We start from the raw sequence: 57,671 nt of genomic DNA on the forward strand, positions 1-57,671 counted from the left end.
GTACCGGTGGGCTGGGTGTCGGTGTAGGTGGTGACGTCGCCGGCCACGCTGGTGCGCAGCTGGTCGTTCGCGTACACGTCGTATCCGGTGACGGCCGTGTTGTCGGTGGCGGCCTTCCACGTGAGCTTGATCTGGCCGGTGGCGGGCTCGGTGTAGGCGAGCTGGGTGGGCGCCGTCGGGGGCTGGGTGTCCCCGGTCTGCGGGCCGTAGATCTCCAGCTCGGATATCTGCCCGCCGGGCTGTACGGAGTTGGCCGAGATCAGGACCCGCAGGTGGCGGGTGGTGGTGGCGTCGAAGGTGACGGTCACGGTGTTGGCGCTCGCCGGGTCGAACGCGTACGCCTTGGACGCGGTCAGGTCGGTGAAGTCGGTGCCGTTGGTGCTGCCCTGGAGTTTCAGGGTCTGGGTGCGGGCGCCCCAGCCCTCGGGCAGGCGCAGCACCACGCGGTCCACCCGGACGGAGGCGCCGAGGTCGGCCTGGAGCCACTGGGGCAGGGCGTTGTTGGCGCTCTCCCAGTAGCTGGCCGGGCTGCCGTCGTTGGCGTTGGGCGGGAGGTAGGTCTGCGTGCTGCTGCTGGCGGTCAGGGTCTTGCCGAGGGCCAGGTTGGCCGAGGACTCACCGGCGGCGCGGACCTCCAGCTCGGAGAGCTGGGCCGCCTGCCAGCCGGTGTTCGCGGTGATGTCGATGCGGACGTACCGGGTCTGGGCGGCCGGGAAGGTGATGGTGACGGTGTTCCCGCTGCCCTGGCCGAAGGTGTACGTCGCCGAGCTCACCAGGGTGGTGAAGGCGGTGCCGTCGGCGCTGCCCTGGACGGACAGGGTCTCGTTGCGGCTCTCCCAGGCCGCGGGCAGCTTGAGCACGACCTGGTCGACGCGCGTGGTGGCGCCGAGATCGGTCTGCACCCATTGCGGGAAGGCGCCGCCGGCGCTCTCCCAGTAGGTGGACTGGTTGCCGTCGGTGGCGTTGGCGGCCGTGTAGGCGCCGTTGCTGCTGCTCGCCGCGGCGGGGCGGCCCGCCGCGATGCTCGGGCCGCCGGCGGCCTCGGCGGTCAGGGCCGGCCATCCCAGCATCAGCAGGGCCGTGGCGGTCAGGGCGGCCAGCGCCCTTCCTCTCCAGTGGAGCCTTCTCATATGTCCTCGTCCCTCGGCATGAGTTTTCTGAACCAGGTGAGATAGGAATTTGCGTCGTGCCGTGCGAGAGTTGCAGAGCTTTGCCGAGTCGTCTACAGCTCTGACCGCACTTTTATGCCGTCATCGCTTGCGCAAGCTGGCCGCAAATAACGCAAGCCATTTGCGTGCACATGGGAAATTCCGCTTCGGCCGAAGGCGACCTACCGTTGCTGGTCATGCGGTTCCTCCACATGAGCGCTCGGCGCCTCGGGCTGCCCAGACGGGCCGTCTCGCAGATCCTGCTGACCCAGCTGGCCATCGCCGCCGGGGTCGTCGTGCTCGCCACCGGGCTGTTCCTGGCCCCGCTCGGCGCGCAGCTCGACGACCAGGCCATGCGCCGTGCCCTGGCCATCGCCCAGAGCGCGGCGGCGGACCCCTCGCTGGCCGCCGACCTCCTCGACTCCGGCCCCAGCGCCGACAGCCCGGTCCAGGCCGCGGCCGAGCGGATCCGCCGGGCCACGGGCGCCGAGTACGTGGTCGTCATGGATCTGGACGGCATCCGCCGCTCGCACCCCGGCACCGACCGGATCGGACTGCCCGTCTCCACCGACCCGAGCGAGGCCCTGGCGGGCCGCGAGGTGATGGAGATCGACGAAGGCACGCTCGGCCGCTCCGCGCGCGGCAAGGTCCCGCTCATCGCCGCCGACGGGGAGATCGTCGGTGCCGTCTCCGTCGGCATCGCCTACGACAGCGTCCACGACCGGCTGCTCGGCGCCATCCCGGGCCTGCTCGCCTACGCGGGCGGCGCCCTCGCGGCCGGTGCGCTCGCCGCCTACCTGCTGTCCCGCCGGATCCAGCGGCAGACCCGCGACCTGGCCTTCTCCGATATCGCCGGACTGCTCGCGGAGCGCGAGGCGATGCTGCACTCCATCCGCGAGGGCGTGATCGCCCTCGACCGCGACGGCCGGGTCCGGCTGGTCAACGACGAGGCCGCCCGGCTGCTGGGCCTGGCTCCCGGCACGGCCGCCACCGTCGCCGGGCGCCCGCTGGACGACGTACTGGGCGCCGGCCGCACCACCGACGTCCTCGCCGGCCGCGTCACCGGCCGCGACCTGCTGGCCGTCCAGGGCCCCCGGGTACTGGTCGCCAACCGGATGCCCACCGAGGACGGCGGCGCCGTCGCCACCCTGCGCGACCGCACCGAGCTGGAGCACCTCGGCCGCGAGCTCGACTCCACCAAGGGCCTGATCGACGCGCTGCGCGCGCAGGACCACGAACACGCCAACCGCCTCCACACCCTCCTCGGCCTGCTGGAGCTGGGCCTGCACGAGGAGGCGGTGGAGTTCGTCACCGAGGTCGTCGGCGTGCACCGCAGCACCGCGGAACAGGTCACCGAGAAGGTCCACGACCCCCTGCTGGCGGCCCTCCTGGTGGGCAAGGCGACCGTCGCGGCCGAACGCGGCGTGCCGCTGCGGCTCGCCGACGCCACCTTCCTGCCCGACGGCCTCGTCGATCCAGGCGGGCTGGTCACGATCACGGGCAACCTGGTGGACAACGCCCTGGACGCGGCCGCCGGCTCCCCCGCCCCCCTGGTCGAGGTCGAGCTGCGCGCCGAAGGCCGGACGGCGATCCTCCGGGTACGCGACAGCGGCCCCGGCGTCCCGGCCGCCCGCCGGGAGGAGATCTTCACGGAGGGCTGGTCGACCAAACAGCCCAAGGCCCACCGCGAGCGCGGGCTCGGTCTCGCGCTCGTACGCCGCCTCGCCGAGCGTCAGGGCGGCACGGCCCGGGCCGGCGAGGCAGCGGACGGAGGGACGGAGTTCTCCGTCGTACTCCCGGAGGCCCTGCGATGAAAGAGACCCCGATCCCCGGCATCCACGACATCCGCGATATCCACGTATTGGTCGTCGACGACGACATGCGTGTGGCCCGGATCAACGCGGCCTACGTGGCCAAGGTTCCCGGCTTCCGCGTCGTCGCCCAGGCCCATTCGGCGGCCGAGGCCCTGGCCCGTCTCGACACCCACCCCGTGGACCTGGTCCTCCTCGACCACTACCTCCCGGACGAGAACGGCCTGGACCTGGTCCGCCGACTGCGCCAGCTCGGCCATCGCACCGACGTGATCATGGTCACGGCCGCCCGGGACCTGGCCACCGTCCAGAACGCCATGCGCCTCGGCGCTCTCCAGTACCTCGTCAAACCCTTCACCTTCGCGGGTCTGCGCACCCGCCTGGAGGCGTACGGGTCCCTGCGCCGCACCCTGGAGACGGGCGGCGAGGCCGAACAGGCCGAGGTGGACCGGATCTTCGGCGCCCTCGCCGCCGCCGGCTCCCCCAACGAGCTGCCCAAGGGCCACTCCGCCACCACCGCCGAACTGGTCCGCCAGGTCCTGCGCTCCGCCGAGGGCCCCCTCTCCACCCAGCTGATCGCCGACCGCGCCGGCATCAGCCGCCAGACCGCCCAGCGCTACCTGAAGCTCCTGGAGCGCACCGGCCGGGTCACCCTGGCCCTGCGCTACGGCGAGACGGGCCGCCCCGAACACCGCTACTCCTGGCTCCCGTCCGAGGGCGCGTGACCGGGCGGGCCGGATGGGGGGCCGTGCTCAGACGGCCCCGGCCCCGGTCAGCGAACGGACCTCCGTCTCCGCGTACTTCGCCTCGACCGGCTCCTCGGCCGAGGTGACCGTCCCCAGCCATCCCGCCAGGAAGCCCAGCGGGATCGAGACCAGGCCCGGGTTCTGCAGCGGGAAGAACTGGAAGCTGACGGCGGGGAAGAGGGATTCCGGGCTGCCCGAGACCACCGGCGACAGAACGACCAGCACCACCGCCGGAACCAGTCCCCCGTACACCGACCAGACAGCACCCCGCGTGGTGAAACCCCGCCAGAACAGCGAGTACAGCAGCACCGGCAGATTTGCCGAGGCCGCCACCGCGAAGGCCAGCCCCACCAGGAAGGCCACGTTCAGGTCCTGGGCGAGCAGCCCCAGGGCGATCGCCACCGCCCCGATCCCGACGGCCGCGACCCTGGCGACCGCGACCTCGCTGCGCTGGCGCGCGTGGCGGCGCTTGAGCGAGGCGTAGAGGTCGTGCGCCACCGAGGCCGAGGAGGCCAGCGTGATCCCCGCGACCACGGCCAGGATCGTGGCGAAGGCGATGGCCGCCACGAACGCGAACAGCACCGCTCCCCCGGTCGTCCCGGCCCCGCCGCCCAGGAAGGCCGCGAGCAGCGGAACCGCCGTGTTCCCGGAGGCGTTGGAGGCCCGCACCTCGTCCGGGCCCACCAGCGCGGCCGCGCCGAACCCGAGCACGATGGTCATCAGGTAGAAGCCGCCGATCAGCGCGATCGCCCACACCACCGACCTGCGCGCCGCCCGCGCCGTCGGCACCGTGTAGAAGCGCGAGAGGATGTGCGGCAGCCCGGCCGTCCCGAGGACCAGCGCGAGGCCGAGGCTCATGAAGTCGAAGCGCGACGTCCAGTCGGCGCCGTACTTGAGCCCCGGGCTCAGGAAGCGCCGCCCGTGCCCGCTGCGGTCGGCGGCGCTGGTGAGCAGCTGGTCGAAGTCCCCGTGGAAGCGCAGCAGTACGAGCACGGTGAGGGTGATGGCCCCGCCCATGAGCAGCACGGCCTTCACGATCTGGATCCAGGTGGTGGCCCGCATGCCGCCGAAGGACACGTAGACCACCATCAGCGCGCCGACCCCGATCACGGTCAGCGTCCGGGCCACAGTGCCCGAATCGCCGAGCAGCAGGCCGACCAGGCTGCCCGCGCCGACCATCTGCGCGACGAGGTACAGCACCGAGACGGTGACGGACGAGGCCCCGGCGGCGATCCGTACGGGCCGCTCGCTCATCCGGGCCGCGACCACGTCGGCGAGGGTGAAGCGTCCGCAGTTGCGGACCAGTTCGGCGACGAGGAAGAGCACGACGAGCCAGGCGACGAGGAAGCCCACCGAATACAGCAGGCCGTCGTAGCCGAAGAGGGCGATCAGGCCGGAGATGCCGAGGAAGGAGGCGGCGGACATGTAGTCGCCGGCGATGGCGAAACCGTTCTCCATCGGGGAGAAGAGCCTCCCGCCGGCGTAGAACTCCTCGGCCGAGCCGTGCCGGTTGCGGCTGACCCAGGTGGTGATGCCCAGGGTGACCGCGATGAAGAGGCTGAACAGGATCAGCGCGAGCGTCTGGTGTTCGGTGGTCACCGGCCGTCCCCCCGGCTCTGGTTCCGGTTGCGGCTGCGCTCCTGGTCGCGCTCCTGCTCGAAGACCGTCCAGCGCAGGTCGAGCGCGGCCCGGTCCCGGCGCAGCCGCGCGTGCCGGGAGTACGCCCAGGTCAGCAGGAAGGTGCTGAGGAACTGGCCGAGACCCGCCAGCAGGGCCACGTTGACGGCCCCGAACACGGGGCGGGCCATGAGGCCTGGCGCCATGGTCGCCGCGATCACGTAGGCGACGTACCAGAGGAGGAATCCGGCGGTCGCGGGGACGACGAACCCGCGGTACCGGCTGCGGACCTCCTGGAAGGCGGCGCTGCGCTGCACTTCGAGGTAGATGTCGGACGCCCCGGGCGCGGCCCGGCCGCCGGCGGCCGGACGCGGGGGCGGCGGTTCCCCGCCCTCGCCCTCCCCCCAGCCGACGGCGAGCGCGTCGTACCAGGGGTCGTCGAGCCGGATCGTTCCGGCATCGGGACCTTCGTGCTTGTCCACCGAACTCTCCTTGTCCGCTGCCGCATTGGCCGCGTGCCCACAAGGATGTGCGGTATGGACGTTTTCCGGACTGGTGTCCCGGTGCTCTTCACTCCAACAGGTGATGGAGTGAAGAGCACCGGTGTGCCGTGGTGCCGGTGTGCGCCGGTCAGGCGTCGATGCGCGAACGGTCCAAGGTGGCCGCGGAGCTGGTGATGAACTCCTTGCGCGGCGCCACCTCGTTGCCCATCAGCAGGTCGAAGACCTGCTCGGCGGAGTCCAGGTCGCCGATGTTGATGCGGCGCAGCGTGCGGTGGCGGGGGTCCATGGTGGTCTCCGCCAGCTGGTCCGCGTCCATCTCGCCGAGACCCTTGTAGCGCTGGATCGAATCCTTGTACCGGACGTTCTTGCGCTGGAATTCGAGCAGGGTCTGGCGCAGCTCGTTGTCCGAATACGTGTAGACGTACTTGTCCTGGCCCTTCTTGGGCTGGACGAGCTCGATCCGGTGCAGCGGCGGGACCGCGGCGAACACCCGGCCCGCCTCGACCATCGGGCGCATGTACCGCTGGAAGAGCGTGAGCAGCAGGCAGCGGATGTGCGCGCCGTCGACATCGGCGTCGACGAGCAGGACGATCTTTCCGTAGCGCGCGGCGTCGATGTCGAAGGTCCGGCCCGAGCCGGCTCCTATGACCTGGATGATCGCACCGCATTCGGCGTTCTTGAGCATGTCCGAGACCGACGACTTCTGGACATTGAGGATCTTGCCTCGGATCGGCAGGAGCGCCTGGAATTCCGAGTTCCGTGCCAGCTTGGCCGTACCGAGGGCGGAGTCCCCCTCGACGATGAAGAGCTCGCTGCGCTCCACGTCGTCGCTGCGGCAGTCGGCCAGCTTCGCGGGCAGCGAGGAGGTCTCCAGCGCGGTCTTGCGGCGCTGCGCCTCCTTGTGCTGGCGGGCGGCGATCCGGGTGCGGGCGGCCGCGACGATCTTCTCCATCACGGCGCGGGCCTGCTGCTTGTCGTCACGCTTCGTGCTGGTCAGGAAGGCCTTGAGCTCCTTGGCGACCACGGCCGCGACGATGCGGGCGGCCGCCGAGGTGCCGAGCACCTCCTTGGTCTGGCCCTCGAACTGCGGCTCGGCCAGCCGGACGGTGACGACCGCCGTCATGCCCTCCATCGCGTCGTCCTTGACCACGTCGTCCTCGGCGACGCGCAGCAGCTTCGCCGAGCGCAGCACCTCGTTCACCGTCTTGGCGACCGAGCGCTCGAAGCCGGTGATGTGGGTGCCGCCCTTGGGCGTGGCGATGATGTTGACGAAGGACTTGACCTGCGTCTCGTACCCGGTGCCCCAGCGCAGGGCGATGTCGACGCCGAGCTCGCGGGTGACCTCGGTGGGGGTCATGTGGCCGCGGTCGTCGAGGACCGGGACGGTCTCCTTGAAGGTGCCCTGGCCGCTCAGGCGCAGCACGTCGCAGACGGCCTTGTCCTGGGCGAGATAGTCGCAGAACTCGCTGATGCCCCCGTCGAAGCGGAAGGTCTCCTCCGTCTTGCCGGCGCCGTCGATGGCGCGCTCGTCGCGGACGACGATGGTCAGGCCGGGGACGAGGAAGGCGGTCTGGCGGGCGCGCTGGTAGAGCGTCTCCAGGGAGAGCTTCGCGTCCTTGAGGAAGATCTGGCGGTCGGCCCAGTAGCGGATCCGGGTGCCGGTCTTGCCCTTGGCGGTGCGCTTGACCTTGCGCAGGCCGTTGGCGGGGTCGAACGGGCTCTCGGGGCCCTGCTCGGTGAACATGCCGGGGACGCCGCGGCGGAAGCTGATCGCGTGGGTGGAGCTGTTGCGGTCCACCTCCACGTCCAGACGGGCGGAGAGGGCGTTGACCACGGAGGCGCCTACGCCGTGCAGACCGCCGGAGGCGGCGTACGAGCCGCCGCCGAACTTGCCGCCCGCGTGCAGCTTGGTCATGACGACTTCGACGCCGGAGAGCCCCGTCTTGGGCTCGACGTCGACGGGGATGCCGCGGCCGTTGTCACGGACCTCGACCGAGGCGTCCTCGTGGAGGATCACCTCGATGTGGTCGCAGTAGCCGCCGAGGGCCTCGTCCACGGCGTTGTCGATGATCTCCCAGAGGCAGTGCATGAGCCCTCGGGAGTCGGTGGACCCGATATACATGCCGGGGCGCTTGCGGACGGCCTCAAGACCTTCGAGGACGAGCAGGTGCCGCGCGGTGTAGTTGGAGCCGTCCCGGTCTGCTCCGGTCAGCAGCGCGCTGGAAGGCACGGACGTGTCGGCGGTCACGCAGTTCGCTCCTCGCTGAATTTCTTTTTCTGGCCCTGGCGGGCACAGGGTGGCTCGGTTGCCCGTCGAAGGGTACCGAGGCCTGGTAGAGCCGATGCAACGCCACCCTCGTGCCTTCATCAGCCTAGTGCAGGACCGCACGGGTGTTCGATCCCCCGGCCGGGTGAAGCAAACATCACGTTCCCTTCCAGGCATGAACCATTTAGGGTTCGGGCACGTCCTCATGAACAACCGGCACTCAGCCGGGCAGGACGGAACTGCAACAAGCGAACGACTGACAACGCGAAACCGTAAAGCAACGCAATACGGCTCCTTCGCCGCCAACCGGCAGCAGCCGGCCAGCTTCGGAAGGAAGTTTCGAGGAAAAGCCGCGAGCGGGAACGTTTTCGGCCTGGTTGGATGTTGACCCTGGTACGACAGCTCGTCGAGCTAGAGAAGAGGCGACGTGACTACTGTTCTGACACCCGCGACCCCGCTGACGGCCGCTGACCGATGCGACCGTTGCGGCGCCCAGGCATATCTGCGCGTCGTCCTGCTGAGCGGCGGTGAACTGCTGTTCTGCGCCCACCACGGGCGTAAGTTCGAGCCGGAACTCAAGAAGATCGCCGCGGATATACAGGATGAGACCGAGCGGCTCACGTCCGCTCCGACGGCCAATGCCGACACCGAGGACCGCTGACACAGGCCTATACCTCGCATCCGACGAGCCAGGACCGGCCAGGCCGGTCGACGGGCGGCACCCCTGAGACCCAGGGGTGCCGCCCGTCCTCACGTTTCGGCGCCGCACGGCGACGCTCCGTCGGGCGCGGCTAGCGGCCCCCGGGCCGGAGCCCTCCGCCGGGCGCACCGGCGGAACCCCGGGCCTCCCCGGCCGCATGCCCCTGTACGGGCCGTGCTGCCGCTGCAGAGCCCCTTTGGCCACCCCACGCGATGTCGTGGCCGTCGCTTCGCCGCGGGGCCGTCTCCGAGGCCGTCACGAAGCCGGTGAACGGCGCGATCTTCGTGTACACCCCCGGACTGTCGGGGCGTCCGCACCCCCGCCCCCAGGACACGAGCCCGATGAGCTTGCCCTGGGCGACCAGCGGGCCCCCGCTGTCCCCCTGACAGGCGTCCCGCCCGCCGTCGCGGTGCCCCGCGCACACCATGGAGTCGGGCCGGTACTGCCCGTCGGCGTCGCCGGGGTAGGCCTGCCGGCAGACCTCGTCCGACAGCACCGTCACGCGCGCGGCGCGCAGCGCGTACGCGTAGTCGCCGAATCCGCTCGTATCGCCCCAGCCGTACACCGCCGCCTCGCCGCCCGCGGCGTAGCCGGGATGCCCCGCCCCGGCCATGGGGAGCACGTAGTGGGCGGGCACGGCCTCGGCCAGCTCCAGTACGGCCAGGTCCCCGGCATTGCTGCGGGCGTCGTACCCCGGGTTCACCCGGGCCGAGCGGACCGGGATCTCACGGCCCTCGGCCGCGCGCAGTTCGGTCCGCCCGGTGATCACCCGGAAATCGCGGACGGACTCGACGGGGCCGCCCAGCACCTGGCGGCCCAGGCAGTGCGCCGCGGTCAGCACCTTGGTCGGGCCCACGATGACGCCCCCGCAGAACTGGCCGCCGCGCGTACCCCCGAACCGGTCACGGCTGGCGAGGGCCACCACCCACGGGCTGTCGGCCGCCTTCACCGGCTTCCCGCCGATCACCACACTGTCCGCGGCTGCGTGCGGCGCCTGGGCCAGCGGCGCCGCGGCCGCCCCCGCCACCAGGGTCAGCGCGCCCGCCAGAGCACGGGAAATGGGACGACGCATGAGGCCTCCTGACTCTGAGTGTGCATGACTCCACCCAGAGTGGGACGCCAAGTGGCCGTGCGCACCCGCGCACGGCCACCTCCGTACGGCCCCGGCCCGGCCTTGCGCGGCCCGGCAGGTCCGGCTGTCAGTCCAGGTAGTCGCGCAGGACCTGGGAGCGGGACGGGTGACGCAGCTTCGACATCGTCTTGGACTCGATCTGACGGATCCGCTCGCGCGTGACGCCGTAGACCTTTCCGATCTCGTCGAGGGTCTTCGGCTGGCCGTCGGTGAGGCCGAAGCGCATCGAGACCACGCCGGCCTCGCGCTCGCTGAGGGTGTCGAGCACCGAGTGCAGCTGCTCCTGGAGGAGCGTGAAGCTGACGGCGTCGGCCGGGACGACCGCCTCGGAGTCCTCGATGAGGTCGCCGAACTCGCTGTCGCCGTCCTCACCGAGCGGGGTGTGCAGGGAGATGGGCTCGCGGCCGTACTTCTGGACCTCGATGACCTTCTCGGGGGTCATGTCGAGTTCCTTGGCCAGCTCCTCCGGGGTGGGCTCGCGGCCCAGGTCCTGGAGCATCTGGCGCTGGACGCGCGCCAGCTTGTTGATGACCTCGACCATGTGCACCGGAATGCGGATGGTGCGGGCCTGGTCGGCCATGGCGCGCGTGATCGCCTGGCGGATCCACCAGGTCGCGTACGTAGAGAACTTGTAGCCCTTGGTGTAGTCGAACTTCTCGACCGCACGGATCAGGCCCAGGTTGCCCTCCTGGATCAGGTCCAGGAAGAGCATGCCGCGGCCGGTGTAGCGCTTGGCCAGGGAGACCACGAGGCGGAGGTTGGCCTCCAGCAGGTGGTTCTTGGCGCGGCGGCCGTCCTCGGCGATGATCTCCAGCTCGCGCTTGAGCTTGGGCGCCAGCTTGTCGGAGTTGGCCAGCTTGTCCTCGGCGAACAGGCCCGCTTCGATGCGCTTGGCGAGCTCGACCTCCTGCTCGGCGTTGAGGAGGGGGACCTTGCCGATCTGCTTGAGGTAGTCCTTGACCGGGTCGGCGGTGGCGCCGGCCACGGCGACCTGCTGGGCCGGGGCGTCGTCCTCGTCGTCGGAGATGACGAAGCCCTTGCTCTCGCCGCCGTCCTCTTCCTCCTCGGCTTCCGCCTTGACCGCGCCGGGGCCCTCCTCGGGGGACTCCTCCTCGCCGGCCTCGTCGGCGTCCTTCTTGGCGGCGGTCTTCTTCGCGGCCGTCTTCTTCGCGGCCGTCTTCTTGGCGGGAGCCGCCTTCTTGGCCGCCGTCTTCTTCGCCGCGGTCTTCTTCGCGGCGGGCTCGGTTCCGGGCTCCTCCGCGGGAGCGTCCACGGGCTCCGGATCCACCGTTTCGGCCGCGGGTGCCGCGGCTGCGACGGTCCGCGCAGCCGTCGTCTTCGCCGCGACGGTCTTCGTGGCCGTCCGCTTGGCCGGGGTCTTCGCTGCGACGCTCTTGCGGGTGGTGCGCTTGGGCGACTCCGCGGCACTGACCATCAGCGTCACACCCTCTTCCTCGAGGATCTGGTTGAGGCTGCGCAGAACATTCTTCCACTGGGTCGCAGGAATCTGGTCAGCCTCGAAGGCCCGACGCACGTCATCGCCGGCGATCTGCCCCTCGGCCTTGCCCCGCTCGATGAGCGCCATCACAGACTCGGAATCGGCGATCTCCGGCGGGAGCGTACGGGATGTGCTGGCCGACACGAACAACCTCTCGGAACGATGGAAACGGCTTCCGACCCCGGCCGGATGGTGCTGGACCGGAGCCGACGACCACCGACTGGGGATGGGCCGGGGGCGCGGGCAGGGGCCGGGGAGCTGCACAGCACCCGCAAGGGCTGCTGTCTTCCCTCCGTCGGCCATCACCTCTCTAGGTCATCGCTCGACCTCGCGGAGTGTTACGCCCAATCTTCGTGGCCCGAGTCACACCCCGGCCGCCCGACCGCCCCGGCGCCCGCCCCGCCGCCCGTCCGCGCGTCAGTGCTCGCGCGGGGCGGGGACCACGCGCTCGACCTCCGGGTGCACCGTCAGCAGCTGGCGCATGGCGTTCTCGGCACCCGTCGCGTCGCCGGCGGCGAGGGCCTCGACGATGCGGGCGTGGTGCGCGACGCAGGTCTCGCTCGGACGGTCGCAGGCGGTGATGGGGCTGCCGGAGACCTGGAGCGCGGAGGAGACGATGCCCGAGAGGTGCTCCAGCATGCGGTTGCTCGCGACCTGGATGAGCAGGGCGTGGAACTCGTTGTCGGCGCGCGCGAAGGTGATCGCGTCGCCCTGGCCGAGGGCGTGGCCCATGATCTCGACCATGTCGGCGAGGCGCTGCTGGATGTCCGGGCGCCCGTGGCCGGCCGCGAGGCGGGCGGCGAGGGGCTCGATGGTCCAGCGGAGCTCGTTGAGCTCGCGGCGCTGGTCGTCGCGCTGGGGGCCGAAGGCGCGCCACTCGATGATGTCGGGGTCGAGGAGGTTCCAGTCGGCGACCGGCCGGACGCGGGTGCCGACGTTGGGGCGGGCGCTGACGAGGCCCTTGGCCTCCAGCACGCGCAGCGATTCGCGGACCACCGTGCGGGAGACCTCGAAGCGCTGGCCGATCTCCTCGGGGACCAGGGGACGGTCTGCGCCGAGGTCGCCGGAGACGATCATCTGGCCGAGCTGCTGGACGAGTTGGCCGTGCAGTCCGCGGCCGCGGCTGCCTGCCGCGCGGCGGCCGACCCGGCTCAACTCGACGTCGGCGCCGTCCCAGTGGGGCGCTGCGACGCGGTCGGTCCCGGAGGCCTCCGCGTAGGGGTAGCGGTCGAGTTCGCCCGGGCCGGCGAGGCCGGAGTCGGCATGGCGGGCGGCGGTCATCATGGTGTGCGCAAGGGTACTCACGAATCCTTTGTCGGCCGTGCCCGGATGACCCTTGAGGTCTTTGGTGAAAAGCACACGAAAGGGTGATCGGTGCCACCTACGCAATTGACGACTTATCGTAAAGAACCGGGCTCTTTGCGGGGAGTTGCGGTCCGGTTCAGGTGATGCGAACGGGACCGGTCCCCTTCGGACCTTCTGCGGCACCGCAACGATCACCAACGGTCCTTTACCAACGGACGCGGCTGCGCAGTCCTGTGAACCCATAGGCGCACAACAGGACCATCAGCGACAACAGCAGAGCCGTCCCGACGGGTTGGGCCATCACCCGCAGGGCGCCCAGGACCAGGCGGTCCGCCTCCGGGGGCCACTGCGCCCAGGCCAGCCCGCGCAGCCGGGCCGCGAGCCCGTTCGCCGCGTACGCGGAGGGCCCGTCCAGCGCCTTGCGTACGAGCGGTACGACGATGACCGGTACGGCGAGCACGGCGGCCAGGCCCGCGACCGCCGACCGGAAGACGCCGGAGGCCAGCACGCCGGCCCAGGCGCAGCCGACGAGCAGCCCGGCCCAACTCGCGGCCGGGGCGAGCCACTCCCCGGGGGCGCGCAGCGGGCCGCGGTCGAAGACGAGCTTCAGCGCGGCGGCGTCGGCGGTGACCGCGAGGGCGCCGAAGGTCAGGGCGAGGGCGGCGCTGACCGCCAGTTTGGCGGCGAGCAGGCCCAGGCGGCGCGGCACGGTGCCCCGGTCGGCGGCGAGCGCGGGGTAGCGGTACTCCTCGCCGAAGGCGAGGGCGCCCAGCAGTCCGGCGCCGAGGGCGGCGGGGGGCAGGGGCAGCACCTGCGGCCAGGCGGCGAGCAGCCGGTTCTGCGCGGTGCCGCCGGCCCGGGCCAGGACCAGGGCGGTGACGGCGGAGAGGACGACGACGACGGCCGCGACGAGCAGCGGCGTGGCGGTACCGAAGACCCGGCACAGCTCGTAGCGCAGCGGCCGCAGCGGTCCGCCCACCCGGCGCACGGTGGAGGCCGGCCGCATGCTGCGGGCCGCGGCGGTGGCGGCGATCGCGTGCGCCCGGGCGGCGGTGGCCGCGCCCGGCTCGGTGCGCGCCTGCGGCACCGGCGGTGCGGGCGGGGGCGCGCCGGCGTCCCCGGTCTCGTCGGCGAGTTGGTGGACCAGCACACCGTGCCGGAACGCCGCCTCCCCCACCTCCGCGCAGCTGCTGCCGTACACCGACAGCCGGCTGCCGCTCTCCTCGACGACCTCCACCGCGCGCTGGGCGGCCCGGGCCTCCCGGCCGAGTACGTCGGCCAGCCGGGCCGCGTACGGGCTGCGTACGGCGACCCGCGGGCGCAGCCGGGTCCGGGCGAACTCGGCTGCGTCCTGGTCGGCGACGAGCCGGCCCGCCTCGATGGTGACGACCCGGTCCGCGCTGCGGGCGGCCTCCTTGGCATCGGCGGTGGTGAAGAGGACCGCGCCGCCGAGGGAGGCGTGCTCGCGCAGGAGCCCGTGGAGCCAGCCGCGTTCACGGGCCGGGAGTCCGGCGGCGGGCTCGTCGAGGAGCAGCGTGCACGGGTCGGCGAGCAGGGCGGCGGCCAGCGCGACCCGGCGCTCCATGCCGAGCGAGAGCGAGCCCAGCCGCTGGTCGCGCAGGCCGGCGATGCCGACGACCTGCATCATGGTGTCGGCCCGGGAGGCCGGCACCCCGGCGGCGGCGCACAGCATCCGCAGCTGGCTCAGGACGGTCCGCGCCGGATTGCCGGGCACGTCGCCGAGCAGCACCCCGACCTCACGGCCGGGATACGGGATCCGGTGCAGCGGCCGGCCGCGGAAGTAGGTGACGCCGCGGCCCGGTTCGAGTTCGAGCATGAGCCGCAGTGCGGTGGTCTTGCCCGATCCCGGCTCACCGAGGAGGGCGGTCACGGTTCCCGGGCGGGCCTCAAGGGTGAGGTCGTCCACCAGGGGTGGGAGGTCTCGACGGGGTGTGCTGGTGAGTCCGATGGCCTGGAGCATCGCTTCTCTCGCGGGGGGTGAGACCGCTCTGCGGCAATGTGAGTACCGCAAGCAAGATAACGCGATATGTCCGATTTTCTGGGTAGCCGGGGCGCGCTCGCGTCCGTGTCGACGCGTCAGACTTCGGGCCGCAGCATCGGAGGGTTGAGCAGCGTCGCCCCGCCGGCCCGGAACAGCTGGGCGGGCCTGCCGCCCTGACGGGTCGTCGTCCCCCCGGCCGGCACCAGGAACCCGGGGGTCCCGGTGACCTTGCGGTGGAAGTTGCGCGGGTCGAGGGCCACGCCCCATACGGCCTCGTAGACCCGGCGCAGCTCGCCGACGGTGAACGCGGGCGGGCAGAAGGCCGTGGCCAGCGAGGAGTATTCGATCTTGGAGCGGGCCCGCTCCACCCCGTCGGCGAGGATCCGGGCGTGGTCGAAGGCGAGCCCCGAGGCCGCCTGGTCCGAGGCGGCCAGCAGTTCGTCGACGGGGGCCCAGCGCGCGCTGTTGGCGTCGCCGCCCGCCCGGGGCGCGGGCAGGTCCGGAGCCAGGACCAGATGCGCGACGCTGACGACGCGCATGCGCGGATCGCGCTTCGGGTCCCCGTACGTGGCCAGCTGTTCGAGGTGGGCGCCGTTGTCCGCGCCGGGGTCGGCCGGGTCATGGGCGCACAGGCCGGTTTCCTCGGAGAGCTCGCGGGCCGCGGCCGCGGCCAGGTCCTCGTCCCCTCGGACGAAGCCTCCGGGCAGGGCCCAGCGTCCCTGGAACGGCTGCTCACCCCGCCGGACGACGAGCGCGCAGAGCGCGTGACGTCGCACGGTGAGCACGACCAGGTCGACAGTGACAGCGAAGGGCGGATAGGCCGACGGGTCGTAGGGCGACATGCCGCGATCATAGTCGTCTGCCTGACGATAAACAGAGCTTTGGTGAGCACGGAGGCGGCGACCGCCCGGCTACCCGCCCAGTTGCAGCGCATCGGCCGCCTCCTCCACCATGCCGAGGCCGAGCCGGCTGACGCGGACGGCGAACGGTTCCCCCGAGACCCGCAGGTCACAGAAGCGCAGGGCGCCGAGCGGGGCACCGGGCAGCGGGACGACGGCGACCGTGCCCGCGGGGGCGTCGGGACGCAGCCCCGCGAGGGCGGTCAGCGCGTGCACCCCGGCGGCGGCGGCCACCGCGGCGGGGCGGCAGGCCGCCGGATGCGGGAGCGGGGCGCTGCCGGCTGTGCGCTGCTCGGCGGCGTACATCTCCGGCAGCCGGTACCCGAAGCTCTCCGCGGCGTCCAGCAGACCCCGCAGCACCCCTGCGGCCTCCTTCTCGAAGCCGGCCTGGGCGAGGCCGGCGACCGCCACGGCGCTCTCGTGCGCCCGCACCGCTCCGGAGCGGTGGCCGAAGGGGTTGTGGCCCGGCTCCCGGGAGGCCATGCTCCGCAGCCCCCAGCCGGAATCCATGGCGGGGGCGCCGAGGAGGCGGGCGAGCTGCTCGCTGCGGACCCGGTCCAGCAGCCCGGGGGCGAGCAGGCCGCCACCGAGCAGGCCGGTGTCGAGGAGGTGGGCGGCGGCCCCCGTCAGCCGGGGCAGCGGCCGCCCGTCGGGGTGCAGTGCTGCGGCGGGCCGGCCGCCGTCCGGTCCGTCGATCCAGAACCCGTCCCGGAAGCGCTTGCGCAGTGCGGCCGCCCACTCCCGCCATTCGTCGGCGCCGGGCCGCCCGCACGCGGCGAGCAGGTCGGCCCCGAGCAGCGCGGCCCGGTGGGCGTGGGCCTGGGTCTCGCAGCGGCGCGGCCCTGGGTCGGGATCGGCCAGGAAGCCGTCCGCCCCGAGGGCGCCGCGCATCCAGTCCAGGCACCGCTCGGCCGCCGGGAGGAGCCGGGCCACCTCCTGCTCGGGCATCCCCCAGCGCCGGGCCTCGGCGAGCACCGCCGGGAAGGCGAGGGTCGCCTCCGTGCCGGTGCACCCGGGCGGCAGCTGCGGCCCCGCCCCGCGCAGCGGCCCGGGGATCTTCCCGGCGTCCGGCTCCCGCCCGCCGGTCTGGGTCCGGGCCAGGGTGCGCAGCGTGGCCGCCGCGAGCCCGGTCCCGAGCGGGAGCGCCATCCTGGCCGCCCAGAGGGACTCGGCCGGAGCCAGCCCGAGCCGCCACGGCACTCCGGCGGCGAGGAAGGCGTCGCCGGGCTCCTGCGGATCCCGCATCAGCAGGGCTCCCAGGTCCTCGACGCTGCGGCGGAACCAGGCCCCGACCCGCGGGTCGTCCCCCTCGGCCCGGGCGGCGGCCAGCGGATTGGCCACCTGCCCGGCCGGGGCGCGGGAAACGCGGTCCCGCGTGGTCCGCAGCTCGATGGTGCGCGATTCGCCCGGTCCCAGGTCGAGCTGCCAGCGCAGCAGCCCCGCCGAGGCGAGCGCGTCGTCGGGGGCCGGGTCTGCGGCGGTGACCGCCTGGGCCTCCCCGCTGCTCCAGCGCAGCCCGGCGGCGTGCACCCCGGCGGGCAGTTCGGGCCCGGCCCGGCCGGCGGCCACCGCGGCCAGCTCGGCCAAGTCGGTGCCGAGCAGCAGCTCCACGGGCAGGCGCAGGGGCCGGGCGGTGAAACTGCGCACGGTGATCCGCTCGGTGCCGTCCGCGTGCCGGATCCGCTCCACGCCGATGTCGGGATCGGGCCCGGCCTCCGCCCCGGTGCGGACGGTCGCGGTGAAGGAGGCCCGGTCGGAGCCGAGGCTGCGCCCCTGGACGGCGACCGGATCCCGCCCTCCGACGCGGAGCACGCAGCGGGAGAGCAGCCGGCGCCCGGAGCGGTAGATCCCGTCGATCCCCCGCCCGGTCAGCTGGCCGTGCTCCGGCGAAATGACCAGGCAGGGCGCGGCGACGCAGATGACGGCCCCGTGCACGGGCGGCAACTCGGTCCTGCGGGCGGGCGGTACGGAGTGGGCCATGGGTCGCCTTGTCTGGGCTGTCTGCGCTCCGGCCTGTTTCGCTGGGCGGCGGCGCGGCCGGGCCCGCGCCGCCCTCCAGCTGAACGCCCCCGCCCCCGCCCGGGTCACGGGCCCCGGTGGCGGCTGCGCCCGTACTGGGCCGTGCCGGTGACGGAGCCTGCGCCTCAGGGCGGTCGCGGCGGTGCCCAGGATCCGCCGTGCGGAGCTCCCCGCGCCGCGACCCGCGCCCGGGCCCCGGTCCGGGCTCACTGGTCGCTCCCGGCGGTACGGCGGGGCTCCCGGCGGGGCTGCGCCTCCCGGCGGCCCGGAGGGCGGGTCGTGGCCGCCGCGCGCTTGCGCCGGGGTTCCCGGCGCCGCCGCTCCTCCCGCAGGCAGGCCCGCAGCCCCTCGGGGTCGATGCCCTCGTTGCAGGCGTGGTGGAGCAGCTGGGCGAAGCGGTAGTCGGCATCGGCCCGCAGGGCCAGCCCGAGGGCGATCCGGGCCGTCGGCTCGTCCCCGGCGGACCACGACACCCAGCCGGCGAGGGTGAGCGGGGCCGCCGCGTGCTCTCCGTAGGCCCCGACGCAGCGACGGGCCAGCGCCCGCCACAGCCGCAGGGCGGGGGCCGCCTCCTCGCCCTCCATCCACTCGGCGGCGACGTCCCGGATCTCGCGGTCCTGGAGGCCGAGGATCACGGTGGCGGCCTCGTCGTGCCCGAGCAGCGCGTCGTCCCACTCGTCGGCTCCCGGTCCGCCCTCGACGGGCGGAGCGAGGGTCATCCGCCGCATCAGGGTCCGGGCCAGGGTGACCGTCTCGGCGCCGACCTCCTCCCGGGTGGACCCGTCGAGGATCTTCGGCACGAGGGCGGCGGCGGCCCGGTCCAGAGCCCGTTCCATCTCGGCCGCCGCACCACCGCGCAGCGGTGTCATCCGGCCCTCGATCTCCCGGAGTGACCCCCGGACCTGGAGTCCGGCGAAGGTGGCCGTCGCGGCCATCACCGAGGTGCCGGTCGCGGCCAGCGGGCTGCCCTCGGCGGGGCAGCACCGCTCGTCGGGGCAGCAGTAGGACCAGTACCGGCCGCCTGAGATGCACAGCGCCTCCATCACCGGCACGTCGAGCGCCCCGCACGCCAGCCGGATGCGCTGGGCCAGCGGCCGCAGCCGGGTCATCACCCGCTGGCCGCTCTCGCCCTGTGCCGGGTCCTGGCAGAGGAAGACGACGATGCCGTCGGGCTTGGCATCGCGCCGCTCGCTGCCCCGCACCAGGCAGTCGGCGACCTGCCGGGCGGTGTCCTCCCACTCCGCCTGCGCCGCGGGGATGCCGACGCGCAGCCGGCCGCCGAAGCGCCCGCCCTCGCCGTGCACGGTGACCATGACGAGGGAGTCGGTCGGGTGGAAGCCGAGCATGTAGGGCAGTGCGTCGGCCAGTTCGGCCGGGCTGCGCAGGGTGATCCGGGGGTCGAGGGCGGGTCCGGACGGGCTGATGGCGGGCCGGTCGGACGGGATGCGTGATTCGCGGTCGTTCGTCATGCCCCGACGGTCCCGCAGGCGATCAGATCCCGAAAGCCCTGTGGATAACTCTTGATCGTTCAACATCCACAGGCCCGGGAACGCCCCTTGACATGGTGTCAGGGCATCAGATCGGGGCGGCAGTTCGCCGGACGCCGGCGCCCTGCGCCGCCGGACGCCGGCGGCGCAGGGCGCCCGCGTACAGGACTCCGCGCCTCCCGGTGGGCTCAGCCGGCCGTCGCCAGGATCAGCGGGAGGACCTGTCCGGCGCCCGCCTGCCGGATCAGGCGGGCGGCGACCGCCAGGGTCCAGCCGGAGTCGGAGTAGTCGTCCACGAGGAGGACGGGGCCCGGCGACTGCGCCAGGGCGGCGGCCAGTTCCCCGGAGACGGCGAAGGCCCCGGACAGGGCCCGCAGGCGCTGGGCGGAGTTGCTGCGGCGCACCGCGTGCGCCCCGCCCGGCCCGGTGTACGTCAGGGTGCCCAGGTACGGGAGGCGGCCGATGCGCGCGATCCCCTCCGCGAGGGAACCCACGAGCTGCGGGCGGGACAGGGAGGGCACGGCGACGACGCCCACGGGCCGGGCGGAGGCGTCCGGGACACCGGGGGCCCAGCCGCCCGGCGAGCGCGCCCAGTCGGCGAGGACGGCCACCGCCGCGTTCAGCACGTCGTCGGGGACCGGCCCGTCGGGGGCGTTCTCGGCGAGCAGCGGACGCAGCCGGTTGCCCCAGCCGATGTCCGAGAGCCGGCCCAGCGCCCGGCCGGTGGAGCACTGCTCCCCGGCCGGGATGCGTCCCTTGAGGCTGACGCCCAGGGCGGCCATGCCGGTGGGCCACATCCGGCGGGGCTCCACCTCGACCCCCGGGCGCTCCAGTTCCTTCGCCGCGCCGGTCAGGGTCTCCGCCGACACGGAGGAATCGGCCCAGGCACCCGCGCAGTTGTCGCACCGGCCGCACGGGGCGGCGCCCTCGTCGTCCAGCTGGCGGCGCAGGAACTCCATCCGGCACCCGGAGGTGCTCACGTAGTCCCGCATGGCCTGCTGCTCGGCGGCGCGCTGGCGGGCGACCCAGGCGTACCGCTCGGAGTCGTACGTCCACTCCCTCCCGGTGGAGCTCCAGCCGCCCTTGACCCGCTTGACGGCCCCGTCGACGTCGAGCACCTTGAGCATGGTCTCCAGCCGGGTGCGCCGCAGCTCCACCGCCGCTTCCAGCGCGGGGACGGACAGCGGCCGCCCGGCGTCGGCGAGGGCCGCCAGGGTCTGCCGTACCTGGGCCTCGGGCGGGAAGGCGGTGTCGGCGAAGTACCGCCAGATGGCCTCGTCCTCCTTGCCCGGCAGCAGCAGCACCTCGGCGTGCTCGACCCCGCGCCCGGCGCGGCCGACCTGCTGGTAGTAGGCGATCGGCGAGGACGGCGAGCCGAGGTGGATCACGAAGCCCAGGTCGGGCTTGTCGAAGCCCATGCCCAGCGCCGAGGTGGCGACGAGCGCCTTGACCCGGTTGGCCTGGAGGTCGTCCTCGGCCTGCAGCCGGTCGGCGTTCTCCGTCTTGCCCGTGTACGAGGCCACCGGGAAGCCGCGCTGGCGCAGGAACGCGGCGGCCTCCTCGGCCGCGGCCACCGTCAGCGTGTAGATGATCCCCGAGCCGGGCAGCTCGTCCAGGTGCTCGGCGAGCCAGGCCAGCCGGTGCGCCGCGTCCGGCAGCTCGACCACGCCCAGGCGCAGGCTCTCCCGGTCGAGCGGGCCGCGCAGCACCAGGGCCTCGCCGGCCCCCGTGCCCAGCTGCTCCGCCACGTCCGCGGTGACGCGGGCGTTGGCGGTCGCGGTGGTGGCCAGGACCGGGACGCCGGGGGCGAGCTCGGCGAGCATGGCCCGCAGCCGGCGGTAGTCGGGACGGAAGTCGTGGCCCCAGTCGGAGATGCAGTGGGCCTCGTCGACCACGAGCAGACCGGTCGTCGCCGCCAGCTTGGGCAGCACCTGCTCGCGGAAGTCCACGGAATTGAGGCGTTCGGGGCTGACGAGGAGCACGTCGGTCTCGCCGCGCTCGACCTCCCCGTAGATGGCGTCCCACTCCTCCGGGTTGGCCGAGTTGATGGTGCGCGCCTGGATGCCGGCCCGCGCCGCCGCCTCCACCTGGTTGCGCATCAGGGCCAGCAGCGGCGAGATGATCACCGTGGGGCCGGAGCCGCGCCGGCGCAGCAGCGCGGTGGCGACGAAGTACACCGCCGACTTGCCCCAGCCGGTGCGCTGTACCACCAGGGCCCGTCGGCGCTCCTCCACCAGGGCGGCCACGGCCTGCCACTGGTCCTCCCGCAGCCGCGCCCCGCTCCCGGGCGCGCCGACGAGCTCAGCGAGGATGGCATCGGCTTCGGTGCGGAGCTCCAGGTTGTCCATGCCCCCATGCAACCGGATGGCACGGACAATCGGCCAATTCACCCAGGGTGAGAAGATCGTCGCGGACCGTCCACGGGTCGGACACCCGCTCCACCGGGCCTCCACCCTGCCCCGAAGGGCTGTTTCCGCTGGTACGGGCGGTTCGGTCATGGTCGGATGAGTCATCTCCGGCGTGACGGGGCAAGGATATGAACGGCATACCGGCGAATTCCGGTCGGCGGCGCCAATTGCTCGTTGCCGCATGCTCACGGGCCACGCGAGAATTGGGCTGCCCCCGCTCGGCTCGACGGCGCTCTTCCGGGCCTCGCCGCGGCGCGCCCGCACGACAGCTGTGCCCGTCCGCGGGCGTGTACCCGAAGGGAGGACCGTGGCCTTCGGATTCGCCCCGCCTTCGACGTCGTCACTGACCACGGCGGCCGGCGTCGCCAGCCGGCACGGCAGACTGCTGGAACCCGCCGAATGGTCGGCGGCGGGCGTCCCCCTGCTGCGCAATCCGCGCGAGGTCGTCAGCGGACTGCACTCCCGGCACGCCCCGGTGCCCTCGACCGCGATGATCGCCGTGCTCGGTCCCGAGGAGCGGCTCGTCGCGAGCGCCTCCTTCGCGCAGCGCTCGGCCTCGGCCGACGGCTGGGAGTACCGCAACGCCCTGCTCGCCGCGCTGCGCCGGGTCATCCCGCACGACCTGCGGCGCCGGAGCCCGGTGCGGACCGCGGTGCTGCTGTACTGCCGCGAGGGCGACGAGCGGTGGACCGAGGAGGACGGTGCCTGGATGTGGGGGCTGCGCGACGCCTGCACCCTGCACGGGCTGCGCTGCGGCGCGTACATCACGCTGACCCGCGGCGGCTGGCAGGTGCTGGGCGAGGGCCGGGGCGGCCGGCATCCCGGCTCCGGCTCGCGGCCCGAGCGCCTCGGCGACGCCGTGGCCGAATTCCCCGCCGTGGCCCTGCGCACCGGCGGCGGCGCGGGCGAGGTCCTGCGGCGCCGTACCGCCGCGCGCTGAGCGGTCGCCGTACGCGGGCACCCGCCGTACGCCCGTCCGTACGCGGGCAGCCCTCGCGGCCGTACACCCTGGATCGGGCGTACGGCTGGTCAGGCCTCGGGCTTCAGCGGGGCCGGTCCGGCCGGCCCCGCCCCTTGCCCGTGCCGGACACGGGGCGTCAGACGCCCGTGCCCAGCACGGAGTTGATCTGCTGCGGGTCGCCGCACACGATCAGCAGCGTGCCGGCCCGCGCGAGCGCGGCCGGCAGGGCGGCGGCGGTGGCCCCGGCGGGTCCGCCGTTGGCCGCGAAGACCACGACGGGACGGCCCGCGGCGCGCTCGGCCTGCGCCGCGTCCGCGTAGAAGACGTCGTCCCCGGCGTCGTGCTGGGCCCAGTACGCGGCCTCGCCGAAGGACAGCTCGTGCGCGGCCCACGGGTGCGGGTCGCCGGTGGTGAGGACCAGGATGTCGCCGGGCGCGCGCCCGGTGTCGAGCAGCAGGTCGACGGCCTCTTCGGCCGCGTCCAGCGCACCCTCGGCGGAGGCCGGGATCAGCTGGATCTGGGGCACGGCCGCGGAGACGGACGGTGCGGTGGGGGTTGCGGGTCCGGACGTGGCCTGCGGCGCTCGCTGCGCGGGCGGTGCGGGCCTGGGAGCCCCGCCCGTACGGCTCGCCGCCGCGGGGGAGGGACCGGGGCGCCCGGGCCGCGGAACGGCGGCGGGACGCGGACCAGGTACGGGGCGGGGGGTCTGCGCGGTGCGGCTCGCGGCCGGCGTGACGCGGGGACCCTGGGCACTCTCGTGAATCTGAGGCTCCTCGGGGGTGAGAGGCATGAGTTGATGTCTATCAAACACCGGTACGAAACGTACCGGTGGGTGGCACGTGGGTGCGATCAGAAATCGAAGCCGAGTTGGCCTCCGTTTTCCAGTTCCGTCGCTTCCTCGCTGCGCCGCACCTTCTTGAGGTGCCGCCACCGGGGCAGCCCGTCGAGGTACGACCACGAGAGCCGGTGGTACGGGGTGGGACCCAGCTCCTCCAGCGCGGCCCGGTGCACCGGCGAGGGATATCCGGCGTTGTCGGCGAAGGCGAACTCCGCGCATCCGCCGCCGTGTTGGCCGAGCTCGGCCATCATCCGGTCGCGTCTGACCTTGGCGATGACCGAGGCCGCGGCGACGGCGACGCAGGACTGGTCGCCCTTGATCACCGTACGGACCCGCCAGGGTGCGCCGAGGTAGTCGTGCTTGCCGTCGAGGATCACCGCGTCGGGCCGCACGGGCAGCGCCTCCAGGGCGCGCTCCGCGGCGAGCCGCAGGGCGGCCGTCATCCCGAGCGCGTCGATCTCCTCCGGGGAGGCGTGCCCCAGGGCGTACGCGGTGACCCAGTCCTCCAGGACGCCGAGGAGCGCGTCGCGTCGTTTCTGGGTGAGCAGTTTGGAGTCGGTGAGACCGGCGGGCGGCCGGCGCAGACCGGTGATCGCCGCGCACACGGTGACGGGACCGGCCCAGGCCCCTCGTCCGACCTCGTCGACCCCGGCGATGACCTTGGCGCCGGTGGTTGCACGGAGGGAGCGTTCGACGGTGTGGGTGGGTGCTTCGTACGGCATGGCGCCAGCAAGGGTACGCCGCCCCGCGCCGCCTGCACACCCCGCCCCGGGTGGAGTCCGTACGGCGTCTCACGCCCTGAGCAGCGGTACCATCACCTGATCGATCATTTCCGTGATGTCCGCATCCGTCCATTCGCTCCCGCACACCTTCGCGCGGTACATCATCATGGCCGGAATGACGTCGACGACGAACGGACCCGCCGCGTCCGCTCGTACGTCGCCCCGCTCGATCCCGCGCTGGACAAGCTCCCTGATCAGGCGATGGGCGGGTTCGTGGAGCCCGGCGCGGACCACGTCGTGGAACCGGCCCGCATGCGCGTGGTCGCATTCGTGAAGGACCGCTCGCAGCGCCTGACCGGCGCGCGACTCCATCACGTCACGCATCCGCACACACAACCGGAGGAAGTCGCCCCGGACCGATCCGCAGTCGGGGATCTCGCCGATCGGCGGCAGCCCGGCCCGCAGCACCTCGGCCACCAGGTCGGCCTTCGACGGCCAGCGCCGGTAGACGGCCGCCTTGCCGGTGTGCGCGCAGGCCGCGACACCCTCCATGGTGAGCCCGCTCCAGCCGACGGTGCTCAGCTGCTCCAACGCCGCGTCGAGGATCGCCCGTTCGAGTTCCGGACCGCGCCTGCGGCCCGGTGCCGTCACTGACCAGCGCGAACCCGCCATCGCCTCTGCCTTCCGCCGATCCGCGCGCCCCTCGTACGCATTTCCAGCCTTAGTGAACGGTTGCGTTCACTAACCGGGGACTCCTACCGTGGGGCCGCAGTGAACGGCTGCGTTCACTCTTTCACTATGGGGGGATCCTCGGTGAAAAGTTCTCCACTCGCCACACCCCGGATACCGGGCGCGGCCCGCCGGGAGGGGCGGCCCGGCGTGGCCCTCACGGTCATCGCCGCCTGCCAGCTGATGGTCGTGCTCGACGCGACGATCGTGAACATCGCTCTCCCGCACATCCAGACCGCCCTGTCCTTCTCCACGACCGACCTGTCCTGGGTGATCAGCGCGTACACCCTGGCCTTCGGCGGGCTCCTGCTGCTCGGCGGACGGGCCGGGGACATCCTCGGCCGGCGCCGCGTGTTCCTCACCGGCATCCTGCTCTTCACCCTGGCCTCCCTGCTCGGCGGCTTCGCCCAGGAGCCCTGGCAGCTGCTGGCCGCCCGCGCCCTCCAGGGGGTCGGCGGCGCGATCGCCTCGCCGACCTCGCTGGCCCTGATCACCACGACGTTCGCCGAAGGCCCCGAGCGCAACCGCGCGTTCGGCGTGTTCGCCGCCGTCTCGGCGGGCGGCGGCGCGATCGGCCTCCTGGCCGGCGGCATGCTGACCGAGTGGCTCGACTGGCGCTGGGTGCTCTTCGTCAACGTGCCGATCGGTCTGCTGATCGCCGTGCTCGCGCCGCTCTACATCACCGAGTCCGAGCGCCACCCGGGCCGCTTCGACATCGCGGGGGCCCTCACCTCCACCGGCGGCATGGCCTCGCTGGTCTACGGGTTCATCCGCGCCTCCGAGGACGGCTGGCGCGACGGCGGCACCCTCGCCTCCTTCGCCGCGGCCGCCGTGCTCCTCGCCCTCTTCGTGGGCATCGAGTCGCGGGCCGACGAGCCGATCATCCCGCTGCGGATGTTCGCCGACCGCAACCGCGCCGGCACCTACCTGATCATGCTCGGACTCGCCGCCGCGATGTTCGGGATGTTCTTCTTCATCGTCCAGTTCGTGCAGAACGTACTGGGCTTCTCCCCCATCCGGTCCGGGCTCGGCTTCCTGCCCGTGACCGTCGCCATCGTCACCGCGGCCGGGCTCTCGCAGCGCTTCCTGCCGCGCCTGGGCCCCAAGCCGTTCATGGTCACCGGATCCGCCCTCACCGGGATCGGCCTCACCTGGCTGACCTTCATCCGCACCGACAGCTCGTACGTCTCCGGCATCCTCGGGCCGATGCTGCTCTTCGGCTTCGGCATGGGCCTGAACTTCGTGACCCTCACGCTGACCGCCGTCTCCGGGGTGGCCCAGAAGGAGGCGGGCGCGGCCTCCGGACTGCTCAACGCCAGCCAGCAGGTCGGCGGTTCGCTCGGCCTGTCGATCCTGGTGACCGTCTTCGGCACGGCGAGCCGGAACGAGGGCACGAAGCAGGTGCCGGACTTCGTGGCCCACGCGGACCCCGATCAGTTGGCCGCCTTCAAGGAGACCGGGCGCCTGCCCGACCCCTGGGGGGACCTCGTCCTCACCCAGGGCATCTCCACCGCCTTCATCGCGGCCGTCGCCATGGCCGGGCTCGCGCTGGCCACCGCGCTGCTCGTGATCCGGGTGCGCAAGAGCGACTTGGAGGCCCTGAGCGGCGTCGCCGCGGAGGCCGGTCCGGCGGCCTGAGCCCGGCGGCGCGGCGTACGGGGGCCGGGCCCGGGTCCCCGTACGCGATCCGGCCGCTATCCGGTGCGGCCGTGGAAGGTGCCCAGGCTCCGGCACACCTCGTACGAGGCCGTCACCGGGCGCTCGTGCAGGATCTGCCGGGCCCGGTACTCGCCGAGGCTGATCGCGTACCAGGGCACCCGACCGCGGCGCGACAGGTCGTCGTTGACGCCGCGCAGGGCGCAGGAGCGCCGGGGTTCGGGCAGCCGGTCCAGCGCGGGCACGGCGTCCGCCGACAGGTCCTGGACGTAGGCCAGGTCCAGCTTGGCGGTCCGCTCGAAGCGGGCCACGTTCGTCTCGGCGACCATCCCGTCCGGGGACAGGAGCCCGAAGGCCAGGACGGCGGCGGCCGTGCCCGCCGCGACCGCGCGCGGCAGCAGGCGGGCGCCGAAGACCCCGGCAGCCATGATCAGTACGATGACCAGCCCGAGCCAGAGTTCCATCGCGGCCACGGACACGCGCAGCCGGGTCAGCCCGTACGCATCCACGTACAGGTCCATCCGGCGCAGCGCGGAGGCGACCACGACCAGGGTCAGCGCGCACAGCGTGCCGAGGACGGCGCGTACGAACCGGCGGTCGCCGGCTCCGGCGCGCGGGGCCCAGCGCAGGGCGAGCGCGATCACGGCGAGGGTGAGCAGGGTGGCCCAGAGCAGCTGCCAGAAACCCTGACGGGCGTACTCGGCGTAGGTGAGCCCGGTCCTCTCCAGGACCCTGTCGTAACCGCCGAACAGGACCGCGAGCTGGACGGCGTTGAACCCGGCGAAGAGCAGGTCGAGCACGATGAGCGGGAGCGCCCACTCGACGCGCGAGCGCGGCTTCCCCGGCTCGATCCGGATCCGGTCCCAGCGCGAGGGCGCGGCGGCGGCGCGGGCGGCGGCGAGTGCGAGGACGGCGCCGAGCAGGAAGAGCACGAGGCGCACGGGTCCGTCGCCGAGGGAGACCTCGGGGGTGAGCCCGTCCAGCAGGTCCGCGAACGCGGCGTCGGCGGAGGCGAACAGGGTGCCGAAGAGCACCAGCAGGACGAGGGCCACGGCGGTGGCCTTCACCACGGGAAGCCAGCGGGCGCGGTCGACCCCGCCGCCGCGCGAGCGCAGGCCGCTCCAGGCCCAGCGGACCCCGAGCACGGCGGAGTCGACGAAGCCCAGCGGGCTGAGGAGGACACCGGGCCAGGTGCGGCTGCCGTGCAGGGCCAGCGCGCCGAGCAGGACGGCGGCGAGCAGGGCGAGGACGCAGGGCCAGGCGGCGTCGCGCAGCGCGGGTATGCCGAGGAGGACGACGCAGCCCAGGGCCCAGGTCACGCTCCAGGCCCGCGCGCGGCGCCGGGCCGCGCGGGCGGCGAGGTAGGCGCCGGCGATGGCGGGCACGGCGGCGATCAGCAGCCCGAGCCCCGCCCCGTCGCCGAGGAACAGGCCCGCGGCGAGGCCGGCCAGGGCGGCGGCGAGGAGCACGGCGGTGGGCACGGGCCCGGCCGAAGCGGGCCGGGCGGCCTCGGCCCAGGCCGGCGGTGTGACGGACCAGGCGCCGGAGGCGGCCCGCCGGCGGCGCACCTGGAAGGTCTGCCAGGCCTTGGGATCCCACCCGTCCGGCGCCCCGCCGCCGGCCTCTCCGCCGGCCCCCTCCGCAGCCTGCGCCGGGGCCACACCGGCAGCGTGCGCCCCGGGCCGCCCCGGCGTGTGCGCTCCCGGCCCGCCCGTCCTCGCCGCCGGCCGCGCGGGATCGGCGGGCGAGCCCCCGCTCGCGTCGTCGGGCGCGCCGTCGGTCTTCTCCGGCATCGGTTTCCCCTCCCCTGTCGGCCGCCCGCGCCATCACGACGGAGGCGGCGGCCAGGTTAGGCCCGTGACGTGCGGGTCCTGCCCGCCCGGAAGACCCCTGTGGCAGGACCGTGACAATCGGAACGAGCCGTGCCCCACGTCCGCCGACAGCCCCCGCGCCGGTGGCCGACGTGGGCGCGCGGCGGGGGTACGGCGGGGTGCGGCGGGGTGCGGCCTAGTGCGCCGCCGTCTCCGGCAGCCAGGCCGGGAGGGCCTCCGTACGGGCCAGCCAGGCGGCCGGCAATGCCGCGTCGCCGCGCGCTCCCAGCACCCCGCCCACGATGGCGCAGGTCGTGTCCACGTCCCCGCCCACCTGCGCGGTGGTCCAGAACGCCCGCTCGTAGTCGTCCAGCGACCGCGCCGCCGACCACAGGGCGAAGGGCACCGTGTCGTGCGCGCTCGTCCGCCGTCCGCACCCCAGCACCGCCGCGACCGTCGTCGCATCGCCGTAGTCGAGCATGTCCCGCGCCCGCCGCAGCCCCGCCCCGACGGCACTGCGCGGCACCAGCGCGATCACCCCGTCCAGCAGGTCACCGGCTTTCGGCGGACCCGCCGGATCGGCCGCCAGCGCGGCCGCGGCCGCCACGGCCATCGCCCCGCACACCGCCTCGCGGTGCTGGTGCGTGGTGTAGGCGGAGATCTCCGCCTGGTGCGTGGCCTGCTCCGGATCGTCGGCGTACCAGGCACCCAGCGGAGCGATCCGCATCGCCGCGCCGTTGCCCCACGAGCCCTGCCCGTTGAACAGCTCGGCGGCCAGCGTGCGCCAGTCCTCGCCCTCGCGGACGAGGCGGAGCATCCGGTTGACGGCGGGACCGTAGCCGCGGTCGAAGTCGTGGTGGTGGGCGAAGGAGCTCGCCAGGGCGTCCTGGTCGATGCGCCCGTGCGCGGCGAGGACGGCCACCACCGAGCAGGCCATCTCGGTGTCGTCGGTCCACTGCCAGGTCCCGGTTCCGGCGGGCAGCTCGCGGCGCTTGAGGAGGGGGTAGTTCACGGGGACGAAGTACTGGGAGCCCAGGGCATCACCCAGGGCCAGCCCGCGGAGGCTGGCCATGGCGCGTGCGTAGCGCCGTGCGGAAGCGGAGTCAGCGGTCATCCCGCGTCAGTTTAGCCGTCCAGGTCATAAGGCTCGGGTGTGGTCCACCTCTCAAACGGGCGGTCCATCCGGTAGCGGCCGTCCGGCCCCAGCACGAGCACCCGGAATTCACCGTTCCCGGGATTGGACAGCGCCTCGAACTCGGCCACCGACCAGTGGAACCAGCGCATGCAGAACAGCCGCATGGTCAGCCCGTGCGTCACGAGCAGCACGTTCGGCGGGTGGTCCGGCGCCTCGAAACTGCGGTACAGGCTCTCCAGGAACGATCCGACCCGGTCGTACACGTCCGCGCCCGACTCCCCTTGCGCGAACCGGTAGAAGAAGTGTCCGTACGCGTCGCGGTACGCCTTCTGCAGCCGTACGTCGTCCCGGTCCTGCCAGTTCCCCCAGTCCTGCTCGCGCAGCCTCGGCTCCTCGCGCATCCGTACGCGGGCCGGGTCCAGCCGCAGTTCCCGGAAGGTCTGGAGGGTCCGGCGGTACGGGGAGACGTACGCGCTGATGGCCTCGTCCCCGAACAGCTCGCGCAGCCGTACGCCGGCCTCCGCCGCCTGCTCGCGGCCCTGGCCGGTCAGCCTCAGGGCGTGGTCGGGCTCCCGTTCGTACACCGTGTCATCGGCATTGCCCTCCGATTCCCCGTGCCGGACAAGGACGATGCGCCGTGGTCGTGCCATTCCCCGACCCTATGCGGCCGTCGGCGGGCCGAGCACCCGGGCTCGCCGGTCGGCCCGCCGATCGTCGTACGGTCATACGGTCCAGGAGGGTTCGAGGTCGACGACGTCCCCGGTGAGGGCTTCCACGTCGGCCTCGGTCTGGGCGCGCAGCGAGAGCCGCTCGACCCGCTCCTGGCGGTACTTGCCGTGCTCGGCGGCGGCGTGCCACATCGACAGGACCAGGAACTCCCGGCCCGGCGCCTCCCCGAACAGGCCCCGGATCATTCCGGGTGAGCCGGCCATGGCCGGGTTCCACACCTTCTCCTGCATGAGGGCGAAGTGGTCCACCCGCCCCTCACGCACCCGGGTGTGGGCGACCCGCACCACGTCCGCGTCGGTGAAGCGCGGCTCGAAGCCGGTCTTCACGTCGAAGCGGTGGTCGAAGAGCGTGACCCGCGCGTTCGTGTACGTCCCGGTCTGGGACGCGGCGAGCCGGTCGTGCGAGCGGGCCATGAAGGAGTCGTAGAAGGAACGGCTCTCCCAGAACGCGAAAACATGCGCGACCCCCTGACGTCCCCGGCTCCAGCCGCCGCCCTGTCCCCGGAATCCCGGCTCGCCAGGCAGCCCCGCCCATTTGCGCTGCCCGCGCTCGAACCCGCGTCGGTCCGTCACCGTGCAGCGAATCCACTTGACCAGCACCGCGCCATCGTACGGGCCCGGCGCGGCCCCGGTCAGTCCCCAGCGCGGTTGATCCGCACCAGTTCCTCCGCATCCCGCCCGGACAGCCGAAGCCCGAACTCCCGGTCGAGCAGCGCGAGGAGCTCGTCGGGGTCGACGGAGCTCCGCTCGTCCCGGCCGTCGGCGTGGAGCCGGGCGAGCTCGCGCCCCACGAGCGCCCGGCGGACGGGGTGCCGGACGGAGTCTCCCGGGTGCTGGACGATGACCCGCCCGACGAAGACGGACCGGGGATGGGTGGAGCTGTAGTGGTTGAGCAGGACGTAGTCGACGGGGTGGTAGCGCTGCGGGGAGAAGGCGTACAGGTCCCGCCGGACGCCCTCGCGCAGGATGGACAGCGCGAGGATCCCCTCGTCCTCCTCGCGGACGGCGTACGTCCACTCCCCCTGCACGACGTCGGCGCCGGGGCGCGCCAGCGGGACGGGCTCGCGCGGCCCCTGATGCCCGAACCCGGCGTCGCACAGCCAGGGTTCGCCCTCGACGGTGACGACGAGGACGGCGTGCGTCACCGCGAGCAGGGTGTCCCCCCGGGTGCGGTTGCGGGCGCCGCGCCCGGAGACCTCGAAGCCGATCCGCTCCAGGGCGGCGGCCAGCAGCGAGTTCTGCTCGTAGCAGTAGCCGCCGCGGCGGCCGTGCACGAGCTTCTCCTCCAGAGCCTTGACGCCCAGCTCGACGGGGCGGCCGAGCAGCACGTCCAGGTTCTCGAAGGCGATGGCACCGGTGTGGGCCCGGTGCACTGCGTACAACGTCGGGAGGTCCGGGCGGAGTTCCCCGTCCTTCCCGACCGGCCCGTCGTAGCCGATCCGCGCCAGATAGGCACCCAGATCCAGCTGCTCACCGCTCCACATGTCACTCCCCCGTCTCCCCGCCACCCGGTCCGGGTCGCCCCGCACAATGATCTCCATGACCGCCCTGCACACCAACCCGCTCTTCGACCGCCTCGCCGACGCCGAACGCATCCTGGTCGCCGGCGCGGGCGGCGGCTTCGACGTCTACGCCGGTCTCCCCATCGCCCTGTCCCTCCTCCACCAGGGCAAGGAGGTCCTCCTGGCCAACCTCTCCTTCAGCCACCTCGCCGGGCTGCCCCTCGCGGACTGGGCCGCCCCCGACCTCGCCACCATCACCCCGCGCACCGCGCCCCATCAGACGTACTTCCCCGAGCGGACACTGGCCCGGTGGCTGGAGGCCCACGACTACCCGGCCACCGTCTACGCCTTCCCCCAGACCGGGGTGCAGCCGCTGCGCGCCGCCTACCGCGCGCTCATCGTTCTCCACCGCATCGACGCGGTCGTCCTGGTCGACGGCGGGACCGACATCCTGATGCGCGGCGACGAAGCGGGCCTCGGCACCCCCGAGGAGGACCTGACCAGCGTCGCGGCCCTGGCCGCCCTCGACGACGTACCGTGCCGCCTCGTCGTCTCGGTCGGCTTCGGCGTGGATGCCTACCACGGGGTCAGCCACGCCCTGGTGCTGGAGAACATCGCGGCGCTGGAGCGCGAGGGCGCGTACCTCGGCGCCTTCTCCATACCGCGCGCCACCCGTGAAGGCGCGCTCTTCCTCGATGCGGTCGCCCATGCCCAGGAGCACACCCCGGACCGCCCCAGCATCGTGAGCGGCTCGATCGCCGCCGCCGTCCGCGGCTCCTTCGGCGACGTGCAGTTCACCACCCGCACCAGCGGCAGCGAGCTCTTCGTGAACCCGCTGATGTCGCTGTGCTTCGCCTTCGACCTGCCGGGCCTGGCCGCGCGCTGCCTCTACCTGGACCGCATCGAGGACACCCACCTGATGCGCCAGGTCCATTCCCGGATCGCGGAATTCCGCGAGGACCTCATCCCCCGCCCGGCCCGCCGCATCCCCCACTGACCCCGCGCTCGCCATCCGGGGCTGCCGAACGGCCGGGTACGCGAAGAGGGAGCCGCCTGAAGGCGGCTCCCTCTCTCATCTGCCGGTCAACGGCCCCGGCAGGGGGTGCTCAGTGATGCGTCGGATGCGACGGCGCCCGGTGTCAGCTGCAGCCGCTCGTGGAGCCGCAGCCCTCGCAGATGTAGCAGGAGCCGGCGCGCTGCATCTTCGTACCGCAGGAGAAGCAGAGCGGGGCGTCGGCGGAGACGCCGAGCTGCATCTCGACGAGTTCGGCGCTGGAGTGCGCCGTCTTCGGGGCCGGGACCTCGATGACCGCGGCCGGCTTCGGGGCCGCAGGGACGGCCGCCAGCGGGGCGGACTGGGCCAGGGACTCCGTGTCGACGTCCTCGTCGAGCGGCTCGTAGGAGCCGGTGTCGAGGTGGCGCTGACGCTCCTCGGCGGTGTGGATGCCGAGCGCCGAGCGGGTCTCGAAGGGCAGGAAGTCCAGCGCCAGGCGGCGGAAGATGTAGTCGACGATCGACTGCGCCATCCGCACGTCCGGGTCGTCCGTCATGCCGGCCGGCTCGAAGCGCATGTTCGTGAACTTCGAGACGTAGGTCTCCAGCGGGACGCCGTACTGCAGACCGACCGAGACGGCGATCGAGAAGGCGTCCATCATGCCCGCGAGGGTCGAACCCTGCTTGGACATCTTCAGGAAGACCTCGCCCAGACCGTCGTCCGGGTAGGAGTTGGCCGTCATGTAGCCCTCGGCGCCACCGACCGTGAAGGAGGTCGTGATGCCCGGGCGGCCCTTGGGGAGGCGCTTGCGGACGGGGCGGTACTCGATGACCTTCTCGACCGCCGCGCGGATGGTGTCCTCCGCCTTGGCGGTGACCTCCTCCTTCTCCTCTTCCTTCTTCTTCGCGGAGAGGGGCTGGCCGACCTTGCAGTTGTCGCGGTAGATCGCGAGCGCCTTGACGCCCATCTTCCACGCCTCGAAGTAGATCTCCTCGATCTCCTCGACGGTCGCCGTCTCCGGCATGTTGACCGTCTTCGAGATCGCGCCGGAGATCCAGGGCTGGATCGCGGCCATCATGCGGACGTGGCCCATCGCGGAGATGGAGCGCTCGCCCATCGCGCAGTCGAAGACCTCGTAGTGCTCGGGCTTCAGGCCCGGGGCGTCGACGACCACGCCGTGCTCGGCGATGTGGGCGACGATCGCCTCGATCTGCTCCTCCTGGTAGCCCATGCGACGCAGGGCCTGCGGGACGGTGCCGTTGACGATCTGCATGGAGCCGCCGCCGACGAGCTTCTTGAACTTGACCAGGGCCAGGTCCGGCTCGACACCGGTGGTGTCGCAGGACATCGCGAGACCGATGGTGCCGGTCGGCGCGAGGACGGAGGCCTGGGAGTTGCGGAAGCCGTTCTTCTCGCCGAGGCGCAGGACGTCCTGCCAGGCCTCGGTGGCCGCGGCCCAGATCGAGTTGTCCAGGTCGTCGGTGCGCGGGGCGACGGCGTTGGCGTCGGAGTGCTGCTTCATGACGCGCTTGTGCGCCTCGGCGTTGCGGGCGTAGCCGTCGTACGGGCCGACGATGGCGGCCAGCTCGGCGGAGCGCTTGTACGCGGTGCCGGTCATCAGCGAGGTGATCGACGCGGCGAGGGTGCGGCCGCCGTCCGAGTCGTACGCGTGGCCGGTCGCCATCAGCAGGGCGCCGAGGTTGGCGTAACCGATGCCGAGCTGGCGGAAGGCGCGGGTGTTCTCGCCGATCTTCTGCGTCGGGAAGTCCGCGAAGCAGATGGAGATGTCCATCGCGGTGATGACGAGCTCGACGACCTTGGCGAAGCGCTCGGCGTCGAAGGACTGGTTGCCCTTGCCGTCGTCGTCCAGGAACTTCATCAGGTTCAGCGAGGCGAGGTTGCAGGACGTGTTGTCCAGGTGCATGTACTCGCTGCACGGGTTCGAGGCGGTGATGCGGCCGGACTCGGGGCAGGTGTGCCAGTGGTTGATCACACCGTCGTACTGGATGCCCGGGTCGGCGCAGGCCCACGCGGCCTCGGCCAGCTTGCGGAAGAGGGCCTTGGCGTCGACCTTCTCGATGACCTCGCCCGTCATGCGGGCGCGCAGGCCGAACTCGGTGCCGTTCTCGACGGCCGTCATGAACTCGTCGTTCACGCGGACGGAGTTGTTGGCGTTCTGGTACTGGACGGACGTGATGTCGTCGCCGCCCAGGTCCATGTCGAAGCCCGCGTCGCGCAGGGCGCGGATCTTCTCCTCTTCCTTCACCTTCGTGGCGATGAAGTCCTCGACGTCGGGGTGGTCCACGTCCAGGACGACCATCTTGGCCGCGCGGCGGGTGGCGCCGCCCGACTTGATCGTTCCGGCGGACGCGTCGGCGCCGCGCATGAAGGAGACCGGACCGGAGGCGTTGCCGCCGGAGGAGAGCAGCTCCTTGGAGGAGCGGATGCGGGAGAGGTTCAGGCCGGCGCCGGAGCCGCCCTTGAAGATCATGCCCTCTTCCTTGTACCAGTCGAGGATCGACTCCATGGAGTCGTCGACGGCGAGGATGAAGCAGGCGGAGACCTGCTGCGGCTGGGGCGTGCCGACGTTGAACCACACCGGGGAGTTGAAGCTGAAGATCTGGTGCAGGAGGGCGTAGGTCAGCTCGTGCTCGAAGATCTCCGCGTCGGCCGGGGACGCGAAGTAGTCGTAGTCCTCGCCGGCCTTCGTGTAGGTCTTCACGATGCGGTCGATGAGCTGCTTGAGACCGGTCTCGCGCTGCGGGGTGCCGACCGCGCCGCGGAAGTACTTGCTGGTGACGATGTTGACCGCGTTGACCGACCAGAAGTCGGGGAACTCGACGCCACGCTGCTCGAAGTTCACCGAGCCGTCGCGCCAGTTCGTCATGACGACGTCACGCCGCTCCCAGCTCACCTCGTCGTACGGGTGCACGCCGGGGGTGGTGTGGATGCGCTCGATCCGCAGGCCGCTCTTGGCAGTCTTGGTCCCCTTGGCGCGGGAACCTCGTGCCGAGCCGCTCGCCGTCTCTGTCATGCCGCTTCCTCCCATATGCGGGCAAAAACGCCCTAAAGTGCCAGCGTTATTCCGCAGCACTGCCTGTCTTGTATCTACGTTTCTTCGCCTGGCTGTCCCGGGGCGCGGCCGCGCTGCACTGCGGCCGTCCGGTCAGTCGGCGGCGGAGGCGGGCACGGGGACCCCAGCGGTCCGGCCGGGCTCGCACTCTTGGGGGTGAGGCCGCGGCACGCGGAGTTCCGCGATGGCGGTCTCGAAGTCTTCGAGGGTGTCGAACGCCTTGTAAACGGACGCGAACCGCAGGTACGCGACCAGGTCGAGCTCCTGCAACGGGCCGAGTATGGCCAGACCCACGTCATGGGTGGTCAGCTCGGCGCTCCCGGTGGCGCGCAGCGCCTCCTCGACCCGCTGGCCGAGCTTGGCGAGGGCGTCCTCGGTCACCGGCCGTCCCTGGCACGCCTTGCGCACGCCGGAGATGACCTTGGTACGGCTGAAGGGTTCGGTCACCCCGCTGCGCTTGATCACCATCAGCGAGGCCGTCTCCACCGTCGTGAAGCGACGGGAGCAGTCGGGGCACTGACGGCGCCGACGGATCGACGTGCCGTCGTCCGTGGTGCGGCTGTCGACGACGCGGCTGTCGGGGTGCCTGCAGAAGGGGCAGTGCATGGTTCCCTCACCCTCCCTCTTGGCACGACTGAATCACCTCACGAGGCCCCTGAACGACCGGGACGGGTCCAGGTCGGGGGCTCGCGAAGCAGCCACCAGCATATGCGATACCGAGCGCCTCGGCGGACCGGGGACCACAACTTCTGGGTGGCAGCGCTCATCCAACCACTAGATCTTGGGTTGTGGTGGATTTACTTCGTTCCGCGTGTCGCCGCGCGCGATGCCCGGACGGGGTGGCTCCCGGTGCCACACTGGGCACAGGACCGGAAGGCGGCGATCCGATCGGGAAGGGTACCGTAACCAGCGGACGCCGGACCGAACCCGCGTTCGGCGGACCGATCGTCCATACACCCCTCGATGTGCCCAGGTTGGACGATCCGCGATTTTTCACTCGAACGTGTGTTTGGCGCAACCTTTCGAAAGCAACTACCGTTGTCCAGCTAGGGAGAACATTTCGAGAGGGGCCGCCGACGTGACCACCACCGCAGACAGTGCCACCATCACTGCCCAGAACCGCTCCCAGAGCCGACTCGAGCCGGTGCATCCCATGAACGACGCAAGTCTGAACCCGGAGGCGGAGCCCACGCGCGCCGCACGCTCGCTGCCAGGGCGGCCTCCAGGCATCCGCGCCGACAGCTCCGGGCTCACGGACCGGCAGCGAAGGGTCATCGAGGTCATCCGCGACTCGGTGCAGCGCCGCGGCTACCCGCCGTCGATGCGGGAGATCGGCCAGGCGGTCGGCCTGTCCAGCACCTCGTCGGTGGCCCACCAGCTGATGGCCCTGGAGCGTAAGGGCTTCCTGCGCCGGGACCCGCACCGCCCCCGGGCGTACGAGGTCCGCGGCTCCGACCAGCCCAGCTCGCAGCCCACGGACACCACCGGCAAGCCCGCCGCCTCGTACGTCCCGCTGGTCGGCCGGATCGCGGCCGGCGGCCCGATCCTCGCCGAGGAGTCGGTGGAGGACGTGTTCCCGCTCCCCCGCCAGCTCGTGGGCGACGGTGAGCTCTTCGTGCTGAAGGTCGTCGGCGACTCGATGATCGAAGCGGCCATCTGTGACGGCGACTGGGTCACGGTCCGTCGCCAGCCGGTCGCGGAGAACGGCGACATCGTGGCCGCGATGCTCGACGGCGAGGCCACGGTCAAGCGCTTCAAGCGCGAGGACGGGCACGTCTGGCTGCTCCCGCACAACGCCGCCTACCAGCCGATCCCCGGTGACGAGGCGACCATCCTCGGCAAGGTCGTCGCGGTATTGCGCCGGGTCTGACCGCGCGCCCCTTCCTAGCCAACCCCCGGGACCCACTGCGCCGGTCCCGGGGGTTGTTTTCGTCCCGTGCGGACTGCTACTTCCCGTCAGCCTGAGCTGCGGCGTCGATGGCGGCCAGTGAGCGGCGCACCTGGTTGCGGTCCGTGGTGTACCAGAAGTCCGGCAGCGTGGCCCGCAGGAAACTCCCGTACCGGGCCGTGGCCAGCCGGGGGTCCAGGACCGCGACGACGCCCCGGTCGCCGGAGGCCCGTACGAGCCGGCCCGCACCCTGGGCCATCAGCAGCGCCGCATGTGTGGCGGCGACGGCCATGAAGCCGTTGCCCCCGTGCTGCTCGACCGACTTCTGCCGGGCGCTCATCAGCGGATCGTCCGGCCGCGGGAACGGGATGCGGTCCATGATCACGAGCTGGCAGCTGGGACCGGGCACGTCCACGCCCTGCCAGAGCGACAGCGTCCCGAACAGACACGTCTTCGGGTCCGCCGCGAACGCCTTGATCAGCTCGCCCAGGGTCTCCTCGCCCTGGAGCAGGATCGGGTTGTCCAGCCTGCCGCGCAGCTCCTCGGCCGCGGCCTTCGCACCCCGCATGGAGGAGAACAGGCCGAGCGTGCGGCCGCCGGCCGCCTCGATCAGCTCGGCGAGCTCGTCCATCATGTCGCCGCGCGTGCCCTCGCGGCCGGGCGTGGCCAGGTGCTTCGCGACGTAGAGGATGCCCTGCTTGGGATAGTCGAACGGCGAGCCTACGTCCAGGCCCTTCCAGACCGGGGCGTCCTCCCCCTCGACCCCTTCCGCGGACAGGCCCAGCGAGGCCGCGACCCCGTTGAAATCGCCGCCCAGCTTGAGGGTCGCCGAGGTGAGGACCACCGAGCGGTCCTCGAACAGCTTCTCGCGCAGCAGCCCGGACACCGACAGCGGGGCGACGCGCAGGCTGGCCCCGAAGCGGTCGTGTCGCTCGTACCAGACGACGTCGTACTCGGAGCCGAGCAGGATCCGCTCGGCCACCGCGTGGACGCCCTCCACCGCGGCCAGTGCCTGCTTGCGGACGGCGTCCTCGTCGTGGACCGACTTGTCGCGGGTCGCGCCCATCGCCGAGATGACGTTGCGCGCCGCGTCCCGCAGGGCCGCCAGCGCGTACCCGAGGTCCTCGGGAACCTCCTCCAGCCGGCCGGGGAGCGCCAGCTCCATGACCCGCTCGAACGATTCGGACGCGGTCTGGAGCGAGTCCGCGGTCTTCTCGTCGACCAGCTTGGCGGCGCGCTTCACGGCCCGGTTGACCTGGCCGGGGGTGAGCTCGCCGGTGGCGACCCCGGTCACCCGGGAGACCAGCTCGTGCGCCTCGTCCACGATCAGCACCTCGTGCTGCGGCAGCACCGGGGCGCCTTCGATGGCGTCGATGGCGAGCAGCGCGTGGTTGGTGACGACCACGTCGGCCAGCTTGGCCCGCTCGCGGGCGGCCTCGGCGAAGCACTCCGCTCCGTACGCGCACTTCGTCGCGCCCAGACACTCCCGGGAGGAGACGGAAATCTGCGACCAGGCCTTGTCCGAGACGCCGGGGGTGAGGTCGTCGCGGTCGCCGGTCTCGGTCTCGTCCGCCCAGTCCCGCAGGCGCAGCAGGTCCTGGCCGAGCTTGCTGGTCGGGGCGGCCGCCTCGAACTGGTCGAAGAGGCCTTCCTCCTCGTCCTGCGGGGCGCCCTCGTGCAGCCGGTGCAGGCACAGGTAGTTGGACCGGCCCTTGAGCATGGCGAACTGAGGGCGGCGGCGCAGCTGCGGATGCAGCGCGTCCACCGTCCGGGGCAGATCGCGCTCGACCAGCTGCCGCTGGAGGGCGAGGGTGGCCGTGGCCACCACCACGCGCTCGCCGTGCGCGAGGGCCGGTACCAGGTAGCCGAGGGACTTTCCGGTGCCCGTGCCGGCCTGGATCAGCCGGTGCGTGTTGTCGTCGATCGCTTCGGCGACGGCTTCGGCCATGGCCACCTGGCCGGGCCGCTCCGTGCCGCCGACGGCGGAGACGGCGGCGTGCAGCAGGTCGGGGAGAGAGGGCTTCGTCATAGCAATGACAACCCTACGGGGCGCCACCGACAGTGACCGCCACGACCGGGATTCATGGCCGGTACAAGGGGTTGGGCACGGTGCCGTACTCCACCGCGTGCGGGCGGTCCGGGCGGTCGCGGTAGCCGTCCTCGTACAGCCGGTTGCGGTTCAGGCAGAGCCGCCCGATGCGCTCGCCGAGCAGGTCGAAGAGGGCGTGGCGCTCCTTGAGCTCGGGGAAGCGGAGGTGGTGGCGCAGGATCTCCGCCCGTACGAGCGACCAGAACTCTTCCTCCGGGACGCCGAGGCGGTCCTCGCACAGGGCGCAGAGGTAGCGGAAGACCCCGACGAAGAGACCGGAGTGGATGTACTGGGGCAGGAAGGCCGCGGGTTTGTCGCGCAGCGCGGCGCGCACCTCGGCGGGCACGCCGGCGAGCTCGGGCAGCGGCTCGCGGCAGATGTTGACCTCGTCGGCGAAGTCCTTGAGGGCGATCCGGACCGGGACGTCGTGCTCGTCGTAGATCACGGTGGCGTTCTCGCCGTGCGGGGAGAAGACGGTGCCGTAGCGGTAGAGGAAGTGGAGCAGCGGGGGCAGCAGGGCCGCGAAGAGCCGCTGGAGCCAGGCCGCCGGTGCGAGCCCGGACCGGGCGACGAGCTCGGCGGTGAAGGAGCGCCCGCGCGGGTCGACGTGGAGGAGGGAGGCGAGCGTACGGGCCCGCTCACCGGGGTCGAGCCGGCCGGTCAGGGGCTCGCGCCAGATCGCGCCGAGGAGCTCCTTGTACTGGTAGGGGGCTTCGGGGAGCTCGTCGTAGACGGGGTGGCGGACGGTGACCGAGGCGACCTCGCCGAGGAGGACCACGCGGCATTCGTCGCGGAGGAAGGGGTCGGCGTCGTGGAGCGAGCGGATCCAGGCGGTGACGGCGGGGGCTGCGGCGCAGCGGTCGGAGGGCAGGCCGCGCCAGACGAGGGTGTTGAAGACGGAGAGCGGCAGCTTGACGCTGTGCCGGTCGGGGTGGGTGAGGTTGAGGAAGGTGCGGATGGACTGCTGGGGGACGCGTATGTCCGGGTCGGCCGGGAGGGGGACCAGGGCGCCCGAGGCGAGGGCCGGGGCGAAGAGGGGGAGCACGATCTCGTCCCACTGCCAGGGGTGGACCGGGAGGTAGAGGTAGCCGAGCGGATCGAGGCCGCGGGCGCGCAGGATCCGGTCGAAGGCGGCCCGGGTGACGGGGTCGAGCTCTTGGGCGTAGAGGCGGGCCGGGTCTTCCAGGCCGGCCGTGCCGCGGTAGGCCGCGAGGGAGGTGTGGGCGGCGAGCCAGGGCAGCCGCTGGCGGGTGCGGGCCTCGGGGGCCCAGGCGGCGGTGTCGGTCGCGGACAGTCCCATGCGGCCCTTGTTGAGGACCAGCCAGGGGTGGCCGGTCTGGTGGCCTTCGAGCTCGGCGTGGTCGAGGTCGGCGAGGACGTCGGCGGTGAGCGCGGTGTGCTCGATCCGGGCGTCGGCGGCGAGGGTGGCGCTGAGCTCGCGGACGAGGTGGCCGAGGGTGGCGCCGTCGAGGCCGAGGAGGGCGCGGGTGCGGACGAGGAAGGCGTACGGGTCACCGAAAGCGGTCGGGGGCTCCGTGGACGGGGGCGGCGGGGTGAGCGTGATGGTGTCGGGGGCGACGTGCCAGCTCCCGTACGCGCGGCGGCGGGCGCGGAAGCCGAGGCTGCTGCCGTCGTCGAGGGTCAGCTGCCAGGCGTCGCCGGCGGCGGTGGCCGGGGCGGGGGCCCGCAAGGGGGTGAGGATCTCCTCGTAGGCGAACTCGGCCAGCATCTTGGCGAGGAGCCGGCGGGCGGCGGACTCCCAGGTCGCGGTGGTGAGCTCGGGGGGCGTGCAGGGGTGCTGGGGGGACGGCGGAACGACAGCTTCCGCGAACGGGTGGCCGGCGGAGTCAGCGGCTTCGGGGAAATTCGGCACGGGACTCCTCGGGCTCGGGAACTTTGCTGCGCGACGCAGAGTTTTCGAAGGGTGAGGCGTGAACGGGGAGGGTCTGATGGATCAGATGAGGTTGCGCAGGGCTCGCTCGCGGATCATCAGCGCCGCCCGCTTCCCGGGGAGGTCGATCTCCGCGGAGCAGCGGAATCCGGAGTTGAGGAAGGCTGAGACGGAGGGGGTGTTGCGGATGTCCGGTTCGGCGATGACACGGGCGCAGCGGGGGCGGTTGTCGAGCACCAGGTCGGCGACGGCGCGCAGCAGGGCCGTGCCCAGACCGCGGCCGCGGTTCGTGCCGTCTCCGATGAGCAGGTGGATACCCGTGTCGTGGGGGCGCGCCGGGTAGTGGCGGGAGAGCGGGTCGAGGTCGGCCCGGTAGATCTCCCAGTAGCTCATCGGCGTGCCGTCGAGGAGGCCGAGGCAGGGGATGCTGTGGCCGTTCCCGTCGAGCTGGGCGCGTACGTGGGCGGCGGTGACGGCGGCGGGGCCGGCGAGCTCCCAGTAGGCGGCCACCTCGGGGTCGTTCATCCAGCCGGTCAGCAGCTCCAGGTCGCGGCCGAGGCGCAGGGGTTCGAGTCGGAAGGGTCCGGCGGGGGTGGCGGCGGTGCCCCAGCCGGCCGGGGAGTCGAGCAGTTCGGCCTCGGCGAGCAGGGGCAGCAGCCGCGCGGTGAGCCGCCGTCCGGGGATCCGGATGCCCGCGGTGGCGGGGTCGACGGTGGCGATGGCGGTTGCGGTGGCGGTGGGCGCGTACGGGGACGTGTCGGTGGGGGGCATCGGCACTCAATCGTGAAGGGGGTTGGCGATGGTGACGTAGACGGACTGGGAGTCCACGGGTCCGACGAGCTCGTCGAGGCCGCCCAGGCGGGTCAGCAGGTTCGCCTTGCAGCGCAGGGTGGGTGAGTCGAGCAGCCGGGCGGGCAGCGGTCCGAGTCCGGAGGCCTTGCCGAGGAACCGGCGGAAGGCGGCGAGCAGGACGCGTTCGTCGGCGAGTCGCTGGGATCCGAAGGCGCCGATGAGGCCGAGGACGTTGTTGATGCCGAGGTAGTAGGTGAAGCGTTCGTCGGTGACGGCGTCGGAGACGAAGGTGTCGCTGGCGCTGCCGATGCCGGGGAGCCGGCGCTCCAGTTCCGCGCGGCGGGAGGCGCGGAAGTAGTAGCCCTGGTTGTCGCGGTAGCGGCCGCCGGCGGGCCAGCCGGCCGGGTCGAGGAGGACCAGCGTGTTCTGCTGGTGCGCTTCGAGGGCGATGCCGGCGAGCGCGTCGAAGGCGAGGACCGGCAGGACGACGTGGTCGAGGTAGCGCAGGAACCACTCGGCGGCGACAGCGGCGGTGGGGCGTCCGGTGCTGGCGGCGAGCCGGGAGACGGTCTCGGCGAGCCGGGAGCGCATGGTGGTCCGGCCCGGCCAGGGGCGGGGCGAGGTGAGTGCGGCGATGCAGACGGCGTCGTCGTGGGAGCGGAAGGGGTTGTGTCGCAGCACGGCGTCGAGTCCGGGCACGGGGGTGCCGTCCGGGGCGTCGACGGCGATCCAGGCGGGGTCGCGCACGATGTCGAAGCCGGGGTGGGCCGCCTGCCACTGTTCCGCGAGGCCGGTGCGGAGCAGCCGGTGCACCTCGACGCCGCGGTGGAGTTCCTTGCGGAGGTTCTCGCGGCGGGAGTTGGTGATGCGCAGTCCCAGGGAGAGCTTGAGCATCGCGGGGGCGCCGGGGCGGTGGACGGTGCGCACGGAGGAGGTGGGGTGCCAGGGCTCGCCGAACGGGCCGAGGTCGTAGAGGAGTCCCGCCTCGCGGAGGGCGGTGACGGCGGGGCGCTGGAGCAGGTCGCGGGCCTGCCAGGGGTGCAGGGGAAGGGGGGTCGTGCCGTCGGGCAGCGGGAGTCCGGGGGTGAGCCGGCCGAGGAGCCGGGCGGCGGACACGGGGCGGCCGCGTTCGGTCCAGGCGGAGTCGGTGGCGAGGGCGGAGGGGGCGACGGCGAGCCAGTGCAGGGGGAAGGAGCCGTGGAGTTCGGGTGAGTAGTGGCGGATCTCGGCCTCGGAGAGTCCTTCGCGGCTCTTGGGGTCCGGCTGGAGGGGGTGGCCGAGGAGGAGGGACTGTTCGGCGGTGAGGAAGAGGTCACCGGCGACGGGCTCGGGCGGGGTGGGCCGTGCGCGCCGGTCGGCGATGAACTCGGCGGTGCGGCGCACCGAGTCCGCGACCCGGCCGACGAGATCGGCGCCGCCGCGCCTAGCGGTGTCGCCCTCGCGGGCGAGCAGCGAGGCGAGGGTGACGGCGTCCAGGGCGGGGGCGTGCGCGGGCGCGCCTTCGAGCCGGGCGGGGCCGAAGCGGTGCCACCCGGTGGCGGACCAGTGGCGGACGGCGGCGAGCAGGGCGGTGCCGGAGGCGGGGAGGGGGACGCGCAGCACGCCCACGCCCACTGCCGGGCGCCCGGTCCCGTTCTCCCGGACCCAGCACCGCAGCAGGTTCTCCACGGCGGCGGCCTCGGCGGCGACGCCGGGATCGGGGTGGTCCAGGGGGTCGGCCGTCGGGGCCGCGGCGCCGATGCCGATCCGGGGCCACAGCTCCCCGCTGCCCTGGCGCGGCACGCTGCCCCCGCGGACCTCCGCCCCGGCCGCGGTCCCGGCCGCGGTCCCGGCCTCAGCGACGGCCGCCGTCCCGGCTCCGGTCCCGGCCGTCTGCGTCGGGGCGGCTTCGCGGGCGGGGGCGGCGAGCCGGTCGGCCGCCTCGGGTCTGGCCGCCAGGGCGCTCCCGCCGGGGGCGTCAGGGGCGGTGGTCGGCGTGGAGAGGGGGGCTTCGGGCATGACGCTGTCCTTGCGGTCAGTGGAGGTGTCGGGTGGCGGCCGCCGGGATGGCGTCCGCCAGGCGGTCCAGGACCGCCGCGGCCTGGTCGTCGGTCAGGGTCAGCGGGGGCAGCAGGCGCACCACACTGGCGCCCCGGCCGCCGAGTTCGACGATCAGGCCGCGGTCCAGGCACTCCTGGCGCACCGCCGCGGCGAGGGCCGGCGCCGCGGCCCCGGTCTCCGGGTCGACGAGTTCCAGGCCGATCATCAGGCCGCGGCCCCGGACGTCCCCGACGCAGGGGTGCTCGCAGGCCAGGCCGCGCAGGGCGGTCAGCATCCGCTCGCCCAGGGTCCCGGCGCGCTCGGCGAGACGGTTCTTCCTTACGTACGCCAGGGTGGCCGTCCCGGCCGCCATCGCCAGCTGGTTGCCCCGGAACGTGCCGGCGTGCGCCCCGGGGGCCCAGACGTCCAGACCCGAGCGGTACACGATCACCGCCAGCGGGAGGCTGCCGCCGATCGCCTTGGACAGGACCATCACGTCCGGCACCACCCCGGCGTGGTCGACGCCCCAGAACGCGCCGGTGCGGCCCACGCCCGTCTGCACCTCGTCGGCGATCAGCGGGATGTCCCGGGCCTGCGTGATCTCGCGCATCCGCCGCAGCCAGGCGTCCGGGGCCGGGAGCACCCCGCCCTCGCCCTGCACCGGCTCGACGATCATCGCCGCGGGCGTCGGCACCCCGCCCTTGGGGTCGTCGAGCAGGCTCTCGGTCCAACGCGCCCCGAGCCGCGCGCCCTCGGGGCCGCCGACCCCGAACGGGCAGCGGAAGTCCTGCGGGAACGGCAGCCGGGTCACCCGTACGTCCGGCGCTCCGCCCGAGGCGCCCAGCGCCCCGGCGGTCATCCCGTGGTAGGCCCCCGTGAAGGCGAGCAGCCCCGAACGCCCGGTGGCGGTCCGGACCAGCTTGAGCGCGGCCTCCACCGCATCCGTCCCTGCGGGCCCGCAGAACTGGACGCGGGCGTCGGCGGCCAGTTCGGGCGGGAGGCAGGCGAACAGCTCCGTGGTGAAGGCGTCCTTGACCGGGGTGGCGAGATCCAGGACGTGCAGCGGGGCTCCCGAGTCGAGGACGCCCCGTACGGCTTCGAGCACCACGGGGTGGTTGTGCCCCAGCGCGAGGGTGCCGGCCCCGGAGAGGCAGTCCAGGTAGCGCCGCCCGTCCGCGCCCTCGATGGTCAGCCCCCGCGCGCGCACGGGGACGATGGGCAGCGAGCGCGCGTACGTCCGGGCGGCGGACTCCCGCAGGGCCTGGCGCCGCAGGATGCCCTCCGCCCCGCCGGGTCCCACGGCCCTGCTTCCCTGCGACGGCACCTGCGCGGCGGCCGCTTCCTGCTCGGTCAAAGCCACGACTGTCGGACCTCCCGCACGGACTGCTCCATCGGATCGCGCCTCGAACACGGACGCCGCCCCCCATCCCCCGTACGTACCAACGACGGTGACGGCGGCGGATCACGGGTGACCCCAAGATCCTTGTCCCGCCGGGAGTTCGCCCCGGTTTCGCCCGGAGTCGGCGGCGTCCCGGGGTCCGGGACCGCTCGGCGCCCCCGGTTCCGGAACCGCGGCCCCGGCCTGTGCCGTCCCCAACGGCAGCGGCATAGTGGGGTGCTGAACTCGGGACGCGCACCCCGCGTGTCCCTAGTACTTCAACTGCACCGCGTCTGACATCCGGAATCACCAGGGGGATTCACGACATGCGCCCGAACCGACCGGTCACCGCGATCCTGTGCGCGGCGGCACTCGCCATGACCGCCGCGGCCTGCGGACCCGGCGACGGGGAGGCCGGCGGCGACGCCAAGCCGACCGTGGCGGCGAGCCTCCCCACCGAGGCCGACGGGACCGTCAAGATCCCGGACCAGCTCAAGGAGAGGCTCAAGCAGCACGGCTTCGACCTGGACAAGTGGAAGGGGGGTGCGTGGAAGAACTGGAAGCAGGAGGACTGGCTCCGCGAGGCGGGCGACTACGTCAACCCGATCATCGAGGACCTGTGGAACCCGGACCGGATGCGTGAGGCCGACAAGACCCCGCAGCCCCCGGCCGTCGACCCCGACGCCGGCAAGGACCAGGGCGTCACCGACCCGACCCCCGTGCCGGTGCAGGCCAAGGCCGCCAACGCGCCGTACCACAGCAGCGTTCCCGTCTCCGGCAAGGTGTTCTTCGACGGACCCGAGGGCTCGATGGTCTGCTCGGCGACCGTGGTGAAGGACCCGGCCCACCCCGGCAAGTCCAACATGGTCTGGACGGCCGGCCACTGCGTGCACGCGGGCAAGTCCGGCGGCTGGTACCGCAACATCGCCTTCGTCCCCTCGTACAACAACGCCGGCAAGCCTGCCGCGCAGCTCAAGGGTGCCCCGCGCGAGCAGGTGGCCCCCTACGGCGTGTGGTGGAGCGACTGGGCGCAGACCTCGGACCAGTGGATCGCGAACGGCGGTCCGACCGGTGGCGCGGGCGCCCCGTACGACTTCGCCGTGCTGCACGTGACGCCGGAGAAGAGCACCGGCAAGTCCCTGGAGGAGACGGTCGGCGCGGCGCTCCCGGTGGAGTTCAACGCCCCGGCGGTGCCGAAGGTCGCGAGCATCACGGCGACCGGCTACCCGGCGGCGGCCCCGTTCGACGGCCAGAAGGCCTACCAGTGCGCCGACAAGCCGGGCCGGCTCTCGCTGACCGCGAACGCCCCGGTGATGTACCGCATCGGCTGCACGATGACCGGCGGCTCCTCCGGCGGCGGCTGGGTGGCCGCGGGCAGCGACGGCAAGCCGGCGCTGGTGTCGAACACGTCGATCGGCCCCGCCAAGGCGGGCTGGCTGGCCGGACCCCGGCTCGGCCCGGAGGCCAAGGGCGTCTTCGATGCGGTGAGCGCCAAGTTCAAGTAACCCCGCCCGCGCACGCGAAAACGGAGGGCCCCCTGCACCGCAGGGGGCCCTCCGCCGTGTGTCCGCCGTGTACCCGGTCGTCCGTTACCGCTTCGCGGGTACGTACGGCGCCAGGTCCGAGGCCAGTTCCTGGTGGACCCGCACCTTCAGCAGGGTGCCCTCCGGGGTGTGCTCCTCGGAGATCACCTCGCCCTCGGCGTGCGCCCGGGCGACGAGCGAGCCGCGCGTGTACGGCACGAGCGCCTCGACCTCGACCTCGGGCCGCGGCAGCTCGGCGTCGATGAGCGCGAGGAGCTCCGCGATGCCCTGGCCCGTACGCGCCGAGACGGCGATGGAGTGCCGTTCGATGCGCAGCAGGCGCTGGAGTACGAGCGGGTCTGCGGCGTCGGCCTTGTTGATCACCACGATCTCGGGCACGTTGACCGCGCCGACCTCGCGGATGACCTCGCGCACGGCCGCCAGCTGCTCCTCCGGCGCCGGGTGCGAGCCGTCCACGATGTGCAGGATGAGGTCGGAGTCGCCGACCTCCTCCATCGTGGAGCGGAACGCCTCGACCAGGTGGTGGGGCAGGTGCCGGACGAAGCCGACCGTGTCGGCCAGCGTGTAGATCCGGCCGGAGGGGGTCTCGGCCCGGCGGACGGTCGGGTCGAGGGTGGCGAACAGCGCGTTCTCCACCAGCACGCCCGCGCCCGTGAGGCGGTTGAGCAGCGAGGACTTGCCGGCGTTGGTGTAGCCGGCGATGGCGACCGAGGGCACCTTGTTGCGGCGCCTTTCCTGCCGCTTGATGTCGCGGCCGGTCTTCATCTCCGCGATCTCCCGGCGCATCTTCGCCATCTTCTCGCGGATCCGGCGCCGGTCGGTCTCGATCTTGGTCTCACCGGGGCCTCGGGTGGCCATGCCGCCACCGCCGCCGCCACCCATCTGCCGGGACAGCGACTGACCCCAGCCGCGCAGCCGCGGCAGCATGTACTGCATCTGCGCGAGGGCGACCTGCGCCTTGCCCTCTCGGGACTTGGCGTGCTGGGCGAAGATGTCGAGGATCAGGGCGGTCCGGTCGACCACCTTGACCTTGACGACGTCTTCGAGGGCGATGAGCTGGCCGGGGCTGAGCTCGCCGTCGCAGACGACCGTGTCGGCGCCGCTCTCCAGCACGATGTCGCGCAGTTCGCGGGCCTTGCCCGAGCCGATGAAGGTGGCCGGGTCCGGCTTGTCGCGGCGCTGGATCACACCGTCGAGTACGAGGGCGCCCGCCGTCTCGGCGAGGGCCGCGAGCTCCGCGAGGGAGTTCTCGGCGTCCTGCACCGTTCCGGAGGTCCAGACGCCCACCAGCACGACGCGCTCCAGGCGCAGCTGGCGGTACTCGACCTCGGTGACGTCTTCGAGCTCGGTGGAGAGGCCGGCCACGCGGCGCAGGGCCGCGCGTTCGGAGCGTTCGAACTGCTCGCCGTCCCGGTCTCCGTCGACCTCGTGGCTCCAGGCGACGTCCTCTTCCATCAGGGCGTCGGCCCGGAGGCTCTCGGTGAAGCTCTGCGAGTCCTGCACGTCCCGTGCGTCCCGCGCGTCCTGGGAAGGGGAAGAAGAGGAGGTCATTGGATCCTTACGTCGAAATCGATTGCGGCCGTTTCATGCCTGGTCGTGGCCGGGCATGAGCGTGACCTAACTCTGTCACGTCCAACGTGTCACATCGCCGGGAGATTCCCCCGGCGTGCGGCTCCGTCGACCGGCCTGTCGATGGTGACATGCCCGTTCCCCGGGGGTCACACGCTTTTCGGGCCGCCCCACTCCGGGTGCCCGGGCATCGCGGGGGTGGTCTTCCCGTACAGCCAGGGCTTCAGGAAGGCCGTCAGGTCCCGTCCGGCGACCTCCGAGGCCAGGCGTACGAAGTCGTCCGTGCCCGCGGTCGCGTCCTTGTTCTCCGCCACCCAGCGCCGCTCGACCCGGTCGAAGGCCTTCTCGCCGATCTCCTGCCGCAGCGCGTACAGGATCAGGGCGGCCCCGTCGTAGACCGCCGGCCGGAAGAGCCCGATCTTCTCCCCGGGTGCGGCCGCCTTCGGCGCGGCCGGGGGCCCGCCGGCCGCCCGCCACTGGTCGGAGCGCTGGTACGCCTCGCGCATGCGCCGCTCCATGGAGTACTTGCCGAGGCCGTCCGCGTACAGGGCCTCGTACCAGGTGGCGTGTCCCTCGTTGAGCCACAGGTCGGACCAGGTGCGCGGGCTGACGCTGTCGCCGAACCACTGGTGGGCGAGCTCGTGGACCATCACGGCCTCGACGTACCAGGTGGGGTAGCCCGCCCCCGTGAAGAGGCCGTTCTCGAACAGCGAGAGGGTCTGCGTCTCCAGCTCGAACCCGGTCTTGGCCTTCGCGATCAGCACACCGTAGTTCTCGAAGGGGTAGGCGCCGACCCGCGCCTCCATCCAGCGCACGTGCCCGGCGGTCTTCTGCAGCCAGGGCTCCAGGCGCCCCCGGTCCGCGGCCGGGACCACGCTGCGCAGCGGCAGCCCGTGCGGGCCGGTGGCCTCCACCACGGCCGAGTCGCCGATGGAGACCTGGGCGAGCTCGGTGGCCATCGGGTGCAGGGTGCGGTACGTCCAGGTGGTCGCCCCGGCGGCGCGGGGAGCGGGGAGGGCGCCCGGCACCCCGTTGGCGACGGCGGTCAGGCCGGCCGGGGCGGTGATCCGGAAGGTGAAGTAGGCCTTGTCGGCCGGGTGGTCGTTGCACGGGAAGACCCGGTGGGCGGCGTCGGCCTGGTTGGCCATGGCCAAGCCGTCGTCGGTGGGCACCCAGCCCCCGTCGGAGATGCCGCGCGGATCGCTGGTGTGCCGGATCTCGATGTGGAGCGGCACGTTCGCCGCGACCGGGCTCGCGGGGGTGAGCACGAGGTCCTCGCCGGCGCTCTCGAAGCGCGCCGGTTCGCCGTTGACCTGGGCGGACGCCACCGTGCCGTGGGTGAAGTCGAGGTTGATCCGCTCCAGCGGCTCCAGCGCGCGGGCGTCGATGACGGTGATCGCGTCGAGCGGGCTCTTGTTGTCCTTGTACGTGAAGGACAGGTCGTACGAGAGGACGTCGTACCCGGGGTTCCCGAGCTGCGGGAACAGCGTGTCGCCGATGCCCAGCGGCTCCGGCGGGGGCAGCACGGCGGCGACGAGGGTGAGGGAGGCCGCGGCCAGCAGGGCGGCGCGCAGGCGCGGGGAGGAGAGCTGCATCCCCCACCGCTTACCAGCGCCCGCCGCGCGGCCGCGTACGGCGCGCGACGGTTCCACCCGAACGGGACCTTCCGCCGCCGCGCGCCCGGTCCCGGGAGCGGTGTCCGGCCCGGCAGCGCGAGCACGCCCCCGGCGGGCGCCTCAGGCCCGGCGCACGTCGTAGACCCCCGGAACGTCCCGCATCGCCCGCATCAGGGACGGCAGCCCGGTCGCGTCGGGCAGTTGCAGGGTGTACGTGTGGCGGACCCGCTGCTCGACGGGCGGTTCCACGGTCGCGGAGACCACTTCGACCCCTTCGCGGGCGATGGCCTCGGTCAGGTCGGCCAGCAGGTGGGGGCGGCCGAACGATTCGGCGAGCAGCGTGACCCGGCAGTCCGCGGTGGCCCGCCAGTGCACGGCGACGGAGGTCCGTCCCAGCGCGCGCATCTGGGCCACCGCCGCGCAGTGGATGCGGTGGACGGTGACGGCCCCGCCGCGTACGACGAACCCGGCGACGGCGTCCGGCGGTACGGGGGTGCAGCAGCCGGCCAGCCGTACGGTGGCGTCCGGGAGGTCGGCCACGGCGTTGCCGCCGCCGCCCCGGGCGCCCACCACGGACAGCGGCGCCCGGGCAGGGGTGGCGGCGGGCTTGGCGGTCTCGGGGTGCGCCTGGAGCCAGCTGCCGATGGCGATGCGGGCGGCCGGGGTCCTGGCGTGCTCCAGCCAGTCGGCGGCGGGCCCGGAGGAGGAGTCCTGGGCGATCAGCAGCTGGACGGTGTCCCCGTCGGAGAGCCGGGTGGCCAGGGAGGCGAGGCGCCCGTTGACCCGGGCGCCGATACATCCGTGCGCCGCCTCGCCGTACTGCGCGTAGGCGGCGTCGATGCAGCTGGCCCCGGCGGGCAGGCCGAGCGTCCCCCCGTCGGCCCGGAACACGGTGATCTCGCGGTCCTGGGCCAGCTCGGCGCGCAGCACGCTCCAGAAGGTGTCGGGGTCGGGCGCGGACTGCTGCCAGTCGAGGAGCCGCGAGAGCCAGCCGGGCCGGGTCGGGTCGACCCGCTCCTCGTCGCAGTCGGGGGAGGCCTCCGCGGCCGGGGCGGTGGCGTACGGATTGCCCAGCGCGACGACGCCGGCCTCGGCGACGCGGTGCATCTGGCGGGTCCGGACGATGACTTCGGCCACGTACCCCTCGGGCGTGGCGACGGCGGTGTGCAGCGACTGGTACAGGTTGAACTTCGGGGCGGCGATGAAGTCCTTGAACTCCGAGACGACCGGGGTGAAGCAGGTGTGCAGCTCGCCCAGGACGGCGTAGCAGTCGGCGTTCTCGCCGACGAGGACGAGGATGCGGCCGAAGTCGGAGCCGCGCAGCTCGCCCCGCTTGAGGGCGATCCGGTGGACGGAGACGAAGTGCCTGGGCCGTACGACCACCTCGGCCGGGAGGCCGGCCTCCCGCAGCACGCCGCGTACGGACTCCGCGATGGCGGGCAGCGGGTCGCGCTCACCGGCGTGGGCCGCGATGAGGGCGCGGGTGTGCTCGTACTCCTCGGGGTGCAGGATCGCGAAGACGAGGTCTTCCAGCTCGGACTTGAGTGCCTGTACGCCGAGCCGTTCGGCGAGCGGGATGAGGACGTCGCGGGTGACCTTGGCGATGCGCGCCTGTTTCTCGGGACGCATCACGCCGAGGGTGCGCATGTTGTGCAGCCGGTCGGCGAGTTTGATGGACATGACGCGGACGTCGTTGCCGGTGGCGACGAGCATCTTGCGGAAGGTCTCGGGTTCGGCGGCGGCCCCGTAGTCGATCTTCTCCACCTTGGTGACGCCGTCGACGATGAAACAGACCTCGTCGCCGAATTCGGCGCGGACCTGATCGAGGGTCACCTCGGTGTCCTCGACCGTGTCGTGGAGCAGAGAGGCCGTCAAGGTCGTGGTCTCGGCGCCGAGTTCGGCGAGGATCAGGGTGACGGCGAGCGGATGTGTGATGTACGGCTCACCGCTCTTGCGCATCTGTCCGCGGTGCGAGGACTCCGCGAGCACGTACGCGCGGCGCAGGAGGGACAGGTCCGCGTCCGGGTGGTGGGCGCGGTGCGCCTCGGCCACGTGGCCGATGGCGTCGGGGAGCCGGTCTCTGGATGTGGGTCCGAGAAGGGCGGCGCGCCCGAGTCGTCGCAGGTCGAGGCGGGTTCGGCCCCGTCTGCTGAGTTCGGGGCGCGCTTCGGGACGTGCTTCGGGGTTCGTGGCCTCTGCACTCATGGGCACCTCCGGCGGCTTCGACCGGCGGTGGCGGGCATGGGGTGAGCCCTCAGGGCCGGTGCCTGATGCTACCGACCCCACCACGTGGCGCAGTCCGCCTCTCGCCCAGCGTGAAACGGATCACCCATTAGAGGGAAGCCTCAGCCGAAAACCGTTTCGGTGAGCCAGGTCGTGTCGAACTCGCCCGTGGCGACGATGACGGCGGGTCCGGTCATGTCGATCTGCCCGTCCGGGTGTTCGGTGATGAGAAGCGTGCCGCCGGGGAGGTCGACGGTGTACGTGACGGGCTGACCGGTGACGGAGGGGTCGGCCCCGTCCCGCCGGATGGCGGCCACGGCGACGGCGCAGGCGCCGGTGCCGCAGGAGCGGGTCTCGCCGGAGCCGCGCTCGTGGACGCGCATGGCGACGTGCCGCGGTCCGCGGTCCACGACGAACTCCACGTTGACACCCGTCGGGTAGACCTCGGCCGGGCTGACCGGGGGCGGGTCGAGCAGCTTTCCGGCGTGGTCCAGGGTTTCGACGAACGCGACGGCGTGCGGGTTGCCCATGTTGACGTTGCGGGCGGGCCAGGCGCGCTCGCCGACGGTCACGGTGACCTGCTCCTCGGGGAGGAGGGCGCGGCCCATGGAGACCGTCACGTCGCCGCTCTTGTCGAGGTGCACCCGCTTGACGCCGCCACGGGTGGCGACGGCGAGGTCGCCGGGCTCGACGTGGCCGGCGTACTGGAGGTAGCGGGCGAAGACGCGGACGCCGTTGCCGCACATCTCGGCGACGGAGCCGTCGCTGTTGCGGTAGTCCATGAACCACTCGGCCTCGTCGGCCAGGTGCGCGGCCTCGGGGTGCGCGGCGGACCGGACGACGTGCAGCACCCCGTCCGCGCCGATGCCGGCGCGCCGGTCGCACAGCTTCGCGACGGCGCTCGCGGGCAGCTCGACGGCGTTGTCCGGGTCCGGGACGATCACGAAGTCGTTCTCGGTGCCGTGGCCCTTGAGGAAGGAGAGGCTGGTCTGCGTCACCCGCCCATGGTACCGAGCGGGACGTCCGAGCAGGTCGGCGGCACCGTACGGCTGCCTTCCCTTAGCGCAGGCGGGCGACCCGGTAGACGGCGAGGGCCACCACGGCCAGCGCGATCAGGGCGTACAGCCCGGCCATGCGCCAGTCGGGGCGGCGGCCGCTGCCCCGGGCCGGCAGCCCGGGCCAGGTGTGTCCGACGCGGCGGGCGGCCATCATGCCCCAGCCGCCGGCGCAGCAGCAGATGAGGAAGCCGAGCATCGCGACCACGGCTCCGCCGTCACCGAACTCGAAGGCGAGCGGGAAGGCGAACATCAGGGAGCCGGCGGCGGCAAGCATCACGATCGGGGCGATCTGCCAGATCCGCAGCCGGCGCTGCGGGCGCAGCTCGACCTCGAACTCGGGACCGGCGGCGGCCTCCGCCTCGGCGGTGTCCGGTGCGTCCGGGCCATCGGGGGTCAGCCGTGCGGGATCGGCGGGCAGGCCGAGGGCGTCCGGTTCGGCGACCACGGGATCGCCGTCCCAGAGGTCGGCATCCCGCCTCGTGTCGTCCTGCCCGGTGTCGCGAGGGCCGGCCTCCATCGCCACGCGCCCTCCCCACTCGGACTTCGTACGCCGCTGTTCACCGCCGGTGACCGCACCCGCGGAATTTGATGATGGCACGGCTCAGGGCCCCGAACGGGCGCGAGGGGCGTCCCGATGCCATCACGTGATCAGGCTGTGACCGCTCGTTCGACCAACGACTGCGCGAGTCCGACGAGTTCCCCCCGGTCGGCCGCCGCGCCGCTGAGCCAGTGCACACGGGGGTCCCGGCGGAACCACGAGTCCTGGCGGCGGGCGAAGCGCTTGGTGGCCCGTACGGTCTCGGCCCGGGCCTCTTCCTCGGTGCACTCGCCGGCGAGGGCGGCCAGCACCTGCTGGTAGCCGAGCGCCCTGGAAGCCGTGACCCCGTCGCGCAGCCCCCGGGCCTCCAGGGAGCGGACCTCGTCGACGAGCCCGGCCTCCCACATGCGGTCCACGCGCAGCGCGATCCGCTCGTCGAGCTCGGGGCGGGCCACGTCCACGCCGATCTGCACGGTCTCGTACACGGACTCGTGGCCGGGCAGGTTGGCGGTGAAGGGCTTCCCGGTGATCTCGATGACCTCCAGGGCGCGGACGATGCGCCGGCCGTTGCTGGGCAGGATCGCCTGGGCGGCGGCCGGGTCGGCGGCGGCGAGGCGGGCGTGCAGGGCGCCGGGGCCGCGCAGCGTGACCTCGGCCTCCAGTCGGGCCCGGACCTCGGGGTCGGTGCCGGGGAACTCCATGGCGTCGAGGGCGCCGCGGACGTACAGGCCCGATCCGCCGACGAGGACGGGCGTACGGCCCTGGGCGAGCAGATTGTCGATCTCGGCGCGGGCCAGGCGCTGGTACTCGGCCACGCTCGCGGTCTCGGTCACGTCCCAGATGTCGAGGAGGTGGTGCGGGACCCCGCCGCGCTCCTCGGTCGTCAGCTTGGCGGTGCCGATGTCCATCCCCCGGTAGAGCTGCATGGAGTCGGCGTTGACGACTTCGCCGTCGAAACGGCGGGCCAGGGCTACGCCCAGATCGGACTTTCCGGCCGCGGTGGGACCGACTACGGCGATGACCCGCGGAGCGGGGGCTGCGTTGCTCACCGACCCAGTCTCGCAAACACCGCGGCACGTACCCGATCGAGTTACGTGACGGGGTGGTGGCGGGGTCGTTGCCCTGGCGAGGTTCCGCCGGGCGCACGCCCGGCGGAGGCCGGGCCGTACACGGCGGAACTTCACCCGCACGAGTAACGTTATGGGAGTAGACATGGGCGTTTTTAGTCGGTTTCGCCGCAAGGCCGCGGAAGCGAGCACGGAGGAAGCCGCGGCCGCGACCCTGACGACGGAGTCCGAGGCCGCCGTCGCCGAGAGCACGGCGGAGACCGCGGCCGAGGCCGGGTCGGCCGAGGCCGAGGCCGAGGCTGCGGGCACCGCGCCGGAGGGCGTGGAGATCCCGAAGCAGCAGTCGGCGGAGAAGGCCGCGGACAGCGAGACCGGTGAAGGCGCCCGTACGTAGCTACCGCCACTGGAAGGTGACCCATGGGCCTGCTGGACACGCTGAAGGCCAAGCTCGCGCCGGCGAAGGAAAAGGTCGGAGACCTCGCGCAGCAGCACGAAGGGAAGATCGGCCAGAACCTCGACAAGGTGGCCAAGGCCGTGGACTCCAAGACCAAGGGCAAGTACCACGGTCAGATCGAGACCGGCAGGAGCAAGGCCAAGGACGCCCTGGGCAAGATCGCGCACAAGGACGCCCCCGGCGGGCCGACGCCGCCGCCCACCCCGCCGCCGGCTTCTTCCTGACGCGGTCAGACGCGGTCCGACACAGTCAGACGCAGTCCGAGGCGGTCGGCCCGTCAGCGCAAGGGGCGCGGGTTCCGGTGAACCCGCGCCCCTTGCGCGTGTCCGCCCGTCAGGACCAGGCGGCGACGAAGTAGCCGACCCCGTACGGGGCGTCCTCGTACAGCAGCCGTCCGTCGAGACCCGCGCCCTCGGCGGCCCCGGCCAGCACCTGCCAGGGCGCCCGGCCGGCGGCCTTGAGCTCGTGGGCGAGCCCGGCGTCGAGCGCGGCGAGCGCGGCCACGTCGGCGGCGGCCAGCGCGCGGCCCGCCGCGGCGTCGAACGCGGCGGCGCGGTCGTCCAGGTAACCGGGGGCCTTCAGCGTGCGGCAGGCACTGCCGTCGCCCATGACGAGCAGCGCGACGCGCTCCTCGCGCGCGGCGAGGTCCCGGCCCGCCTCCAGGCACCGCGCGGCTTCGAGGGGTTCCCCGACGCCGAGTCCTTCGACCGGGGCGGCGCCCCAGCGGGCCCGGCGCAGCAGCCAGGCGCCGACGGCCAGGGACGGCGGCAGCAGGCGCGGCCCCTCCTCGCCGTCCCCGAGCTGTACGTCGGCCTCGACCCCGAAGCCGTGGAAGCTGCCGCGGGAGCCCTGGGGGTAGGGCCCGCGGTGGTCCCGGTCGGCGGCGCCGACGACGACGAGCAGGTCGGGGCGGGAGGCCGCGAGCACCGCCAGCGCGTCCGAGCAGGCGGTACGTGCGTCCGCGAGCTCGGGGGCGGCGCCGGCGGCGACGTCGGGCATGAGCAGGGGCGGGGCGGGACACACGGCGGCGGCAACAAGCATGATCCGACCCTAGCCGCCCCGCCCCCCGCGCGGGGGCCCCGCCGGCCGGTCAGGAAGACGCCGGCAGCGCGCAGCCCGAGACCGCCTCGGGCAGCGGGGCCGGGACGCCCAGGGTGGGGATGCCGAGCATGACGCCCTGGGGCTGCGCCGGAGCCGCGTTGCGCTTCTCCCAGGCGTCGCCCGCGCGGGTGCGGCGTACGGACAGGGTCGGGCCCTCCGCCAGGAGGTGGTGCGGCGCCGCGTACGTGATGTCGACGGTCACCACGTCACCCGGGCGGACCTCGCCCTCCGGCTTCGTGAAGTGCACGAGGCGGTTGTCGGGCGCCCGGCCGGACAGCCGGTGGGTGGCGCCGTCCTTGCGGCCCTCGCCCTCGGCGACCATGACCTCGAGCGTCCGGCCGACCTGCTTCTTGTTCTCCTCCCAGGAGATCTCCTCCTGGAGGGCGACCAACCGCATGTACCGCTCCTGGACGACCTCCTTCGGGATCTGCCCCTCCATGTCCGCCGCCGGGGTCCCGGGGCGCTTGGAGTACTGGAAGGTGAAGGCGTTGGCGAAGCGGGCCTCGCGCACGGCGTGCATGGTCTGCTCGAAGTCCTCCTCCGTCTCACCGGGGAAGCCCACGATGATGTCGGTGGAGATCGCGGCGTGCGGAATCGCGGCGCGGACCTTCTCGATGATGCCGAGGAAGCGCTCCTGGCGGTACGAGCGGCGCATCGCGCGCAGGATGGTGTCCGAACCGGACTGCATCGGCATGTGCAGCTGCGGCATCACGTTCGGCGTCTCGGCCATCGCCGCGATCACGTCATCCGTGAA

The 57,671-nt window shown here is 72.9% G+C and carries 45 protein-coding genes (2 of these 45 running past the window's edge); 10 read left to right on the forward strand and 35 right to left on the reverse strand.

The genetic code is table 11. The annotated features are described in order from the left end of the window. Window positions 1-1,130, reverse strand: partial view of a galactose-binding domain-containing protein gene (locus tag CP980_RS08425; RefSeq protein WP_167535810.1) — the start only. It extends 3,160 nt beyond the left edge of the window; 1,130 of the gene's 4,290 nt are visible here — the first part of the coding sequence; its start codon is at window positions 1,128-1,130; its stop codon lies beyond the left edge, outside the window. A 230-nt stretch (window positions 1,131-1,360) separates the two neighbouring features. Between CP980_RS08425 and CP980_RS08430 the strand changes: the two genes are divergently transcribed. Both CP980_RS08430 and CP980_RS08435 read left to right on the forward strand, forming a co-directional pair. After that, the gene (locus CP980_RS08430; RefSeq protein ID WP_150527887.1) at window positions 1,361-2,962 is read left to right on the forward strand and encodes an ATP-binding protein; all 1,602 of its coding nucleotides are present in this window, start codon (window positions 1,361-1,363) and stop codon (window positions 2,960-2,962) included. Then, entirely contained in the window at window positions 2,959-3,684 is a 726-nt protein-coding gene (locus CP980_RS08435) for a DUF7342 family protein (RefSeq protein WP_132759200.1), read from the forward strand. The genes CP980_RS08430 and CP980_RS08435 overlap by 4 nt, the downstream gene beginning before the upstream one ends. 27 nt (window positions 3,685-3,711) lie before the next feature. Here CP980_RS08435 and CP980_RS08440 read toward each other — a convergent pair whose 3' ends face one another. The 3 genes from CP980_RS08440 to CP980_RS08450 all read right to left on the reverse strand — a co-directional run bounded on the left by CP980_RS08440 (window position 3,712) and on the right by CP980_RS08450 (window position 8,073). Continuing rightward, on the reverse strand, window positions 3,712-5,304 hold the full coding sequence (locus tag CP980_RS08440; protein ID WP_132759201.1) for a solute symporter family protein: 1,593 nt from the start codon (window positions 5,302-5,304) through the stop codon (window positions 3,712-3,714). After that, window positions 5,301-5,804 carry a DUF485 domain-containing protein gene (locus tag CP980_RS08445; protein WP_132759202.1) on the reverse strand — a complete coding sequence of 168 codons (504 nt, stop codon included), beginning with the start codon at window positions 5,802-5,804 and terminating at the stop codon, window positions 5,301-5,303. Before CP980_RS08445 ends, CP980_RS08440 begins: the two co-directional genes overlap by 4 nt. 148 nt (window positions 5,805-5,952) lie before the next feature. After that, window positions 5,953-8,073, reverse strand: coding sequence for a DNA gyrase/topoisomerase IV subunit B (locus CP980_RS08450; protein ID WP_132759203.1), 2,121 nt, complete (start codon window positions 8,071-8,073; stop codon window positions 5,953-5,955). Between the two features lie 445 nt (window positions 8,074-8,518). Between CP980_RS08450 and CP980_RS08455 the strand changes: the two genes are divergently transcribed. Continuing rightward, a complete protein-coding gene (locus tag CP980_RS08455; RefSeq protein ID WP_030154305.1) occupies window positions 8,519-8,752 on the forward strand; it encodes a DUF7455 domain-containing protein in 234 nt (77 codons plus the stop codon). Between the two features lie 130 nt (window positions 8,753-8,882). Here CP980_RS08455 and CP980_RS08460 read toward each other — a convergent pair whose 3' ends face one another. The 8 genes from CP980_RS08460 to CP980_RS08495 all read right to left on the reverse strand — a co-directional run bounded on the left by CP980_RS08460 (window position 8,883) and on the right by CP980_RS08495 (window position 21,481). Then, on the reverse strand, window positions 8,883-9,863 hold the full coding sequence (locus tag CP980_RS08460; RefSeq protein WP_150527888.1) for a serine protease: 981 nt from the start codon (window positions 9,861-9,863) through the stop codon (window positions 8,883-8,885). A 127-nt stretch (window positions 9,864-9,990) separates the two neighbouring features. Next, a complete protein-coding gene (locus tag CP980_RS08465; RefSeq protein WP_268257442.1) occupies window positions 9,991-11,565 on the reverse strand; it encodes an RNA polymerase sigma factor in 1,575 nt (524 codons plus the stop codon). 273 nt (window positions 11,566-11,838) lie between these two features. Beyond that, window positions 11,839-12,780: a FadR/GntR family transcriptional regulator gene (locus CP980_RS08470; protein ID WP_280116472.1), complete on the reverse strand. Its 942-nt coding sequence runs from the start codon at window positions 12,778-12,780 to the stop codon at window positions 11,839-11,841. Window positions 12,781-12,931: 151 nt separating this feature from the next. Further along, on the reverse strand, window positions 12,932-14,707 hold the full coding sequence (locus CP980_RS08475) for an ATP-binding cassette domain-containing protein (RefSeq protein WP_150527889.1): 1,776 nt from the start codon (window positions 14,705-14,707) through the stop codon (window positions 12,932-12,934). A 116-nt stretch (window positions 14,708-14,823) separates the two neighbouring features. Beyond that, window positions 14,824-15,570, reverse strand: a complete 747-nt coding sequence (locus CP980_RS08480) for an NUDIX hydrolase (RefSeq protein WP_150527890.1) — start codon at window positions 15,568-15,570, stop codon at window positions 14,824-14,826. A gap of 69 nt (window positions 15,571-15,639) precedes the next feature. Continuing rightward, a complete protein-coding gene (locus CP980_RS08485; protein WP_132759209.1) occupies window positions 15,640-17,607 on the reverse strand; it encodes a glycogen debranching N-terminal domain-containing protein in 1,968 nt (655 codons plus the stop codon). Between the two features lie 245 nt (window positions 17,608-17,852). Next, on the reverse strand, window positions 17,853-19,115 hold the full coding sequence (locus CP980_RS08490; RefSeq protein WP_150527891.1) for a DUF4192 domain-containing protein: 1,263 nt from the start codon (window positions 19,113-19,115) through the stop codon (window positions 17,853-17,855). Between the two features lie 206 nt (window positions 19,116-19,321). Next, window positions 19,322-21,481, reverse strand: coding sequence for a RecQ family ATP-dependent DNA helicase (locus tag CP980_RS08495; protein WP_150527892.1), 2,160 nt, complete (start codon window positions 21,479-21,481; stop codon window positions 19,322-19,324). Between the two features lie 367 nt (window positions 21,482-21,848). Here CP980_RS08495 and CP980_RS08500 point away from each other — a divergent pair, with 367 nt between their 5' ends. Further along, entirely contained in the window at window positions 21,849-22,481 is a 633-nt protein-coding gene (locus CP980_RS08500) for a hypothetical protein (protein WP_150527893.1), read from the forward strand. A gap of 157 nt (window positions 22,482-22,638) precedes the next feature. Here CP980_RS08500 and CP980_RS08505 read toward each other — a convergent pair whose 3' ends face one another. The 3 genes from CP980_RS08505 to CP980_RS08515 all read right to left on the reverse strand — a co-directional run bounded on the left by CP980_RS08505 (window position 22,639) and on the right by CP980_RS08515 (window position 24,734). Further along, complete coding sequence (locus CP980_RS08505) at window positions 22,639-23,292, reverse strand: hypothetical protein (RefSeq protein WP_132759213.1); 654 nt, start codon at window positions 23,290-23,292, stop codon at window positions 22,639-22,641. Window positions 23,293-23,351: 59 nt separating this feature from the next. Continuing rightward, entirely contained in the window at window positions 23,352-24,062 is a 711-nt protein-coding gene (locus CP980_RS08510) for a ribonuclease HII (protein ID WP_132759214.1), read from the reverse strand. Window positions 24,063-24,131: 69 nt separating this feature from the next. Beyond that, window positions 24,132-24,734, reverse strand: coding sequence for a TetR/AcrR family transcriptional regulator (locus tag CP980_RS08515; RefSeq protein WP_132759215.1), 603 nt, complete (start codon window positions 24,732-24,734; stop codon window positions 24,132-24,134). Window positions 24,735-24,875: 141 nt separating this feature from the next. On the opposite strand from CP980_RS08515, the gene CP980_RS08520 reads away from it, so the two are divergent. After that, window positions 24,876-26,429 (forward strand): MFS transporter, encoded by a 1,554-nt coding sequence (locus CP980_RS08520; RefSeq protein WP_167535811.1) that lies wholly within the window; start codon window positions 24,876-24,878, stop codon window positions 26,427-26,429. A 56-nt stretch (window positions 26,430-26,485) separates the two neighbouring features. On the opposite strand, the gene CP980_RS08525 is transcribed toward CP980_RS08520, so the two are convergent. The 5 genes from CP980_RS08525 to CP980_RS08545 form a co-directional block, all read right to left on the reverse strand. Then, the gene (locus tag CP980_RS08525; protein ID WP_150527895.1) at window positions 26,486-28,240 is read right to left on the reverse strand and encodes a DUF4153 domain-containing protein; all 1,755 of its coding nucleotides are present in this window, start codon (window positions 28,238-28,240) and stop codon (window positions 26,486-26,488) included. Window positions 28,241-28,454: 214 nt separating this feature from the next. Further along, window positions 28,455-29,372 carry an ADP-ribosylglycohydrolase family protein gene (locus CP980_RS08530; RefSeq protein WP_150527896.1) on the reverse strand — a complete coding sequence of 306 codons (918 nt, stop codon included), beginning with the start codon at window positions 29,370-29,372 and terminating at the stop codon, window positions 28,455-28,457. Between the two features lie 11 nt (window positions 29,373-29,383). Next, the gene (locus tag CP980_RS08535; RefSeq protein ID WP_132759219.1) at window positions 29,384-30,043 is read right to left on the reverse strand and encodes a histidine phosphatase family protein; all 660 of its coding nucleotides are present in this window, start codon (window positions 30,041-30,043) and stop codon (window positions 29,384-29,386) included. Between the two features lie 72 nt (window positions 30,044-30,115). Next, window positions 30,116-30,721 (reverse strand): YdbC family protein, encoded by a 606-nt coding sequence (locus CP980_RS08540; RefSeq protein ID WP_030859610.1) that lies wholly within the window; start codon window positions 30,719-30,721, stop codon window positions 30,116-30,118. 32 nt (window positions 30,722-30,753) lie between these two features. Further along, window positions 30,754-31,662 carry an arylamine N-acetyltransferase family protein gene (locus CP980_RS08545; protein WP_229907203.1) on the reverse strand — a complete coding sequence of 303 codons (909 nt, stop codon included), beginning with the start codon at window positions 31,660-31,662 and terminating at the stop codon, window positions 30,754-30,756. On the opposite strand from CP980_RS08545, the gene CP980_RS08550 reads away from it, so the two are divergent. After that, window positions 31,661-32,620, forward strand: coding sequence for a DUF1152 domain-containing protein (locus CP980_RS08550; RefSeq protein ID WP_150527897.1), 960 nt, complete (start codon window positions 31,661-31,663; stop codon window positions 32,618-32,620). The two genes, CP980_RS08545 and CP980_RS08550, sit on opposite strands and share 2 nt — an antisense overlap. Before the next feature lie 142 nt (window positions 32,621-32,762). Here the strand turns inward: CP980_RS08550 and CP980_RS08555 are convergent, their stop codons facing one another. Together CP980_RS08555 and nrdR are read right to left on the reverse strand one after the other, a co-directional pair. Then, window positions 32,763-35,651 carry a vitamin B12-dependent ribonucleotide reductase gene (locus CP980_RS08555; RefSeq protein ID WP_132759221.1) on the reverse strand — a complete coding sequence of 963 codons (2,889 nt, stop codon included), beginning with the start codon at window positions 35,649-35,651 and terminating at the stop codon, window positions 32,763-32,765. Between the two features lie 132 nt (window positions 35,652-35,783). Further along, a complete protein-coding gene (gene nrdR, locus CP980_RS08560) occupies window positions 35,784-36,296 on the reverse strand; it encodes a transcriptional regulator NrdR (RefSeq protein WP_099889139.1) in 513 nt (170 codons plus the stop codon). Between the two features lie 472 nt (window positions 36,297-36,768). Between nrdR and lexA the strand changes: the two genes are divergently transcribed. Further along, complete coding sequence (gene lexA, locus CP980_RS08565; protein WP_099889140.1) at window positions 36,769-37,560, forward strand: transcriptional repressor LexA; 792 nt, start codon at window positions 36,769-36,771, stop codon at window positions 37,558-37,560. A gap of 76 nt (window positions 37,561-37,636) precedes the next feature. Here lexA and CP980_RS08570 read toward each other — a convergent pair whose 3' ends face one another. The 5 genes from CP980_RS08570 to CP980_RS08590 all read right to left on the reverse strand — a co-directional run bounded on the left by CP980_RS08570 (window position 37,637) and on the right by CP980_RS08590 (window position 45,693). Continuing rightward, complete coding sequence (locus CP980_RS08570; protein WP_150527898.1) at window positions 37,637-39,607, reverse strand: ATP-dependent DNA helicase; 1,971 nt, start codon at window positions 39,605-39,607, stop codon at window positions 37,637-37,639. A 52-nt stretch (window positions 39,608-39,659) separates the two neighbouring features. Next, the gene (locus CP980_RS08575; RefSeq protein ID WP_229907204.1) at window positions 39,660-41,540 is read right to left on the reverse strand and encodes an IucA/IucC family protein; all 1,881 of its coding nucleotides are present in this window, start codon (window positions 41,538-41,540) and stop codon (window positions 39,660-39,662) included. Window positions 41,541-41,621: 81 nt separating this feature from the next. Continuing rightward, window positions 41,622-42,329 carry a GNAT family N-acetyltransferase gene (locus CP980_RS08580; protein WP_150527899.1) on the reverse strand — a complete coding sequence of 236 codons (708 nt, stop codon included), beginning with the start codon at window positions 42,327-42,329 and terminating at the stop codon, window positions 41,622-41,624. A 6-nt stretch (window positions 42,330-42,335) separates the two neighbouring features. Next, window positions 42,336-44,348, reverse strand: coding sequence for an IucA/IucC family protein (locus tag CP980_RS08585; RefSeq protein ID WP_150527900.1), 2,013 nt, complete (start codon window positions 44,346-44,348; stop codon window positions 42,336-42,338). A 16-nt stretch (window positions 44,349-44,364) separates the two neighbouring features. Further along, a complete protein-coding gene (locus tag CP980_RS08590; protein ID WP_150530175.1) occupies window positions 44,365-45,693 on the reverse strand; it encodes a diaminobutyrate--2-oxoglutarate transaminase family protein in 1,329 nt (442 codons plus the stop codon). A gap of 380 nt (window positions 45,694-46,073) precedes the next feature. On the opposite strand from CP980_RS08590, the gene CP980_RS08595 reads away from it, so the two are divergent. Further along, the gene (locus tag CP980_RS08595) at window positions 46,074-47,252 is read left to right on the forward strand and encodes a hypothetical protein (RefSeq protein WP_132759224.1); all 1,179 of its coding nucleotides are present in this window, start codon (window positions 46,074-46,076) and stop codon (window positions 47,250-47,252) included. Between the two features lie 84 nt (window positions 47,253-47,336). Here CP980_RS08595 and hflX read toward each other — a convergent pair whose 3' ends face one another. From hflX to miaA, 6 genes are all read right to left on the reverse strand, one after another. Continuing rightward, a complete protein-coding gene (hflX, locus tag CP980_RS08600) occupies window positions 47,337-48,842 on the reverse strand; it encodes a GTPase HflX (protein ID WP_132759225.1) in 1,506 nt (501 codons plus the stop codon). A 167-nt stretch (window positions 48,843-49,009) separates the two neighbouring features. Beyond that, window positions 49,010-50,455 carry a M1 family metallopeptidase gene (locus CP980_RS08605; protein WP_150527901.1) on the reverse strand — a complete coding sequence of 482 codons (1,446 nt, stop codon included), beginning with the start codon at window positions 50,453-50,455 and terminating at the stop codon, window positions 49,010-49,012. Between the two features lie 141 nt (window positions 50,456-50,596). Further along, window positions 50,597-52,681 (reverse strand): RelA/SpoT family protein, encoded by a 2,085-nt coding sequence (locus tag CP980_RS08610; RefSeq protein WP_132759227.1) that lies wholly within the window; start codon window positions 52,679-52,681, stop codon window positions 50,597-50,599. A gap of 140 nt (window positions 52,682-52,821) precedes the next feature. Then, window positions 52,822-53,697 carry a diaminopimelate epimerase gene (dapF, locus tag CP980_RS08615; protein ID WP_132759228.1) on the reverse strand — a complete coding sequence of 292 codons (876 nt, stop codon included), beginning with the start codon at window positions 53,695-53,697 and terminating at the stop codon, window positions 52,822-52,824. 61 nt (window positions 53,698-53,758) lie between these two features. Then, entirely contained in the window at window positions 53,759-54,280 is a 522-nt protein-coding gene (locus CP980_RS08620; RefSeq protein ID WP_150527902.1) for a hypothetical protein, read from the reverse strand. Window positions 54,281-54,405: 125 nt separating this feature from the next. After that, a complete protein-coding gene (miaA, locus tag CP980_RS08625; protein ID WP_150527903.1) occupies window positions 54,406-55,344 on the reverse strand; it encodes a tRNA (adenosine(37)-N6)-dimethylallyltransferase MiaA in 939 nt (312 codons plus the stop codon). 163 nt (window positions 55,345-55,507) lie between these two features. Here miaA and CP980_RS08630 point away from each other — a divergent pair, with 163 nt between their 5' ends. Further along, entirely contained in the window at window positions 55,508-55,756 is a 249-nt protein-coding gene (locus tag CP980_RS08630; RefSeq protein ID WP_150527904.1) for a hypothetical protein, read from the forward strand. Window positions 55,757-55,779: 23 nt separating this feature from the next. Then, complete coding sequence (locus CP980_RS08635; protein WP_132759231.1) at window positions 55,780-56,040, forward strand: antitoxin; 261 nt, start codon at window positions 55,780-55,782, stop codon at window positions 56,038-56,040. A gap of 109 nt (window positions 56,041-56,149) precedes the next feature. On the opposite strand, the gene CP980_RS08640 is transcribed toward CP980_RS08635, so the two are convergent. Together CP980_RS08640 and miaB are read right to left on the reverse strand one after the other, a co-directional pair. Then, window positions 56,150-56,857: a class III extradiol dioxygenase subunit B-like domain-containing protein gene (locus tag CP980_RS08640; RefSeq protein ID WP_150527905.1), complete on the reverse strand. Its 708-nt coding sequence runs from the start codon at window positions 56,855-56,857 to the stop codon at window positions 56,150-56,152. Between the two features lie 49 nt (window positions 56,858-56,906). Further along, window positions 56,907-57,671: the 3' portion of a tRNA (N6-isopentenyl adenosine(37)-C2)-methylthiotransferase MiaB gene (miaB, locus tag CP980_RS08645; RefSeq protein ID WP_150527906.1), read on the reverse strand. It continues 762 nt past the right edge of the window; only the last 765 of its 1,527 coding nucleotides appear in the window; its start codon lies beyond the right edge, outside the window; its stop codon occupies window positions 56,907-56,909.

It is taken from the genome of Streptomyces vinaceus, from assembly GCF_008704935.1.
GTDB lineage: Bacteria > Actinomycetota > Actinomycetes > Streptomycetales > Streptomycetaceae > Streptomyces > Streptomyces vinaceus.

What these genes read in the sequence shown, in the direction of transcription:
- CP980_RS08585 (WP_150527900.1), bottom strand. Translation starts at nt 44,348, where the DNA reads ATGCCCGAAGCCCCCCTCTCCACGCCGACCACCGCCCCTGACGCCCCC.
- CP980_RS08595 (WP_132759224.1), top strand. Translation starts at nt 46,074, where the DNA reads ATGCGCCCGAACCGACCGGTCACCGCGATCCTGTGCGCGGCGGCACTC.
- CP980_RS08480 (WP_150527890.1), bottom strand. Translation starts at nt 15,570, where the DNA reads ATGTCGCCCTACGACCCGTCGGCCTATCCGCCCTTCGCTGTCACTGTC.
- CP980_RS08555 (WP_132759221.1), bottom strand. Translation starts at nt 35,651, where the DNA reads ATGACAGAGACGGCGAGCGGCTCGGCACGAGGTTCCCGCGCCAAGGGG.
- CP980_RS08485 (WP_132759209.1), bottom strand. Translation starts at nt 17,607, where the DNA reads ATGGCCCACTCCGTACCGCCCGCCCGCAGGACCGAGTTGCCGCCCGTG.
- CP980_RS08475 (WP_150527889.1), bottom strand. Translation starts at nt 14,707, where the DNA reads ATGCTCCAGGCCATCGGACTCACCAGCACACCCCGTCGAGACCTCCCA.
- CP980_RS08430 (WP_150527887.1), top strand. Translation starts at nt 1,361, where the DNA reads ATGAGCGCTCGGCGCCTCGGGCTGCCCAGACGGGCCGTCTCGCAGATC.
- CP980_RS08605 (WP_150527901.1), bottom strand. Translation starts at nt 50,455, where the DNA reads ATGCAGCTCTCCTCCCCGCGCCTGCGCGCCGCCCTGCTGGCCGCGGCC.
- CP980_RS08525 (WP_150527895.1), bottom strand. Translation starts at nt 28,240, where the DNA reads ATGCCGGAGAAGACCGACGGCGCGCCCGACGACGCGAGCGGGGGCTCG.
- CP980_RS08580 (WP_150527899.1), bottom strand. Translation starts at nt 42,329, where the DNA reads ATGCCCCCCACCGACACGTCCCCGTACGCGCCCACCGCCACCGCAACC.
- CP980_RS08435 (WP_132759200.1), top strand. Translation starts at nt 2,959, where the DNA reads ATGAAAGAGACCCCGATCCCCGGCATCCACGACATCCGCGATATCCAC.
- CP980_RS08495 (WP_150527892.1), bottom strand. Translation starts at nt 21,481, where the DNA reads ATGGACAACCTGGAGCTCCGCACCGAAGCCGATGCCATCCTCGCTGAG.
- CP980_RS08570 (WP_150527898.1), bottom strand. Translation starts at nt 39,607, where the DNA reads ATGACGAAGCCCTCTCTCCCCGACCTGCTGCACGCCGCCGTCTCCGCC.
- CP980_RS08640 (WP_150527905.1), bottom strand. Translation starts at nt 56,857, where the DNA reads ATGCTTGTTGCCGCCGCCGTGTGTCCCGCCCCGCCCCTGCTCATGCCC.
- CP980_RS08630 (WP_150527904.1), top strand. Translation starts at nt 55,508, where the DNA reads ATGGGCGTTTTTAGTCGGTTTCGCCGCAAGGCCGCGGAAGCGAGCACG.
- nrdR (WP_099889139.1), bottom strand. Translation starts at nt 36,296, where the DNA reads ATGCACTGCCCCTTCTGCAGGCACCCCGACAGCCGCGTCGTCGACAGC.
- CP980_RS08535 (WP_132759219.1), bottom strand. Translation starts at nt 30,043, where the DNA reads ATGGCACGACCACGGCGCATCGTCCTTGTCCGGCACGGGGAATCGGAG.
- CP980_RS08505 (WP_132759213.1), bottom strand. Translation starts at nt 23,292, where the DNA reads ATGCCTCTCACCCCCGAGGAGCCTCAGATTCACGAGAGTGCCCAGGGT.
- CP980_RS08515 (WP_132759215.1), bottom strand. Translation starts at nt 24,734, where the DNA reads ATGGCGGGTTCGCGCTGGTCAGTGACGGCACCGGGCCGCAGGCGCGGT.
- CP980_RS08610 (WP_132759227.1), bottom strand. Translation starts at nt 52,681, where the DNA reads ATGAGTGCAGAGGCCACGAACCCCGAAGCACGTCCCGAAGCGCGCCCC.
- CP980_RS08635 (WP_132759231.1), top strand. Translation starts at nt 55,780, where the DNA reads ATGGGCCTGCTGGACACGCTGAAGGCCAAGCTCGCGCCGGCGAAGGAA.
- CP980_RS08490 (WP_150527891.1), bottom strand. Translation starts at nt 19,115, where the DNA reads ATGACGAACGACCGCGAATCACGCATCCCGTCCGACCGGCCCGCCATC.
- CP980_RS08460 (WP_150527888.1), bottom strand. Translation starts at nt 9,863, where the DNA reads ATGCGTCGTCCCATTTCCCGTGCTCTGGCGGGCGCGCTGACCCTGGTG.
- CP980_RS08545 (WP_229907203.1), bottom strand. Translation starts at nt 31,662, where the DNA reads ATGGAGATCATTGTGCGGGGCGACCCGGACCGGGTGGCGGGGAGACGG.
- hflX (WP_132759225.1), bottom strand. Translation starts at nt 48,842, where the DNA reads ATGACCTCCTCTTCTTCCCCTTCCCAGGACGCGCGGGACGCACGGGAC.
- CP980_RS08550 (WP_150527897.1), top strand. Translation starts at nt 31,661, where the DNA reads ATGACCGCCCTGCACACCAACCCGCTCTTCGACCGCCTCGCCGACGCC.
- CP980_RS08530 (WP_150527896.1), bottom strand. Translation starts at nt 29,372, where the DNA reads ATGACCGCTGACTCCGCTTCCGCACGGCGCTACGCACGCGCCATGGCC.
- CP980_RS08510 (WP_132759214.1), bottom strand. Translation starts at nt 24,062, where the DNA reads ATGCCGTACGAAGCACCCACCCACACCGTCGAACGCTCCCTCCGTGCA.